Below are 57,671 nucleotides of genomic sequence, written 5' to 3'. Positions count from 1 at the left end.
TTTATTTCACACCCACTTATAAAAATTGGATGACACATTGGAATTATTTCACTAGTTTTTTTCATTCCCATTATTCCTGCTACTCTTGCTACTCCTAAAACCTCTCCTTTTTTCATCTGATTATTAACAAGTTTTGAAATAATTTCTTTTGAAACTTTTACTTTTCCAAAAGCTGTAGCCTCTCTTTTAGTTTTATTTTTTTCACTTACATCTACCATATAAGCTTTCCCATCTTTATTAAAATGTGTAAAATCCATTTTTTCCTCCTAAATTATTTCAATAATATTTCCCTCTTTTATAATTCCACCTGAAATAACTTTTGCAAATATTCCCTCTCTTGGCATTATGCAATCACCAACTTTTTTAAATATTTCACAATGAGAATGACATTCTTTTCCTATTTGAGTAACTTCTAAAACTATATCGTTTATTTTTAATCTTGTCCCAATAGGAATATTGACTAAATCTAAACCAGAAACAATAAGATTTTCTCCAAAAGAACCATCTATTACTTTACCACCTCTTTTTTTAAAATCTTCTATTTTCTCATAAGAAAGTAAGCTTATTTGTCTATGCCAATTTCCTCCATGTGCATCATTCTTTAATCCAAATCCCTCTATAATTTCGCATTCATGAATATTTTTTTTATCAGTTCCCTTTTTTTCACTGATACAAACAGCTTTAATTTCTCCTTTTAAACCTTTCATTGACATTTTATCCACCTATCTCATTCATATTTTTTCTTTCTTCATCAATATTTTCTTTTCCAAAAAGATGTTTTTCAGGTTTTTTATTTATTTCAATCTTTAAAATATTTTCTATTTCTTCATCAGATTTTAAATAATCTTTTATATTAATATTACTTTTCATATTTAAACATCTTTTTATTTCACCAGTAGAAGTCAATCTTATTTTGTTACAATTTTCACAAAAGCAATTATTAATAGGACTAATAAATCCTATTCTTCCTTTACCATCTACTAATCTATAATATTCACTTACACCTTTTCTTTGAAAAAAATCCTTTTGAAATCCATATATCTCTTCTAACTCTTTATAGATTTCTTTATTGTTTATTCCTATATATTTTTTTCCTTCTCCCATAGGCATTAGTTCAATAAACCTTACATCTATATTATATTTTTTAGTTATCTTTCCTAAATCAACTATAGAATTTTCATTTATGCCTTTCATTATTACAGAATTTATTTTTATTTCAAATCCCATATCTTTAGCTTTTAATAATCCAGATATTACTTTATCTAAACTTCCACCTCTTGTTATTTTTTTAAATAACTCTTTTTCTAAAGTATCAAGACTTATATTTATTCCCTTTAAACCAGCCTTTTTTAAGTCCTCTAATTTTTCTTCCAATAAAATTCCATTAGTAGTAATATATATTTCATCTATTCCTAAAAGTTTTATTTCTTTTACTATTTCAATTAAATCTTTTCTAAGTAAAGGCTCTCCACCTGTTAGTCTAATTTTATTTATTCCTAATTTTATAGCATTTTTTACAATTTTTAATATATCTTCCAAAGAAAGTTCATCTTCTTTTATATGTTCCATTTTTTCTGGTAAACAATAAATACATTTTAAATTACAATTTTTTGTTAAAGATATTCTTAAATAGTTTATTTCTCTTCCTGAATTATCTTTCATCTTTTATCACTTTCTTTTTTCTATATTTTTTATAAGAAAATTTAACTAATCCAATAAATATTATTACTAATAAAATTATAGAAGAATATTTTTCTAATAGTAGAAGTCCTTCTTCCCATTTATCTTCCATAACTCTTCCTATATATATTAAAACAGTATTCCAAATTAAACTTCCTACTCCTGTATAAAAAATAAATTTTTTTATCTCCATTTTTTGCATTCCTGCTGGAATAGAAATAAGACTTCTGACTACAGGAATACATCTACCTATAAAAACACTTAAAGTATTATATTTTTCAAAATATTTTAAAGTTTTATTTACATCTCCTGATTTAAATCCCAATCTTCTTATCCATTTTTTTTCTAAAAAATTTTCTAATTTTTCTATAGGAATTTTTTTCCCAATATAATACAACATTAAAGCTCCAAGTAATGAGCCTACTGTTGAAAGTATTACCATCAAGAAAAAATTTAATTCTAATCTTTTTGAAATAAATCCACCAAAAACTAAAATTAATTCTGATGGAATTGGAGGAAATACATTTTCTAAAAAAATTAAGAAACATATTCCTATATAACTAAAATTTATTAAAATTTTTATAATATAATCTTCCATTTTTCTCCTCTAAATTTTTGTTTCAGAATATTATAGCATATTTATCTATTAATTAATATCTATTTTCTTGCACAGTCACTTGTTGTTCCTAATAATATTTCTAATCCATGTTTTAATTCATCTACTATATATTCTAAAGATTCTTTAACAGCTTTTGGACTTCCAGGTAAATTTATAATTAAAGTATCTTTTCTTATTCCTGATGTAGCTCTTGATAACATTGCCCTTTTTGTTATTCCTATAGAATAATTTCTTATTGCTTCAGAAATTCCAGGAGTTCTTCTCTCAATAACTTCTTCTGTAGCCTCTGGAGTTACATCTCTTTTGGAAAAACCTGTTCCACCTGTTGTTAAAATTAAATTTGCTATATTATTATCACAAATACTTATTAAATTTTCTTTTATAATCTCCTTTTCATCTGGAATTAAAATTTTTTTTGCAATTATATATCCTTTCTTTAACATTATCTCTTCAATAACTTTAGTAGATAAATCTTCTCTCTCTCCTTGAAAACCTTTATCACTCATACAAATTATTGCTACTTTAAACATTCATTTTTCTCCTTTTCTTTTTATTATATCATATTTTTTATTGCTCTTGATATATTTCAATTTATTTGTTAAAATTAATCTGAAAGAGGTGATTTTATGAAAAAAATTTTTAAATTCCTATTATTATTTAGTACTATTTGTTTTTCTGTTTATTCTAAAGATTTAAAAAAAGAGATTACTATAAGTGCTGCTGCTAGCCTTAAAGAAGTAATGAATGAATTAATATTAAAATTTCAAGAAGAAAATAAAGATATTCAAATTAACTTAAATCTTGGTGGGTCTGGTGCTTTAAAAAATCAAATTATTGGTGGAGCTCCTGTAGATATTATTTTCTTTGCTTCTCAAAGTGATTTAGATGACCTTAAGTCTAAAGGTTTAGTTGAAAATAATTTTCATAAAAACATTTTAAAAAATAGAATGGTTATTGCTGGTCAAAAAGAAATAACTTCACTAGAAGAAATTTTAAATCATAAAATAGCTATTGGTACTCCTGAAACTGTTCCAGCTGGAAAATATGCAAAAGAAATTTTAATAAATGAAAACTTATGGGATAAAATTCAAAATAATCTTATTTTTTCAAAAGATGTTAGAAGTGCTATGCAATATGTAGAATTATCTGAAGTTGATTTTGCTTTTATATATAAAACTGATGCTAAACTTCTAAAAAATTCTAAAATTTCTTATGTTATTCCAGAAAATTTACATAAACCAATAATTTATAGTTATGGAATTATTAAAGATAAAGCTTCTGATGAAACTATAAAATTCTATGAATTTTTATCATCTCAAGAAGCTCAAAAATATTATGAAAAATATAATTTTGAAATGGCAGAAAAATAGTGATTTTATATGTTGAATAATCAAATAAATATAATATTATTAACTCTAAAAATTTCTATTATTTCAACTTTTATTGTAGCTATATTTTCTATATTTTTAGTTTGGTTTCTCGAAAAAGTTAGTTTAAAAATAAAAAATATTATCGAAATGTTTATTAATATTTCTCTTTTTATATCTCCAAGTGTTTTAGGATATATCCTTATTTTAATTTTAGGAAAGAAAGGATTTATAGGTTCTTTTTTATATAATAACTTTAATATAACTGTAATGTCCTCTTGGTGGGCTGGAATAATTACTGCTTCTATAGTTTCTCTACCTCTTATGTATAATAATGTAAAAACTGGTATAAGTTCTTTAGACCCTATTTATGGAGAAGTTGCTAAACAACTTGGAGCTACTGATTTTCAAATTTTAAAAAAAATTACAATTCCGTTAATAAAAAGAAATATTTTAGCTGGTATGGTTCTATCTTTTGGAAGAGCTATGGGGGAATTTGGAGCTACTCTTATGCTTGCTGGAAATATTCCAAATAAAACCCAAACTATTTCTATGGCTATTTATTCAGCTGTTGAAAGTGGTGATTCTCAAACAGCTAATTTTTTTCTTGGAATCATTTTAATAATTAGTTTTTTAGTAATGATAATTTATAATTATTTATTTCAAAAAGAAAGGAAAATATATGAAAAAAATTAAAACTGTAGATGCTGTTGGTTATGTTTTACAACACGATATTACTGAAATTGTTCCTGGAGAATTTAAGGGAAGAGCTTTTAAAAAAGGACATATTATCACAGAAGAAGATATTCCAAAATTACTAAAACTTGGTAAAGATAATATATTTGTTTTTGAATTAGGTGATACAGGAGTTCATGAAAATGAAGCTGCTATTATATTAGGAAAACTTGGTAAAGGAAATAATATAACTTTAGGAAAAGAAGTTAAAGAGGGAAAAATAAATTTTTATGCTGAAACAGATGGAATCTTAAAAGTTGATGTTGATAAACTTTTAGAACTTAATATGCTTGGAGAAATATCTTTTGCCACTTTACCCAATAATATTTCTGTAAAAAAAGGTGAATTAGTAGCTGGAGCTAGAGTTATTCCCCTTGTTATTAATAAGTCAAAAATGGATACAGCCCAAGAAATTATTAATGAACCTTTACTAAAAATAAATCCATACCAAAAATATAAAGTTGGTATTATCACTACAGGAAATGAAGTTTTTTATGGTAGAATTGAAGATAAATTTGGAAAAGTTATCATAGATAAATTAAGTGAATTTGATTGTGAAATTATAGGACAAACTCTTTGTCCTGATGACAAGGAAATTATAAAAAGTAAAGCAACAGAATTTTTAAATAAAGGTGCTAATATGTTAATCTTTACTGGTGGAATGTCTGTTGACCCTGATGATTTAACTCCATCTTCTATTATTGAAATGGGTGGGGAATTAATTTCTTATGGTGCTCCTGTTCTTCCAGGTTCTATGTTTTTACTTTCTTATTTAGATGACATCCCTATGATGGGACTTCCTGGATGTGTAATGTTTGCTAAAAGAACTGTTTTTGATTTAGTTCTTTCAAGAGTAATGACTGGAGAAAAATTGACTAAAAAAGATATTATGTTATATGGTGCTGGTGGACTTTGTCAAAGTTGTGATGTTTGTCACTACCCTAATTGTTCTTTTGGAAAATAATCTTTAATAAAAAAGCTGTTACAAACTTTTAAAATGTAACAGCTTTTTTGTATAAATTTTTTATAAATAATTTTATTATTTATCTTTCAATTATTATAATTTCTTTTTTAATGATTAAATTAAATATAGTTTTACAACTTCTAAAAATTCTTCTTTATTTTCAGTTAACAATTCTCTAAATGTAATCTTCTTCTCATTTAATTTACAAGCTATATCTCCAATACATTTTGGAATTTCTCTCATTATTATTGTTCCTATTTTTTCTCCTAATTCAGTTTTTTCTCTACTAAATACTCCACCTACATATAAATCAAAAACATCTTCAAGAGCATCTCCAACTTTTCTCTTTCCACCAGCAAATCCAATTTCATTTATTTGATGTCTTGCACAAGAGTTTTGACATCCTGAAATATGAATAGAAGGTAAATATTTTTCTTCAATATTATTTTCTTTTAGATAATCTAAAATACTAACTAATAATTTTTGACTTTGTTCAATTCCCATTTGACAAGTTGGAACCCCTATACAACTTACACTTTGTTGTACTTTATTTAACATTCTAACATCTTTTGTCAACTCTAATAATTCTAAAGCTTGTTCTTCTGTAAGATTTCTTACATACATACTTTCTTTCATACTAAGTCTAGCTTCTGTATTAGGATTTTTATCTAAAAATTTAACAATCTCTTTAAAAGATTTTGTTGGTAATTGTCCATTTAAAGGGTGAACTACTACTGTATATAAATTATCTTGTCTTTGATGTAATAAGCAATCATTTTCTTCTAATTTATGAGAATAACTTTCTAAAGTTTTAGATATTTCAACAGGAATATTTACATCTAGTGATAATTTTTCTTTAACTTCATTTAAATGTTTTTCATAACATTCAAAAAATTCATTTATTCCCATACGTCTTGGAATATATCTTGTTCTAGCTTTCGCCTTATTTTGATAATCTCCCTCAGCTATAAATAATTGTGTCATTGCTTCTACATGATAAAGTATATCTTTAGTTTCTATTAATTTATTGTAGTGAAGTGATGGAGCTGGGTTTCCTCCTAATCCACCTGCTAAAAATACTCTAAAATAAGGTTTTCCATCTTTTAATGTTGCCATAAATCCTAAATCATTTAAAGTACTATTACTTTCATCTACATCACTTGATGAAAAAGCTATTTTTAATTTTCTTGGTAATTTATAAGTTGTTATTTGACTCATTAAATATTTACCAACTTCTAAAGCAAAAGGTGTTACATCAAAATATTCATTTTTTTCTACTCCAGACATAACAGAAAGAGATACATTTCTAGGAAAATTTCCTCCTCCTCCACGAGTATAAAGATTATTATCAATTGCTTCTGACATTATATCACAAACATCATCTATTCCCAAATCATGAAGTTGAATTGCTTGTCTAGTTGTTAAATGTAAACGTTCTATAGAATATTTATCTAAGAAAGAATCTATTAATTTTAAGTGTTCTAATGGTAAAATTCCAGAATTTGTACGTAATCTAATCATGAATTTTTCTCCACCACGTTGAGCATAAACTCCCATTCCACCTGATTTTCCTTTAAAATCACCAATTGATACTTCTTTTTTTAAAAATCTGTGACCCAATTCTCTGAAATCTTTTATTTCTTCTTTTAACATTTGGTTATAATTATTCATATCTCCTCCCTAAGTTTACATGTCATTTTTATCTTTAAAATATTGAATAATAGATTCTTTTACTTTTGATAAATGTATTCTATTTATCTTTTTTGCTATCTCTAATTCATTATTTTTAATGCAATTTACTATTTCTACATGCTCAAGATGGGCTTCTTTTAATCTAATTTCACTTTCAAATGGACTTAATCTGAATTTTTCTAAAATAAAAATATAAGTTTTTAAAGTTTTTATAGTAAAATCTAATTTACAATATTTATATAAGATTCTGTTAAAATTTGAAAATAATTTTTTTATTTCATCAACATTCGATATCTCAAAATAAAATTTTGTTAAATTAAGATTATTTTCTAATTCTAAAATTAAATTTTTAGTTGAATCTAAAGAAAAAAGTCTATCAAATATGATATCCTCAAGAGCCATTCTTATATCAAAAATTTCTTCTATTCTCTCTTCATTCATATCCATAATTTTAATTCTACCATTAGGTGTTCTTTCTATAATTCCTTCTATTTCTAGTTTTTTTATTGCTTCTCTTAAAGGAGTTCTACTAACATTCAATTTTTCACATAATTCTAATTCAACTATTTTTTCTCCAAATTCAAATTCTCCAGTCATAAATTGTTCTTTTAATTGAAGGTATATATTATCACTTATATTTGTTCTTTTTTGCATAATTTAACCCCGTCTTACATGTTATATTTATATTATACTTTAAAAAGAAAAATATTGCAAAAGATATTAAAAAAAGGAGATAATTAATTTATCTCCTTTTTATTTATGTATTATTTTACTTGTCTTATTACATCTATAACAGTTCCATCTCTATATTCAATTATACCAACTATATTATCTCCAAATTGAGTTTTTTCTGGAACACCTGTTAAATATTCTACTTCTTTTCTAAGTTCTTCCATTGTTTTTGTTTTAATTCCTGCATTATTTAAGGCTTCTAATAAATCTTTTCTGTTAGGATTTACACAAACTCCTCTTTCTGTAACTAATATATCTACAGTTTCTCCTGGAGTAACTACATTAGTAACTTTATCTACAATTATAGGAATTCTTTTTCTCATTGTAGGTGCTACAACTAAAGTTAATTTTGCTCCTGCTGCTGTATCTGGTGCTCCTCCTACTGCTCCCATTATCATTCCTGTTGATCCTGTTAAAGAGTTTATATTAAAATTCTCATCTATTTCTGTAGCCGACAAAATCATAACAGCTAATTGATGAGCTACACAAGATTTATTATGAGGATTTGCATACATTGAAGAAGACATTTCTAAATGATTAGAATTTTTTGCTACTGAAGCTGCTGCTACACTATCAAAACTTTGTGTATCTAATATAACATCAAAATATCCCTCTTCTAATAATTCTACTAAATATCCTGTTGCCCCACCAGATACAAAAGAACCTTTTATCTCATTTTCTTTCATGTAGTCTTTTAAAAATCTACATACTGCTAAAGATGAACCTCCTGAACCTGCTTGGAAAGAAAATCCATTTTTTATACTTCCTGTTGCTATTAAAACTTTTGCTGCATTTTCTGCTATTAATAATTCTTGAGGATTTTTAGTTATTCTTGTAGCTCCTGTGGCTATTTGTTCAGGGTCTCCTATTGAATCTACAACTACTACATAATCTGTATATATCATTGGAATAGATATTTTCTTTAAAGGAAAATCCATTAAATTATCAGTTATTGCTACAACTTTTTCAGCATATTCAGCATCTACCATAGGATATCCCATAGCTCCAAATGCTGATTTTCCTTCACATCCATTCATATTTCCCATAGGGTCACATGCTGGAGCTGCTATAAAAGCTATATCTATTTTTAATTCCCCTGCTTCAATTGCTCTTCCTCTTCCACCATGTGTTCTAAATACTACAGGTTTTCCTAATATATTGTTTTTAGAAATTTCTTTTGCTATTTCTCCTCTAAGTCCTGAAGTATTAATTCCTGTAACTACACCATTTCTTATATGTTCTATTAAAGGTTCATGAGCTTTTGTTAAAGATGATGCTACTAGATTAATATTTTTTATTCCCATATTTGCTATTTCATCCATAACCATATTTAAAACGTAATCCCCATTTCTTAAATGGTGATGAAATGAAATTGTCATTCCATCTTTAATTTCACATTTTTCTAGTGCTTCTCTTATTGATGCTACTATTTTATTTTGTCCAGGTTTAGAAAAAGATTTATTTGGAGAATATTTTTTTCCTGTTGGTACTGTTTCAAATGGTCCATTGTAAGGTTTTACTTCCCCATATCCTTCTATATAGTTTGGTATTTCTCTATTAACTTTATTTATTATTGTTTTTATTTCCACTATTATTCATCTCCTTATTACTTTATAACTCCTGCTGCTTTTGCAAGTCTAACAACCCTTTCTGCTTTAGAAATTACAGGAATATCTACCATTTTTCCATCAACAGTAATAACTCCACCTTTACTAATATCTGCTGCCTGTGCTGCTTCAACTATTCTTATAGATTTTTCTATTTCTTCTTTACTTGGAGTGAATACATCATGAACAACTTTTATTTGAGAAGGATGTATACAAGATTTACCAGCAAATCCTAAATTCATAGAAGATTTTACTTCATTTCTAAATCCTTCCATATCAGAAATATCGGCCCAAACTGTATCTATAGCATCAATTCCAGCTATTGAAGCAGCCATAACTACCATATTTCTAGCCATAAAAATCTCTGTACCTTCTTTTGTTCTAGAAGCTCCTAAACATCTAGTATAATCTTCTGCTCCAAAAGATACACTAACTATTCTTGGAGAAGCAGTTACTATATTTAAAACATTCATAACTGCCTTTGGAGTTTCTATAGAGGCTTGTATTTTACAAGAACCTATTTCTATTCCATTTTCTCTTTCTATTTCTGTTAAAAGTTCATCTAATTCTTTTATTTGCTCTGGAGTTTCTGTCATTGCTAATCTCATATTTCTAAGACCTGCAGGAACTAATACTTTAACATCATCTCTTCCAAATTCAGTATATAAAGGATTTATTCTTGCAAATATTTCAGTATCACCATAATCAACTACTTTTAAAGCTTCTGCTAATAAATCTCTTGCTGAATCTTTTTCTGAATATTTAACTGCATCTTCTAAATCAAAGATAACACAATCTGCTCCATATAAATGAGCAGTCACTAACATTTTTGGGTTAGTTGCTGGAGAAAACATCATTGTTCTTCTTGATCTTTTTATTCCCACTATTTTTCCCCTCCATTCATTGCTCTTCTTATAGCTGTTCTTGTTCTTGCTTTTATTACAAAATCTAAAGCCCCAAAATCTTGAACTAATATTTTAGCATTTTTTATACTCATTTCTTCTATAACTTCCTTAACAGCTTTTTCCATTAATTTTCCAAACATTTTTTTTAATTTAGATTCAATAATAATTTCTATTCCTTCATGATTTAAATCAACAGTTATCAAAACATCTGAATCTTTTTCATTTCCACAAATACCAATCATTTTTTGTTCCTCCTAAAAATTACATTAGAAAATATTTTATTTTAACATCAATTTTATTAAAAATAAGAGAAAGAGTCCTTTCTCTTATTTTAATTTTTATTTATTCATTTTTTTATCTTGATGAGATTTATATAATGAAAATAAAACACTTCCTATTGTCAATATAAATAATACAATCGAAACTCCTGATTTAAAGAAAATTCCTATATTGTTATTAGATATAACCATTGCTTGTCTAAATGATTGTTCCATCATATTTCCAACTATAATTGCTAAAATTAAAGGAGATGTTGGAATATCTTCTTTATTCATTACATATCCTACTAAAGCAAATATTAATAATAAGAAGAAATCTATAATTGAATTTCCTATAGCATATGTTCCAACAAAGGCTAATCCTAATACTAATGGATATAATACTTTTCCTGGTATTGCAAGAACTCTTACCAAAATTCCTGCTAATGGAATATTGACTATAGCTAAAATTATATTTCCAATAAACATACTTGCTATTAATCCCCAAGCTATATCAGGATGTTGGACAAATAACATTGGTCCTGGTTGAATTCCTAGCATTAATAAAGCTCCCATCATTACAGCTGTTGTTCCTGAACCAGGTACTCCTAAGGATAACATAGGAATAAATGCTCCAACTGATGCAGCATTATTAGCTGATTCTGGAGCTGCTAATCCTATTATTTCTCCTTTTCCAAAATTTTCAGGATTTTTAGACATTTGTTTTTCATTATTATATGCCATTAAAGAAGCCATTGTTCCTCCTGCTCCTGGTAAAGCTCCTATAAAGAATCCTAATGGAGCACTTCTAAGAATTGGCCACTTTGTTCTTTTCCACTCTTCTTTAGTAATCCAAATTTTTCCAAATTTAGTTTGCATATCCACAGAGTCATCTTTTCCTATTATTTTAAAACTTTTAAAAACTTCTCCTAAAGCATAAATAGCTATTATAACAACTAAAAAGTCTATTCCACCTTGAAGTTCCATAATTCCAAAAGTAAATCTTTGAACTCCTGATTGTGCATCAAGACCTATTGTAGAAATCATTAATCCTATTATCATGGAAATAAAACCTTTTATCATATTTCCTCTTGACATTGAAGCTGTAGCTGCAAGAGCAAAAATCATCAACATAAAATATTCTGCTGGTCCAAATTTTAATGCAAATTGAGCTACTGCTTTAGCTGAAACAATCATAAATATTATTGATAATCCACCACCTATAAAAGAAGCTATAGCTGATATTGCTAGTGCTGATTCAGCCTTTCCATTTTTAGCCATTGGATATCCATCAAATGTTGCTGCAACTGCTGCTCCATCTCCTGGAGTATTAATTAATATAGAACTTCTTGATCCACCAAACATAGCCCCATAATAAACTCCAGCCATTGTGATCATTGCCGCTTCAGCTCCCATAGTAAATGTTAAAGGTAATAAAACGGCTACTCCCGTTGCTGGTCCTAATCCTGGTAACATCCCAACTATTGTTCCTAAAACTCCACCAATAGTAACCCACATTAGATTAATTGGCTCTAAAGCTACTCCAAAGCCATGTAATAAAAATTGTAAAGTCTCCATAATATCCTCCTCTAAATATACAAGAATGGCATTACTGGAAGATAAATTCCTAATAATTTTGAAAATGCCACATAAATTAAAATACTAAAAAGAACAGATACTATTACAGAACGGACTAATTTTTCTCTTCCATTAAATAAGTATAACATCATAAACATAAAAATCATAGTTGAAATAACATATCCTATTAAATCAAATAAAAGAGCATATATTATTATTATAATTCCTGTTTTTATTATTAAAGGAAATGTTTTATCACTTGTATATTGATTCACTTTTATTTTTTTATCTTTTATTAACTGTAATATACCCAATATCACCATTCCTGAACCTAACATTGCTGGAAAATATATTGGAGCATAAGGACTTCCTATTGCAGCTGTTGGTATATGATATAAAGCTATTAAATACACTATTCCTAAAACTAAGGCTATAACTCCTGTCATATCTTTCTCCTTTTAAATAATGAGGAGATTATTATATCTCCTCATATTTTATAATAGTTTAAATTATTTTTTTAACATTCCAATTTCTTCTAAAATAATTTTTGAAGCTTCTTCTTGTTCTTCTAAGAATTTAATAAAGTCTTCTCCAACCATAAATTGTGGTTCCCATCCATTTCTTTCTAAAGCTTCCTTCCATCCATCAGTTTCTACCATTTTTGTAAATACATCTGTCCAATATGAAACTACATAATCTGGTACATCTGGGTTAGCAAAAACTCCTCTCCAGTTAATATAACTAGCATCTATTCCCATTTCTTTACAAGTAGGAACTTCAGCTAATACTCCTTTTCCTACTCTTTTTTCAGCTGTTGATGCAAGAGCTCTTAAATTTCCTGTTTGTAATAATCCTTCAACTTCTGATAACCCTGTTGAATAAATATCTACATGTCCTCCCAATATTTGAGTGATTCCAGAATCTTGGAAACTTACAAAGTCTATATCTTCTATCTTTTCAACTCCAGCAGCTCTAGCCATTAATAAAAATTGTATGTGATCCATACTTCCTGCTGCAGAAGTTCCTCCAACTTTTACACTCTTTGGATCTTTTTTCAAAGCCTCCATAACATCATTAATTGTTTTATATTTTGAATCAGATTTTACAACAAATGCTCCATAATCTGATATTAATCCTACAATTGGTGTTGTATTTTGATACCCTAGTTCAGATGTTCCTGTTAAGTGTAATAAAATTAGTGGTGGTGAATAAATTGATAACATTTGACCATCACCTTTTTTAGTTTGCATATAAGCAAGGTTTACACCTCCACCTCCACCAGGTCTATTTACGACTGGAGTTGGAACTTTTATAAGTTTTTCATCTTTTAAAACTTTAGCTATTGTTCTAGCTGTTAAATCCCATCCTCCACCGGCTCCAGCTGGCGCGCATAATTCTACTGGTCTTTTAGGATAATTTTTCCCTGGATCTTTTGCTGAAAAAGAAGTTAAAGATAACCCAAGCATTAAAGAAAATACTAATAATTTTTTAGATAATTTAAATTTCATATTCCTTCCTCCTTTATTATTAAATCCCGAATTTTGTATACAGGATTATTACCTAATAAAATTTTAGCTTATATTTTTTATTTTGTCAATAACTTTTTAATTTTTTTTAGTTTTATTTACGTTATTTTTTTCTTAATTTAAAACAAAATATCTATATTATTTATTTTGAAGAACTCCTGTATAAAAAATTTCTTTTTTATTATTTTCTTTAAGAAGAATTACTCCACCTTTTTCATTAATTCCAATAACTTTTCCAACTATTATTCTTGTATTAGTTTTTAATGTAACAACTTTATCAAGAAATAAAAAATCTTTTAAATACTCTTCTATTAGAATTTTTCTATTTGAAATATAACGCTTATCACATATTAAGTTTTCTAGTTCATTCAATATATTACAAATTAAAGTTTTTCTATTTATTTCTACTCCTTTTTCTAGTCTAAGTGATGTAACTTTATCTTTAATAGTTTTTGGAAAAGATAAATTATTAACATTAATTCCTATTCCAATAACAATATATTCTATATTATTAGTATCACATTCTATATTACATTCTGTTAAAATTCCAGCTACTTTTTTATTATTAATCATTATACTGTTCCAATCACTCATTGGAGAAATACCAGTTGATTGAAATATTCCTCTAATTACAGCTACAGTTGATGTCAAAGATAATAATTTTAAAGAATCTAAAAAAATATTCTTTTTTAATAAGATACTCATATATATTCCTTTCTCTTTTGGAGAATAAAAATACTTTTCATTTTTTGCTCTTCCATTAATTTGTTCTTCAGCTATTACTACTGTTCCATGTTGTAAAGAATCAACTTCTTTTTTTATATAAGTATTTGTAGAATCTATTTGCTCAAAATATAAAATCTTACTTCCAATTTCTTTACATTGAATATTTGTTTTTATATCAAATTCATTTATATTATTATCATCATATAAACAGTAACCTTTATTATTAACCCCTATTATATTATAACCGCTTTTTTTCAAAGAATTAATTCCTTTCCAAATAGCTGTCCTAGAAACTAAAAGAACAGAACTAAGATGTTCTCCCGAAACAAAAGTTCCTTTATTTTTTAATAAAATTTCTAAAATTTTATATTTTGTCATAAGCTTTCTCCTAAAAATAAAATTATTATTTTCATTATATAATGTTATTTAATTGAAATTCAATATAAATTTATTTAATTGTTTTTATTTGAATAAAATGTTATAATATATAATAGTATACAAAAAAGGAGGTCTTAAAAATAGAATCTTATATCTTTATTTTTGGTTTATTATTATTTTTTAGTCTTTGTTCAATAAAAATATCACATAAAATAAAAGTTCCTTTGTTAATTATGTTTATTTTTATAGGAATGTTAGCTGGTTCAGAGGGAATAGGAGGAATTGAATTTGAAGATTATAATTTAGCTCAAAATATAGGAAATTTTGCCCTTCTATTTATTTTATTTAGTGGAGCTTTGGAAACTAATAAAAATGATGTTATATCTTCTTTATATCCTAGTGGGACTTTAGCTACTTTAGGAGTTTTTTTAACAGCTATATTGTCAGCTATTTTTACTTATTTTTTAACAGATTTTTCTTGGATGGAATCTTTAATATTTGGAGCTTTTGTATCCTCTACTGATGCTGCTGCTGTAATATCTATATTAGGTGAGTCAAAATTAAATAAAAAAGTTAAAACTGTAATAGAAATTGAATCAGGAAGTAATGACCCAATGGCCTATGTTCTTATATTATTCTTTATTTCTATTTATAAAATTGGAAATTTAGATATTATTAATGGAATAATATTTTTATTAAAACAAATTCTTATAGGAGGAACTTTAGGATTCATATTTGGAAAAATAACTATCCCAATATCTAAATTTTTATCTATAAAAAGAGAAGAATTTTTGATTATTCATGTAATTTCTTTTCTATTTATCTGTTATTCTTTAACAAATTTATTAAATGGAAATGGTTTCTTAGCAATCTATTTAATGGGAATTTTAGTAGGAAATGAAAAATTTGAATATAGAATAAATCTTTTGAGAAATATGAGAGCTTTTTCTTGGATTATGCAAATTACAATGTTCTTAATTTTAGGTTTATTAGTATTTCCTTCACAATTTTTAGCTGTTATCTGGACTGGAACTTTTTTGGCTATTTTAGTTATTATTTTAGGAAGATTTATTGTAGTTTTTTCTCTTCTTTCTATTTTTAAATTTGATATAAAAGAAAAGATTTTTGTTTCATGGGCTGGTTTAAAAGGAGCAGTTCCCATAATATTTTCAATAATGGCTGTAACACATAATTTAGAGAATTCTCAAATGATGTTCAATATGATATTTTATATGGTAGTATTTTCTGTGTTAATTCAAGGAACAAGTTTAAAATTTATAGCTAAATATCTTGGTCTGTTAGAAGAAGAGAAAGAAAATAATGAAATATCTTTGGATGAAATAGAAGAACTAGCAATAAAAAAATTATATATTACTCAATATTCTGATTATTTAAATAAACAAATAAAAGATTTAAATTTAGGTGAAAAAGGAATACATATAATATCTGTAAAAAGAGGTAAAAATTATTTGACTCCTAATGGTTCTTTAAAATTTGAATCAGAAGATGAAGTTTTATTCTCTCAAAATTAAAAAAGGGATTTATAATCCCTTTTTTAAATTTTCATTTTAAAAGTAAAAATATCATTCTCAATATCTAAATCAAAAGATATCTCCAATAATTCCAATACATTTTTTATTATAGATAATCCTAATCCTGACCCATCTATACTTTCATTTAATGAGTTACTTCCTCTTTTAAAAGGAAAAAAAAGTTCTTCAGACTTTTCTTTTATAACATTTTTTATTTTATTTTTAATTATAAGCATATTATTTTTATAAAAAACATTTATTTCTGAATTTTCAGGAGAATATTTAAAAGAATTTTCAATTAGATTATCAATTACAACTTTAAAAAATCTATAATCTGTATTAATTTTTATATCTTTCTCTATATCAATATTTAGTGTTAAATCTTTTTCTAACTCAATTAATTCATATTTACTCAAACTTTCTTGTATAACTTCTCTTAAAATAAATTCCTTTTTAATCAAATTATTTTTTGAATACGAAATTTTAGATAAAAAAAGAAGATTATTTATAAGTTCTGACATCTCTCTTGTTTCTCTTATAAGAGCAGCATATAATTTTTTCTTCTCTTTTTCTGACAAATCAGTATTTGATTCTAGATTTTGAGAAATCATATTAACTATTGACACTGGAGTTTTTAATTGATGAGATGCATTTCCAACAAAATTTCTTAAATCATTAATTGAAATTTTTAAATTATTTGACATTTTTTCTATAGAAATAGCTAACTCTTCTATTTCATCATTTGTATGTATGCCAATTTTATCTATAAAATCTTGATTTGATATTTTTTGAGAAGCATCTCTTAATTTTTGAATATTTTTAGTAAGTTTTTTTGAAAAGAAATTAGCAAAAATAAAACTAATAATCAATGCTATAAAAATAGAAATTCCTTGTATTATAAAAACTTCAACCCTATAATTATCAAAAGACACTAATGGAAGAAATATTGTTAATGGAGTTTTTCCATCAATAGTATCATAATAAGTTAGATATCTTCCACCAGTTTTTGTATTTCTTATGATTACTTTTCTTTCAGGCAAGTTTCTTTTTAAAATATGATAATGTTCATTTTTAATTCTTCTATAATTTGGAACTATCTTTTTTCCTAAAATTATTTGAACTCCATTTTCTGAATTTTCTTCTATTATATATTCTAATAATTTTTCTTCATTATTCTTTAATTTTTTTACATTATTTGCTATGTAAGGTATTTCTATTTTTTTTCTATAAATATAAAATTTATCTAAAAAAGTCAAATTTAAAAATTGAGTAATCAAAATTCCTACTATACTTATAGTTATCGAAAAAATTAATAATTTTTTAGAAAAATTAAATTTTCTTTTCTTCATAAGAATATCCCATTCCTCTCAATGTTTTAATTCTATCAGAATACTTACCTAATTTTTTTCTAAGTCTTTTTACCAATGTATCTACTGCTCTATCTCCGCCATCATAATCAAAGCCCCAAATTTCATTTATTAATTTTTCTCTAGTTAGAATAAAATTTTTATTTTTTATAAAATATTCTAAAAGTTGTGCTTCTTTAGGAGATAATTCTATTTTTTCATCATTAATTGATAATTCCAAAGTTCTTATATCAAATGACATTCCTTCAAAATAATAATTACTTTTACCATCTATTTTTAATATTCTTTTTATTCTAGCAAGTAAAATTTTTAAATTTATTGGTTTTGTCACATAATCATCAGCTCCTAATTCTAATCCATATAATTCATCAAATTCACTATCTCTAGCCGTCATCATTATAATTGGAAGTGTTGAATTCTCTCTTATTTCTTTACAAATTTCCCATCCATTTTTATTTGGTAAATTAATATCTAATAATACTAAGTCTGGAGTAAGATTATAAAATTTTTCTAAAGCTTTATCACCATCAAAAATTACAAAGGTTTCAAAATTTTCTTTTCTTAAAAAAAGTTCTATAGAATAAGCTAACTCTTTTTCATCTTCTATTATTAAAATTTTTTTCATAATAACCTCTCATTTTAAATTTCTATAATAAAAATTTAACATATAATAAAAAAACTGTCAATTAGTAAACCTAATTAACAGTTTTATTTTTTGAATGGCGTACTCGAGAGGAATCGAACCCCCAACACCCTGATCCGTAGTCAAGTGCTCTATCCAATTGAGCTACGAGTACTTATAATAAAAAAAGGTAGTTAGACTACCCTTATATCCTAAATGGCGGTGAAGGAGAGATTTGAACTCTCGGTACCATTTTTAATTGGTACACTCCCTTAGCAGGGGAGCGCATTCGGCCAGCTCTGCCACTTCACCACTGGCGGAGAACTAGAGACTCGAACTCTAAAGCCTTACGGCGTCGGTTTTCAAGACCGATTCCTTACCAATTAGGATAGCTCTCCACTTCAAAAATTTTATCATATTCTTTCTATTTTGTCAATATTTTTTAAGTTAAAGTTAGATTTTTTTACAAAACTATTGAAAATAAAAGAAATTTTTATTTTTTTATAAATCCGCTCAAAATAACTCTGTATTCTTCATCATAAAGAGTCAATAATTGTCCTGGAGTAATTGCTCTTACTTTCTCATTTAAAAATTCTATTTTTACCTCATTTTCTGATAAAATTATTATTTTACAAAGATGAAACTTATCTCTTGATCTAGTCTTAGCTAAAAAAGTTTTATCACTAATTTCATCTAATTTTCTATATTTAAAAAGATTTATATCAGTTGCTATTAGACTTTCTTTAAATAAATCTTCATTATTTCCTAATATAATTTCATTTTTTTCTTTATTAAAACCTATTATATAATAAGGAGAACTTCCAGATATTCCTAAACCTTTTCTTTGACCAATAGTATAAAAACCTAATCCCATATGTTTTCCTAAAATTTTTCCATTTTTATCTACAAAATTTCCTTTTTTAGCAATCTTTCCATTTGTACTTGTAAATAAAAATTCTTCCAATTTTCCATCTTCTACAAAACAAATTTCTTGAGAATCTTTTTTTGCAAATACCCTTACTCCTAAATATTTTCCTAATTCTCTTACCTCTGCTTTTGTTAATTTCCCTAAAGGAAACATTAATCTTTTAACCTTTTCCTCTTTTGCTTGAGATAAAAAATATACTTGGTCTTTTGTTAGGTCATCTCCTATTTTTAATAATCCATTTTCTATATTACTATAATGTCCTGTAGCCATATAATCAGCACCTTTTTCTATAGAAAAATCTATTAATTCTCCCATTTTTATATGTTTATTACATACAACACATGGGTTAGGAGTTCTTCCATTTTCATATTCACTTACAAAATAATCTATAACCTCTTTTTTAAATTTTTCACAAACATCCAAAATATAATGTTTTATTCCTAAATCATCACATACCTTTTTAGCATCACCATCTATACTTTGATCTGTTGTTTTCATTGTAACACCAAAAATATTATATCCCTGTTTCTTTAAAAGATAGGCTGTTACTGAACTATCTACTCCACCACTCATAGCTACTGCTACTGTTATTTTTGTATTCTCTTCATTATATTTCACTAAACTATCAAATTTATTTTTTAACTCTAAATTTTCCATTTATTCCTCCATAAATAATATATTTATATATAAACATACTTTCAAAGAGTAGTCATATATCTTTATAAATAAAAATAACACAGAAAAGCTGTGTTATTTTTATAGAAATCCTTTATATTCTTTCATTACTAAATGAGCATCTATTTGTTGAACTGTATCTAAAGCTACTCCAACAACAATTATTATTCCAGTTCCACCAAAGAATACTGGTAATCCTAATGCTGTAAATATAGCCATTGGTAAAATAGCTATAATGGCTAAAAAGATAGCCCCTCCCCAAGTAATTCTAGTTACAACTCCTTCTAAATACTCAACTGTTTCTTCACCAGGTCTTATTCCAGGAATAGTCCCTCCACCTTGTTTTAAATTATCTGCAACTCTTTCAGGGTCAAACATAATTGCTGTATAAAAGAAAGAAAAGAATATTATTATTAATGCATATAATATCATATGTACCGGATGTTTTTGATCAAAGAATAATACTAAATAATCTCTATATGGAAAAGTTGTTGGTAATGACCTTATCAATAAAGATGGTATCATCATCATTACAGAAGCAAAAATAACTGGCATAACTCCAGATGTATTTAATTTTAAAGGAATATATGAGTTTTGTGCAACTCCTCCTCTTACTCCAAATCCTTTTCCTACATAATGAACTGGTATTTTTCTTTGTCCTAATTGAAATAAAACAATCACAGATACCGATAAAATAGCTGCAATAGCTACTGCTATCAGCACAGGTATTATAAATTTACTTCCTTTCATTAATTGTATAGTTTGAACTATACTGGAAGGGCCTCTTGATATTATATTTAAAAAGATCAATAAAGAAACTCCATTTCCTATTCCATTAACAGAAATTTGTTCCCCTACCCACATCAAGAACACAGTTCCTGCTGTAAGTATAGTAATAGTTACAAGCATGAATCTAAATCCAGGTTCAATTACTAATCCAGCAGATGTTAACCAAACACAAACTCCTATTCCCTGCATTATAGCAATAAAGATTGTGACATATCTTGTCCATTGATTTATTTTATTTCTTCCTGATTCTCCTTCTTTTTGAATTTCATCAATTTTAGGGATAATAACAGCAAGTAAACTAAATACAATAGAAGCATTGATATATGGCACAATTCCTAAAGCAAAAATAGAAATTCTTTGAAAAGCTCCACCTGAAAACATGTTAATAAAACCTAATAAATCATTTTGAGCTGTCATTGCTGATAATCTATCAATATCAATTCCTGGAGCAGGGATAAATGTCCCTACTCTAGCAACTAAAAACATCAACAAGGTAAAAATAATTCTCGATCTTAGCTCCGGAATTTTTACAACTCCTCTTAACTTATTGTTAAAGCTTTCCATTAAAGTCAAAGTTTTTCACCTCGCTTTTTATTAAACAATTATTTATTGTTTTTTGCTACATCAGCAAAAGTTTTAACTTCGATGATTTCTACTGTTCCACCTTTTTCTTCAATAGCTTTTTGAGCAGATTTAGAAACTTTATGAGCCTCTACAGAAACTTTTCTTTCTAAAACTCCATTTCCTAAAACTTTAACTCCATCATTTAATTTTTTAATTAATCCAGCTTCTAATAAGATTTCAGGAGTTACTACTGTTCCTTCCTCAAATCTATTTAATGTATCTAAATTAATTATTGTATATTCTTTTTTGAATGGATAGTTACTAAATCCTCTTTTTGGAGTTCTTCTAATTACAGGCATTTGTCCACCTTCAAAACCAGGTTTTAATCCTGCTCCAGATCTAGATTTTTGTCCATTACTTCCTTTTCCAGCTGTTTTTCCCCAACCAGAAGATTCTCCTCTTCCTACTCTTTTTCTGTTTTTTCTAGGTACAGAAGGTTGTAATTCGTTTAAATTCATTGATTATTGCACCTCCTCTACATCTAATAAGTAAGAAACTAATTCTATTTTACCCTTAATTTCAGGAGTAAGTTCGTGTTCTACTACACTATTCATTTTCTTAAGCCCTAGCGACTTTACAGTTGCTATATGGTTAGGCTTTCTTCCTATTATACTTTTTGCAAGTCTTATTCTAACCTTTGCCATTTTCCTCTAAACCTCCTAGCTTAAGATTTCCTTAACAGTTTTTCCTCTTAAAGCAGCTACTTCTTCAGCAGTTCTTAATAATCTTAAACCTTCTATTGTTGCTCTAGCAACATTGTGTTTATTTTTAGAACCTTTAATTTTTGTTAATATGTTATGAACTCCTACTAATTCAAGGATTTCTCTGCATGAAGATCCAGAAATAACTCCAGTTCCTTCGTATGCAGGTGACATCCATACAGTAGTTGCTCCCCATTTTCCTTCTATTTCATGAGGTATAGTTCTACCTTTAAGAGAAACATCAATCATGTTTTTCTTAGCAGCAGCTACAGCCTTTCTTATAGCATCTGGTACACCATTTGCTTTTCCTAATCCAATTCCTATTTTTCCTTCTTTATTTCCTACAGCAGCTAAAACTGAGAAAGATATAGTTCTTCCTCCTTTAGTTGTCTTAGAAACTCTAGAAATTTTTAATAGTTTTTCTTCAAATTCTTTTTCTTCTCTATTTTCAATTAACTTAGACAAGTGAAGTCCTCCTCTCTTATAAAATTAGAAGTTTAATCCATTTTCTCTTGCTGCTTCTGCAAGAGCAGATACTCTTCCTGTATAAATGTATCCTGATCTATCGAATACTACATCTTTTATATTTTTTGCTACAGCTCTTTCAGCTAATAATTTTCCAACTGCTTTAGCTGCTTCTACGTTTCCACCGTTTGCTAAAGTTCCTTTTAGTTCTTTATCTATAGTTGATGCAGAAACTAAAGTTACTCCATTAACATCATCTACTAATTGTGCAAACATATTAGTGTTTGATCTATATATAGAAAGTCTTGGTCTTTCTGCTGTACCAGAAATTTTATTTCTAATTGATAAGTGTTTTCTTTCTCTAACAGCTTGTCTATCTACTTTCTTAAACAACTCACTTACCTCCTTTTTGAGCTATATCCTATGATTTTTTACCTTCTTTTCTTCTGATTACCTCATCAGCATATTTAACTCCTTTTCCTTTATAAGGCTCTGGAGCTCTCTTAGATCTGATGTTAGCTGCTATTTGTCCAACTAAATCTTTCTCTATTCCTTCAACTATTATAGTTGTATTTTTTTCAACTGTAAAAGTGATATTATCTACTGGATCAATTTTTACAGGATGTGAATATCCTAAAGATAATTCTAATCCTTTTCCTTGAACTGCTGCTCTATATCCAACCCCTACTAGATTTAAAACTTTTTTAAATCCTTCACTTACTCCAACAACCATGTTGTGAAGTAATGCTCTAGTTGTTCCATGTAAAGCTCTCATTTCTATTTCATCATTTGGTCTTTCAACAATGATGTGATTTCCTTCTACTTTTATAGTTATATTTTTATTAAATTCTTTTGTTAAAGTACCTTTAGGTCCTTTTACAGTAGCAACATTTCCATCTACTGTAACTGTAACCCCAGCAGGTACCACTATAGGTTTTTTACCTATTCTTGACATTAATGGACACCTCCTAGTTTAATTACCATACGAATGCAAGGATTTCTCCACCTACATTCTCTTTTCTTGCTACTCTATCTGTAACAATTCCTTTTGAAGTAGATACAATTGCTATTCCTAAACCTGAAAGAACTCTTGGTAACTCATCAACTTGAGCATAAACTCTTCTACCTGGTTTAGAAATTCTTTTTAATCCCTTAATTACTCTTTCTTTTCCTTCGTATTTTAAATATATTCTTATATTTTTTATATTTTCATCAGTTATTACTTTATAGTTAGCTATATATCCTTCATCTTTTAAAATCTTAGCTAATGTAAGTTTTAAGTTAGAATATGGAACATCAACTTTCTCATGCATAACTGCGTTAGCGTTTCTGATTCTTGTTAACATATCTGCGATTGGATCTGTTAAAAACATTTAGTTAATCCTCCTTCCTTAATCAATGGTATATTTTACCAAGATGATTTTTTTACTCCAGGAATTAATCCTGCACCTGCTAATTGTCTAAATTTAACTCTTGAAATTCCAAATTCTCTCATGAATCCTCTTGGTCTTCCATCAATTTGACATCTATTTTTTTGTCTAACAGCTGAAGAGTTTACTGGTAATTTGTTTAATTCAAACATTGCCTCAGTATCTCCCTCTAACACTCTTTTCTTTAATTCAGCTCTTTTAGCTGCATATTTATCACAAAGTGCCGCTCTTTTAACATCTCTAGCGATCATTGACTTTTTAGCCATTCCTTATCCTCCTTACCAATTACTTTTTAAAAGGCATTCCGAAAGCCTTAAGTAAAGCTCTTCCTTCTTCATCAGTTTTAGCAGAAGATACTATTGTGATAGACATACCTTGTAATTTCTCAACTTTATCAAATTCTATTTCAGGGAAAACTAATTGATCTCTTAATCCTAAAGAATAGTTTCCTCTTCCATCAAATGAATTTGTTGGAACTCCTTCAAAGTCTCTAACTCTTGGAAGTACAACATTTATTAATCTATCAAGGAAATCATACATTCTTTCCTTTCTTAAAGTAACTTTTGCACCGATTGCTTGATTTTCTCTTAATTTAAATCCAGCTTCTGATTTTTTAGCTCTTCTTTCTACTGGTTTTTGTCCAGTTATTATTGCTAAATCATTCATTGCTGCTTCCATTAATTTAGCATTTTGAGTTGCTTCTCCAACTCCCATATTTACTATTATTTTTTCTAGAGTTGGACATTCCATTACATTCTTTAAGTCTAACTCTTTCATTAAATTTTCTTTGATTACTTCATCAAATAATTTATGATATCTAGAAATATATTTAGACACTTACGTTATCCTCCCTTCTTATAGAACTTCACCAGACACTTTTGAGTATCTAACTTTTTTTCCATCTACAACTTTATATCCAACTCTTGTTGGTTTTCCTGCTTTTGCATCAAATAACATTACTTTTGATGAAAACATTGGAGCTGGTTTAGTAACAACTCCACCTTGTGGGTTCACTTGAGATGGTTTTAAGTTCTTAGTTACTACGTTTACTCCCTCAACTACTACTTTTCCTTTTTTAGGGAATACTTTTAATACTTTTCCTGTTTTTCCTTTATCTTTACCAGATATTACATAAACTGTATCTCCAGTTTTTACATGTAATGATGCTGGAACAAATTTTACTTTAGGTTTAGCCACAGTATTAGCCTCCTCTCTATATTACTTCTGGAGCAAGAGATACTATTTTCATAAAGTTTTTAGCTCTTAATTCTCTTGCAACAGGTCCAAAAATTCTTGTTGCTTTAGGTTCATTATTATTGTTGATTATAACACCTGCGTTATCATCAAATTTTATATATGATCCATCTTCTCTTCTTAATTCTTTTCTTGTTCTAACAATGACAGCTTTAACTACGTCACCTTTTTTAACGTTACCACCAGGTATTGCTTCCTTTACTGATGCTACAACTATGTCTCCGATTTTTCCAAATCTTTTTTTAGTTCCACCAAGTACTCTGATAACCATTATCTTTTTAGCACCTGAGTTGTCTGCAACATTAAGGATAGTTTGTTGTTGTACCATTAAAATATCCTCCTTCCAAAATTATTGGATTATTTTGCTCTTTCTAAAACTTCAACTAATCTCCATCTTTTATCTCTTGATAATGGTCTAGTTTCCATTATTCTTACTCTATCACCAACTTGAGCTACATTATTCTCATCGTGGGCTTTAAACTTAGTTGTTTTCTTAACTCTTTTTTTATAAATTGGATGTAAAACCATTGTAGCTATTGCAACAACTATTGTTTTATCCATTTTATCAGAAACAACTACACCTTCTCTTACTTTTCTATCGTTTCTCAAGGTTTTGACCTCCTATTTCCAAGAATTATCTATAAAAAATCTTATCTTTCATTTAATATTGTATTCATTCTAGCAATTTCTCTTCTAACTTCTCTGATTCTAGCAGTGTTAGTTAATTGTCCTAATGAAAGTTGAAATTTTAGATTGAATAATTCTTCTTTAAGTTCTTTACACTTAACCACTAAGTCTTCAGTAGACATTTCTCTTATATCCTTAGCTTTCATTAATTCTCACCGCCATTCTCTTTTTTTACTATTTTACATTTAATAGGTAATTTCATAGAAGCTTTTCTTAAAGCTGCTAATGCTAATTCTTCACTTACACCAGAAACTTCAAACATCATTCTTCCAGGTTTTACTACGCAAACCCAACCTTCAACTGCTCCTTTACCTTTTCCCATTCTCACTCCAGCTGGTCTAGCTGTAATTGGTTTGTCAGGGAATATTCTTATAAATGTTTTTCCTTCTCTTTTAAATGTTCTGTTTATTCCAACTCTACATGCTTCTATTTGTCTATTTGTTATCCAAGCTGGTTCTAAAGCTTGTAATCCATAATCTCCAAATGCTACAGTGTTTCCTCTTTGAGCAGAACCTTTCATTCTTCCTCTAAACATTTTTCTATGTTTTGTTCTTTTAGGCATTAACATGATTACGCTTCCCCTCCTTCTTTCTTAGTTGGAAGTACTTCTCCGTTAAATATCCATACTTTTATTCCTAATGCTCCATATGTTGTATGAGCTGTTGCAGTAGCATAATCTATATCAGCTCTTAATGTATGTAAAGGAACTTTTCCTTCTACCATCCATTCAGCTCTTGCTATTTCTGCTCCATTTAATCTTCCTGAAATCATAACTTTAATTCCTTTTGCTCCTGATTTCATAGCTCTCATTATAGCCTGATTAGCAGCTCTTTTATATGCTACCCTTTTTTCAATTGATCCAGCTATATTTTCTGCTACTAATACAGCATCTCTATTAAAGTTTTTAACTTCTAATACTTTAACTAATACTTTTTTTCCAGTTAAAGCTTCTAATTTTACTCTTAATTCTTCTATTTCAGCACCTTTTCTACCAATAACAATTCCAGCTTTAGCTGCATGAATTATTACAACTACTTGTGAAGGTGATGTTCTTTCTATATTAACTTTTGATATCCCAGCATGGAAATAATTTTTCTTTACGAACTCTCTGATTTTTACATCTTCATGGAAATATTTTACATATTCCTTTTTATCTGCATACCAGTTAGAGTCCCAAGTTCTTGTTATTCCAAGTCTTAATCCTCTAGGGTCTACTTTTTGTCCCACAGTTGTTAACCTCCTTAATAAACTACTTCTCAGATACTCCAACGATAACATGAGCTGTTGGTTTTCTTATTATATCTGCTCTTCCCATTGCTCTAGGACTCATTCTCTTAAGAGCTGGTCCATCATTGATCATTATTGTAGATATAACTAATTTTTCATCATCTAGTTTTGCATTATGTGTAGCATTAGCTATTGCTGATGCTAAAGTTTTCTTTATAATTCTAGCTGCTTTTTTATTTGTAAATTCTAATATATCTAGTGCTTCTAGAGCTGATTTTCCTCTCACTAAGTCAGCTACTAATCTAGCTTTTCTTGGAGACATTCTCACGAATCTAGTACTTGCTTTTACTTCCACTAGTTTCTCCTCCTTTTTTATTTTTTAACTCAAATATATATTCTTTCCTACTTTTTATTTACCTTTTGTATGTCCATGATAAGTTCTTGTAGGTGCAAATTCTCCTAATTTATGTCCAACCATTTGTTCAGTTACATATACTGGTATATGTTTTTTTCCATTATAAACTCCAAAAGTTAATCCTATGAAGTTAGGGAATATTGTTGATCTTCTTGACCAAGTTTTTATAACTGCTTTTAAGTTATTGTTTGCCTTAGCATCTTCAACCTTTTTCATTAGATGATGATCACAAAAAGGTCCTTTTCTAAGTGATCTTGCCATAACCTATATTACCTCCTCTCGAAATTACTTATCGTTTCTTCTTCTTACGATAAACTTATCAGATACTTTTCTTCCTCTTGTTTTAACACCAAGAGCTGGTTTACCCCAAGGAGTTAATGGTGATTTTCTACCTACAGTAGCTTTTCCTTCTCCTCCTCCATGAGGGTGGTCACAAGGGTTCATTGCAGATCCTCTAACATGAGGTCTTCTTCCCATAAGTCTATTTCTTCCTGCTTTTCCGATTGAAACTAGGTTATGTTCAGCATTTCCTACTTCTCCAATAGTAGCTGTACATTCTCCATGTATTAATCTAAGTTCTCCTGATGGTAACTCAACGTGACAATAAGTTCCTTCTTTAGCAACAAGTCTTGCAGCTGTTCCAGCAGATCTTACTAATTGTCCACCTTTTCCTACTTGTAATTCAATATTATGAATTTGTGCTCCAACTGGCATATCTTTTAATTTTAATGCATTTCCAGGTTTTATTTCAGCATTTGATCCGTTCATTACAATGTCTCCTACTTTTAAACCTTTAGGTGCTAATATATATGCTTTAGCTCCATCTGCATAATATAATAATGCTATATTTGCTGTTCTGTTTGGATCATATTCTATTGATTTAACAGTTGCAGGAACATCTAATTTATTTCTTTTAAAATCAATTATTCTATATAATCTTTTATGACCTTTTTGTCTATTAACATTTGTTCTGTGTCCAAAGTTATCTATTCCATATGCAGATTTTAAAGGCACAGTTAAAGACTTTTCAGGTCTTGCTTTACTTAATTCAGGCACAACAAGTCTAGACATGTGTCTAACTCCATCACTTGTTGGTTTCATCTTTTTAATAGCCATTTCTTAATCCTCCAAAATTTTATTATGAGACCTATAACTATCTTTAGCCGTTATTATGCTTCTTTAAAGTAAGAAATTGTTCCAGAAGCTAATTTTACTATTGCTTTCTTTTTAGCTTGAGTTTTGTATAATTTCATACCATGTCTTTTTGTTACAGGTTTTATATTTACTGTAGCAACTTCAGCAACTTTAACGTTGAATATTTCTTCTACAGCTTTTTTTATTTCAATTTTATTTGCTTTTCTATTCACTTCAAAAGTATATTTATTATGCTCTCTTCTTAGAAGCTCAGTTTTTTCAGTGATTAGAGGTTTTCTTATGATATCATAAGCTGTCATCTATCCAAGCACCTCCTCAATTGTAGCTAATGCTTCTTTTGTAATAATTACTTTATTTTGTTTTAATAACCAATAAATTCCTAATTCACTTGGTTGAAAAACAACTGCATTTTCTAAGTTTCTAGCAGCTAAGAATAAATTATAATCATTAGCTGTAGTTAAATCATTTACTACAAACATTTGTTTTGTTGTTGCATTTAATTCTTTTGTTAAAGCAACTATTGTTTTAGTTTTTGGAGTTTCTACAACACCATCTAATACAACGATGTCTCCATTTGCACATTTTACAGAAAGTGCTGATTTAAGAGCTAAAACTCTAACTTTTTTGTTAACTTTTTTCTCATAACTTCTAGGTGTTGGTCCAAAAACAACTCCTCCACCTACCATATGTGGAGCTCTTATTGTACCTTGTCTAGCTCTACCAGTACCTTTTTGTTTAAATGGCTTTCTTCCTCCTCCTCTAACCATAGCTCTTGTCTTAGTACAAGCACTTCCTTGTCTAGCAGCTGCTAGTTCTGCAGTAAGAACTTCGTGAAGAACTACTTTATTTGGCTCTATTCCAAATATAGAATCCTTAACTTCAACAGTTCCAGTTTGTGCTCCTGCTAAGTTATATATGTTTAAAACTGCCATTTTTTTCCTCCTTTCACTTCTACTAACCTTATTTCTTTATAGCTGGTCTTACTACAAGGTAACCGTTTTTAGCACCTGGTACAGCACCTTTTATTAAGATTACATTATTTTCTACATCTAATTTAACAACTTTTAAATTTTGAACTGTAACTGTAGCATTTCCATGTTGTCCAGCCATTCTTAATCCTCTAAGAACTTTTCCAGGCCAAGATGATTGTCCTATTGACCCTCCTAGTCTATGGTTTCTTGAAACCCCGTGAGATGCTCTGTTTCCACCAAAACCATGTCTCTTCATAACACCTGAAGTTCCTTTTCCTTTTGATGTTCCAGTGATATCTACATATTCAACACCATTTAAAACATCTACTTTAATTTCTTGTCCTAATTCGTAACCTTCAACAGTATCAACTTTAACCTCTTTTACGAATCTTAATGGTTTTACTCCAACTTTATTGAAGATTCCCATCATAGGTTTAGTAGAATTCTTTTCTTTCTTCTCATCGAAACCAAGTTGTAATGCTGTATATCCGTCATTTTCAACTGTTTTCTTTTGTAGAACAAAGTTTGGTCCAGCTTCTACAACTGTTACTGGAACGAACTTACCATCTTCAAAGATTTGAGTCATTCCGATTTTTTTTCCTAAAATTCCTGACATTTGTTTCATACCTCCATCAAATAATATATTGGTTGACAACTTGACCTCGTGGTTCCACGACCTTGCTTTAAAAAAAGCGTCAACTTGTATTATTCTGTAAGGATAATTTGATACATTTATATTTTCAAATTACCCGAGAATCAGCCATTTGTGTTTTATTACGCTTGTTTAATTTCAATTCCAACACCAGCTGGTAAGTTAACCGCTGTTAATGATGATATTGTTTTTTGAGTAGAGTTTTTGATTTCAACCATTCTTCTGTGAATTCTCATCTCAAACTGCTCTCTTGAATCTTTGTTTACATGTACTGATCTTAATACAGTGTATTTTTTTATTTTTGTTGGTAGTGGCATAGGTCCTACTATTTCAGCACCAGACTTTTCTGCAACTTCTGCTATTTTCTTAGCTGATTGATCTAATAACATATGATCATAAGCTTTTAAATAGATTCTTAATTTGTTAGCCATTATACACCTCCTTTAAGTTTTAAAATTTAAAAGATGATCTCTTTTGTACACCTGAAAAATTATATCATATTTTCCTGATTTTGCAAAGCTTTTTTTTATTTTTTTCAAACTTTTTTTAAAAATTTTTTTTGTTTTTTTTATGCTAATTATGTGATATTTCTTTACATATTTCTTTACCTTTATTAATATTTTCAAAAATAAAGAGGTTATATATAACCTCTTTATTTTTTATTATTAATTTTTCTTATTTAACTTCTTCTTTTATTTCTGGTTTAGGTGTTACTGGAGCTGGATTTGGTTTTCTAACCCCATGTCCATTAGGATGTCTTAAGTTAAGTATTGCCAAAGTAGGACATTTTAGCTCACATAAACCACAATTTACACATTTTGAAGGGTCAATTTTTGCTAAATTATTTTCTACTATAATAGCTTCTTTTGGACAAGCTTTAGCACACATTCCACATCCTATACAAGCAACTTTACAATTTTTCTTAGCATCTATTCCTTTATCTTTTGAAGAACATGTTACTGTTACTATATTTTTTTCTGGTAGCATTGCTATAACATTTTTAGGACATACATTTTTACAAGCTCCACATGAAACACATATTTTAGGATCTATTGTAGCCACTCCATTTACTACTTTAATAGCATTAACTGGACATACTTTAACACAATCTCCTAATCCTAAACATGCATATTGACATGATTTTTCTCCACCAGCATATATATTAGCTGCAGCACATGTTTTTATGTCTCCTCTAAAGTTATATTTTATAGAAACATTATCATAATTTCCTTGACAAAGCACTTTTGCTACTATTTTATCTCCTGTTGAAGCTTCTACCTTAACACCCATTATTTCACCTATTTTTTCTGCTACTGCAGGTCCTCCAGGTGCACACATATTAAGTTTAGCTCCCTTATTTACAATAGCATCTGCATATCCTCCACATCCTGGGAATCCACATCCTCCACAATTTGCTCCTGGTAAACATGCAGATATTTTTTCAACTCTTTCATCTACTTTAACCTCAAATTTTTTAGAGGCAAAAGCTAAAAATAATCCCATAGCTAATCCTGTTATTCCTAAGATTACTACGGCCATTAAAATTTCATTATTCATAATAACCTCCAAAAAACTTATATTTGCATTCCACTAAATCCCATAAATGCCATAGCTAAACAACTTGCTGTTAAAAATGCAATTGGCACTCCTTTAAATGGTTCTGGAATATCAGAATATTCTATTCTCTCCCTTATTCCTGCTAATAACAATAAAGCTAAAGAGAATCCTACAGCTGCACCAAATCCATTAAAAATTGTTTCTATAAAGTTATATCCTTCTTGGATATTTAAAATAGCAACTCCTAAAACAACACAGTTAGTAGTTATTAGTGGTAAATATACTCCTAAAGCATTATATAAGTTAGGTGATAACTTTTGAATAGCCATTTCAACAAATTGAACTAATGATGCTATTATTAATATAAACATTATTGTTTGTAGATATTCTAATCCAAATGGAACTAACATATATTGATATATAGTCCATGTTATACCTGAAGATATTGTTATGACAAATATTATTGCCATTCCCATTCCAATAGAAGATTCTACTTTTTTAGAAACTCCCATATATGGACAAATTCCTAATACTTTACCGAAAACATAGTTTTGGATAAAGATAGAAGTTATAATTATACTAAATAATTTTCCAAAATCCATTTACTATGCCCCCTTCTTTTGTTTTAGATAATTTTGATAAGCGATAACACAAGCTATTGTCATAAATCCTCCAGGAGGTAATATGAAAATTAAAGCTGGTTGCCAAGAAGCAGGAACTATAGTCATATTAAAGATAGTTCCATTACCTAAAATTTCTCTAATTATTCCTAATATAGTTAACGCTAAAGTAAATCCTAATCCAGACCCTATTCCATCAAACATAGAATCTATAACACTATTTTTAGAAGCAAAACTTTCAGCTCTTCCTAATACAATACAGTTAACAACAATTAATGGAATATAAAGTCCTAAAACTTTATATACATCTGGAGTATAAGCTTCCATCAACATTTGAACAACTGTTACTAATGAAGCAATAACCATAATAAAAGCTGGTATTCTTACTTTATCTGGTATAGCTTTCTTTATTAAAGAAATAATTATATTTGAAAATATTAAAACTGCTGTTGTAGCAAGTCCCATTGACATTCCGTTTATTGCCGAAGTTGAAGTTCCTAATGTTGGGCACAATCCTAATAGTAATACTAATACAGGATTTTCTTTAATCATACTATTTATTACTATTCCTAATTTACTTTTACTCATTATTTATTCACCTCCGCATAAACTGATAAAGCTCTTTGAATTCCTGTATAAACTGCATTTGGTGAAACAGTTGCTCCTGCAAAAGCATCTACAGATTTATTGAATTGATAATCTTTATCTCTTCCTATCCATAATGCTTGCCATTCACTTCCAGTTATTTTAGCTCCTAAACCTGGAGTTTCTTGGTGATTCATTACTTTTAATCCTGTAATTTTTCCATCTAAATCAACACCTAGAGAGAATACAATATTTCCTCCATATCCTCCTTGTGTTACTATTACAACATATCCAACTTTTTGATTTGTTCCATCAAAACCTGGAATAAATGCTAGTCCCTCTTTTTCTACTGCTTGGGCTTCATCAAATTTCTCAGCAACAGGAAGTACTTCTTTTCTAGCATTATTAGCAGCATTAATATTATTTTGAGCAATTACTCCTTTAGTCATTCCATTTACAAAAGCTAAGGTTCCAGCTGAAATAGCTGCAATTATTAATAAAACAGCTCCAAAATGTATAAATCTATTTCTTTCCATCAGCTTTCACCTCCCCAAATTTTTTAGGCATAGTATATTTATTAATTAATGGAGTAACACCATTCATTATTAAAATAGAGAAAGCTGTTCCTTCTGGATATCCACCTTTCATTCTTATCATTGAAATTAAGAATCCAATACCAAAAGCATAAATTAATTTTCCTTTTGGTGTTACAGGACTTGTAACCATATCAGTAGCCATGAATATAGCTCCTAATAATAGCCCTCCTGATATTATATGCATTATAGGGTCTTTTGCTCCTAATAATGTTGTGAATACAGCTACAGTTAAAACTATTATTACTGGCATTTTCCAATCTATTTGCTTTTTATAAACTAGATAAATTCCTCCAATTATTAATGCAATAGCTGAAGTTTCTCCTATACATCCTCCCATTTTTCCAATTAGAGCCTGAACATACATATTTCCTTCTCCAATTAAAACTTGAGACATAGGTAGTCCTCTTTTCATTGCATCTAGCATTGTTGGTCCAGCTACTCCATCCAATGTAAATGTAGTTATAGCTACTGGCCATGAAGCTTGAACAAACGCTCTTCCTACTAATGCAGGATTAAATATATTACAACCTAATCCACCAAATATCATTTTTCCTAATGCTATACAAACAAAAGCTCCTATAGCAACAAAAGGTAATGACATTCCTACAGGTATTACAAATGCAAATAAAAGTCCTGTTACAATAGCACTTTTATCATGTAAAGTACATTCTTTTTTTCTTATTTTATTAAATAAAAATTCAGTTAACATACAACATACTACTGAAACAGCTGTTACTATTAGTGCTCTTAATTTAAATACATATATAGCCACTAATAAAGCTGGCATTAATGCAATTATAACATCTAACATTACTTTATCAACTGTTTCTGATGTTCTTATGTGAGGCGAAGGCCCCATATTATACATTCTTGTTGACACTTTATTTCCCTCCTTGCTTCCTATTTCTTAATTGCTCTTAATTTTGCTTTTCCTATTTTTATAGCCTCTGTTAATGGTCTATTTGCAGGACAAATATAAGCACATGAACCACATTCAATACAATCCATTAAATTATATTGTCCTAATTTATCCCATTCTTCTTTTTTAGCTAATCTAGCATACATAAAAGGTACTAGATGCATAGGACAAACATCTACACATTTTCCGCAACTAATACAAGCTTGAGGTTTTGTATAATTTGTTTCTTCTTTTGTTAGAGCTAAAAGCCCTCCTGTTCCTTTAATCACAGGAACTTCTTCTGTAAATTGAGCCATTCCCATCATAGGTCCTCCCATGACAAGCTTATCAACTTTCTCTCTATCAATTCCACAACACTCTAATAATTCAGAAAAAGGTGTTCCTATTACTACTTTTAAATTTTTAGGTTCTTTTATAGCTTTTCCTGAAACTGTAACTATTTTTTCAATTAATGGTTCTCCTAAAACAACTCCTCTATAAATAGCTGCAGCTGTTCCTGTATTTTGTACAACTACTCCTACTGAAGCTGGTAATTTTCCAGATGGAACTTCTCTATCTAAAACAGCTTTTATAAGTTGTTTTTCTCCTCCTTGAGGATACTTTGTGTGAAGAGGCATAACTTCTATTCCTGTTCCTTCACAAGCTTTTTTCATACTAGCTATAGCTAAAGGTTTATTTTCCTCTATTCCTATTACAGCAGTATTTACCCCTAATATTTTCTTAATAATTTTAATTCCTTCTACTATAGAATTAGGATCTTCTAACATAAGTCTGTTATCAGAGTTTAAATAAGGTTCACATTCTGCTCCGTTTAATACTAAAGTATCTATTGGAGTGTCTTTTGGAGGATTTAATTTAATATGTGTAGGGAAACTAGCTCCTCCTATTCCTACGATTCCTTTTTCTCTAATAAGTTTTAGTAAATCTTCTTTTGATGCTTCTTGCCAATTTTCAATTTTTTCAAGTTCACACCATTCATCTTTTCCATCATTTTCTATAATGATAGTATTAGCTTTTCCCATTAATGGAAATACACGTTGTTCTATTTTCTTAACAACTCCACTAACTGGAGAGTGAATAGTTGTAGACATAAAAGCAGTTGAATCTGCTATTTTTTGTCCTTTAAGAACTGTATCTCCTACTTTCACAAGAGGATCTAAAGGAGCTCCTATGTGTTGTTGTAATGGTACATACACCATTTTAGGTGATGGCATTTTTTCTGTTACTTTTGTTGCTGTTTGGGCTTTGTTATCAGGTGGATGCACCCCACCTCTAAATCCAAAAAACTTCATACAAATTCTCCTTCCTTAAACTTATATAAAATTTATTTTAAAAATTTTGTCAAATAAAGTTTACCACAATTTAACTTTTTTAACAATATTTTTTTTATTTTTTTCGTTCTAAAAATCTACTTTTTATTATAACTTTGCATAATTTTTTCGATTGGTGTCTCTTCTATTATAGATATTAAAGCCTCACTTGCGTGAACTAATACTTCACTAATTTCATTTTCTTCATCTTTAGAAAATTTTCCTATAACAAAATCAACTACTTTATCTTTCTCTTTACTTTGCCCTATCCCAAACTTTATTCTTAAAAATCTGTCTCCTATATGTGATATTATAGATTTTATTCCGTTATGTCCCCCAGAACTTCCTTTTTCTCTCACTCTTAATTTTCCTAAAGGTAGTGACATATCATCGTATACTACAACAATATCTTTTTCAGGTTCTAATTTATAAAAATTAACAACTTGAATTAAAGAATTACCACTTAAATTCATATATGTTTGTGGTTTTAATAAAAGAATTTTTTCCCCTTTATATATTGTTTCTCCTATTAATCCACTAAATTTTTCTTTAAAATCATATATTTTTAATTTTTCTGCTAATTTATCTAGTACCATAAAACCTACGTTATGTCTTGTTTTTTCATATTCTTTTCCAGGATTACCTAATCCTACTATTAATTTCATTTTTTTCCTTTCTTCCTCAATTATACTACTTAATAACAAAAATTCAAGAATTTTATAAAAAAAGCTGATAAATATCAGCTTTTTTATAAAATATTAACAACATCCTTTACAATAATTTTTAGCAAGTCCTCCTAGAGATGTCTCTCTATACTCTTCTTTTAAATCTTTTCCTGTCTCTTTCATTGTAATTACTACCTCATCAAAAGATACAGAATGAGAACCATCAGTATATATAGAATAATTTGATGTATCTAGAGCTCTTGCTGCTGCTGAGGCATTTCTCTCTATACATGGAATTTGGACATAACCTCCTACTGGATCACAAGTAAGTCCTAAACTATGCTCTAAAGCCATTTCTGCTGCATATTCTATTTGCTCTATACTTCCACCCATTAAAAAAGCTCCCATTCCAGCTGCCATTGCACAGGCTGTACCTACTTCAGCTTGACAACCAGCTTCAGCTCCAGAAATACTAGCATTTTCTTTTACTATATTTCCTATTAATCCAGCTATAGCCAAAGCTTTTATAACTTCATCATCTTTTAATTCATAAGCTTCTCTTAAAGTATATAAAGCTCCCGGTATTACTCCTGAAGCCCCACATGTTGGAGCTGTAACTACTCTTCCACCACTTGCATTTTCTTCTGAAACAGCTAAAGTATAAGCAAATAGTTTTCCTCTAAATGCTCTTACTTTTCCCTCTCCTCTGGATTTTTTATAGAAAGTAGAAGCTCTTCTTTTAAGTTGAATACTTCCTGGTAAAATCCCTTCTGTATTTACTCCTCTTTCTACAGCCTCTTTCATAGCTCTCCAAATTTCTAAAAGATAATCTTTTATCTCTTCACCTTCACATTCAAATACATATTCCCATAACTCTTTTTTATTTTTTTTACACCATTCCATAATATCTGTCATTTTAGTTAAAGGATATATATTAGCTCCACTATTTCTTGATTGCCCTTTTTCTACAATAGTTCCTCCACCAACAGAAAATACTATCCATTCTTTTAAAATTTTATCATCTTTATCACATGATATAAATTTCATTCCATTTGTATGGAACTCATGAACTACTTCAGGCTTCCAAATTATTTCAACTTGTTTAGGTTCTAACGTCTTTTCTATTATCCAATCTGTCAAATGTCCTTTTCCTGTAAGTGCTAAGGAACCATATAATTCTACTTTATAATGGTCTGCATTTGGATTTTCTTGTTTAAATCTTCTTGCTGCTCTTTCTGGTCCCATTGTATGAGAACTAGAAGGTCCATTTCCTATTTTGAATAACTCTCTTAAAGAATCCATTTTTTCCTCCACAAATCTATTTTATTGTCTTATTTCTCCTAAGTATTTAGTTTTTACAATACCTAAAATTTTAGCTTGTACTTTATTTATTTCTTCTTCATTTAAAGTACCTTTTTTATCTCTCATTACAACGCTTATTGCAACAGATTTTTTACCAGATTCTATATGTTCTCCTCTATAGATATCAAATAATCCAACTGATTCTATAAATTCAGAGCTTTTCTTAATAGCTTCTATCATATCTCCTACAAGAACACTTTCATCTAATACAATAGCAAAATCTCTTGTAACTTCTGGATATTTTACAACTCTTTCATATTTTATCTTTTTATTCATATATTGTTTTAATAAAGAAACATTCATTTCAGCTATATAAGCTCTTTCTTTTAATATATCCATTTTTTCAGAAATTTCTGGATGGATTTCTCCAAATGTTCCAACAACTAATTTTCCTATCATTACATCTGCTGCTCTTCCAGGATGGAAATTTTTATCAGTTGTTCTTACTATTTTATATCCTTTAATTCCTATTTCTTGAAGATACTCTTCTACATATCCTTTTAATACATAAAAATCATATGCTTCTGGTTTTGGATTCCATAAAGTTTTTTCGTCTCTTCCACAAATTCCAATAGCCATATGGATATCTTCTTTTGCTAATAAATCATCTGTTTTTTCAAAAACTTTTGCTACTTCAAATATCTTTATAGAATCTTGATTTCTATTTAAGTTTTCTTTTATATTATTTAATATACTATAAATTAATGTAGGTCTCATCATAGCCATAGTTTCAACTATTGGATTTAATATCATTATTTCTTCTTTTTCTATATGTAACATATCTTTTACTTCTCTAGGAATAAAGCTATAATTTATAACTTCTTGTAATCCTATTTTAGCAAGAGCATCTTTAGATTCATCCATAAGTCTTATAACTTCATTTTTAACTCCAGCAGTTATATCTTCTATTGGCATTTTATCTTCTATATTTTCAAATCCATACATTCTTATAACTTCTTCATATAAGTCAGCTGGTCTAAACAAGTCTCCTCTATAACTAGGGGGAACAACTTTTAAAATTTCTCCATTATCTTCTACTTTTAAATTAAGATTTGTTAAAATTTCTATGATTCTCTCTTTTGGAATTTCTTTTCCTGCAAATCTTCTTAATTTTTCTATATTTAATTCTATCTCTGTTGATTGATATTTTTCAGGATAAACATCTACCATTTTTCCAACAGATTCTGGATTTGCTAATTGTAATACAAGGTCTGTGACTCTATCTAATACAGTAGGAACATTTTCCATATCAGTTCCTCTTTCGTTTCTGTATCCTGCATCACTTACTATTCCAAATTTTCTTCCAGCTTTTCTTATATCTTCAGGAGTAAAGTAAGCAACTTCTATAAAGATATCTTGTGTATCTTCTTTTATTCCACTTCCTAATCCTCCCATTATTCCTGCTAGTCCAGAAGGTTTTTCTCCATCAGCAATTACTAACTCTCCATTAACATCTATTTCTTGTCCCATAAGAGTAACTAATTTTTCTCCCTCTTTTCCCCTTCTAGCAATAACTTTTCCACCAGCTATCTCTTTTAAATCATAGATGTGAATAGGTTGATTATATTCAAACATTACAAAATTTGAAATATCTACTATATTATTAATAGGATTTAATCCCATAGCAATTATTCTTTTCTTTAACCATTCTGGAGATTCAGCTACTTTTACTCCACGAATAACTCTACCAGCAAATCTTTTACATCTTTCTCTATCTTCAATTGAAATTTCTATTGAATCATCTGTGAAAGTTACATTATTTAATTTTTCAATTTTTGGATATTTAACTTCTCTTCCATAGTAAGCAGCTATTTCTCTAGCTATACCTATATGTGAAAGACAATCTGGTCTATTTGGAGTTATCTCTAATTCAAATACAACATCATTTAAACCAACATATTCTCTATATTCCATTCCTATAGGAGCATCTTCTGGTAATATTATAATTCCAGAGTGGTCTTTTCCAAGTCCAAGCTCAGCCTTAGAACAACACATTCCACAAGATTCAATTCCTCTTATTTTACTTTTCTTAATTTTGAAATCTCCTGGTAATACAGCTCCTATTTTAGCTACTACTACTTTATCTCCTAATTTATGGTTTGGAGCTCCACAAACTATTTGTAATGGTTCTTCTTCTCCAACATTTACTTTTAATAAAGATAGTTTATCAGCTTCTGGATGTCTTCCATATTCTATTATATGTCCAATAACAACATTGTCTAAATCTTTTCCTTGAACATCTATAGCTTCTACTTCTTGTCCTATCATTGTTAAAGCTCTTTCAAGCTCTTCTATATTTTCATTTATATCAACATATTGCTTAAGCCATTCTAATGAAATTAACATTCTTTCTCACTCCCTTATTTAAATTGTTTTAAAAATCTTGTATCGTTTTCAAAGAATGCTCTTAAGTCATCTATACCATGTCTTAACATAGTTATTCTTTCTATTCCCATACCAAACGCAAACCCTGAAACTTCATCTGGATTATAACCAACAGCTTTTAAAACCTCTGGGTCAACCATTCCACAACCCATAATTTCTAACCAACCACTATTTTTACAAACTCTACATCCTTTTCCTTTACATATTACACATTCAACATCCATTTCAGCACTTGGTTCTGTAAATGGGAAAAAGTGAGGTCTAAATCTAACTTTAGTATTTTCTCCAAATACTTTTTCCATAAATGTAGTAAGTATAGCTTTTAAGTTTGCAAAAGATATATCTTTTCCAACCATTAATCCTTCCATCTGATGGAACATTGGTGTATGAGATACATCATAATCTGGTCTATAAACTTTTCCTACACATACCATTCTAAATGGTGGTTTTTTCTCTAACATATATCTTATTTGTACTGGAGAAGTTTGAGTTCTTAAACAAACTTCATCAGATATATAGAAAGTATCAGTTATATCTCTTGATGGATGAGATTCTGGAATATTTAAAGCATCAAAATTATATTTTACAAGCTCTATTTCAGGTCCATCTGCTACATCAAATCCCATGTCCATAGCTATTTTCTTTAATAAATTAGCTGTTTCTGTCAATGGATGAAGTCTTCCTAATTCTACTTTTTTTCCTGAAAGAGTTATGTCTATTACTTCCTCTTTTAGTTGTTTCTCTTTTAATGCTTTTGTTATTTCTTCTCTTTTAGATTCTATAAAATTAGTAATCTCTTCTCTAATTTCATTTAATAATTGTCCTATTACAGGTCTCTCCTCAGAAGAAAGATTTTTCATCCCTTTAGAAATTTCTGTTATAAGCCCTTTTTTTCCTAAATACTTTACTCTAAAATCTTCTACTTCTTGTAAAGTATTTAATTGTAAAATTTCTTCTTTTGCTTGTGCTTTAAGCAAAGATAATTTTTCTTTCATTTTGCCTCCCCTAAAGATTATTTAACTTCTTTATGAATTAATTTTATATTTTTGTCTTCATTTATAGTAATAACCCCATAGCTGCCACATAAGACAGCTCCAGGGTTAAAATATACAACTTCTTCTTTTTCTCTTAAATAAGGAGAATGAGTGTGACCAAAAATTACTAAATCTGCTCCAATCTCTTTTGCTCTCACTTCTATTTGAAAATAGTTTCTTTTTACTCCATAAATATGTCCATGAGTTATAAAAAACTTTCTATTGTCAATTTCTACAAATTCTTCATCTTTAAAAGAGCTATTATAGTCACAATTTCCTCTTGCACAAATAAATTTTATCTCAGGGAAGGCATATTCCATATCTACTACATCTTCATAACCATCTCCAGAAAATAAAACCATTTCAGGATTTTCCATTTTTATTATTCTGTATAATCTTTCAAAACAACCATGAACATCTGATATCACTAATATTTTCATTTTTCTTCCTTACTAAATTAAGCTATAAACAATGTTGTTTCAGCTTGTTCCATAATTTTTATTCCAACTCTTTTTGTTAATTTTTCATATAAATATGAATTACTTAAGTTACCCATTATTAAAATATCTTCCTCTTTACAAATTTGTAAAAAGGCATCTGAATCTGATTTCAATAGTTTTACAGATTCAACTTTTATTCCTTTTCCTTCCATAAATGTATTAAGATAATTTTCTTTTTTCTCTTCTTCTGGATCTTCCTCTAATGAATCAACTAATTCAAAAGATTTTATCTCTTCTATATGTGGAAAGATATTACTAAATCTTTGGAAACTTTTATTAACTTTTGTTCCATCATCATTAGCTACAGCTATTTTATCAAGTTTAAGAGCTTTATCTCTCACAACTATTATAGGTTTATAGAATCTTTTCATTAAAACCACTAAATCTTCTGTGAATCTTTCTTCTTTTTCAATCAGTAACATATCTGATTTTTTTAACTCTTGTATAACAACTTCTGGAGTTATTCCAAATTGAACTTCTAATTCTGCATCTATTCCATTTTCTTTTAATTCAGCTTTTATTTTTTCTATTTCTCTCTCTTCAAAAGCATTCCATTCTTTACTGATACCAGCTAACATTGGTTCTAACATAATTCCGTCTACTGCATTTGGTAAAAATTCTTTTTTTCTTACATCTCTTACATGGAAAGGTCTTATTTTAAAACCAAAATTATCCCTTAAATAAATAGCACTGTCTATAAGATTTTTTCTGTTATAACCATTTCCTAAAACTAAAAGTACATTTTTTATCATAAAAAACCTCCTTAATTGCTATAAACTGATTAATATTACATCTCTTCATCTTCGTTGTCAAAAGTTTTAAATAGATTGTCTTCAGACTTAACTTCTTCTATTTTTTCATTTACATTTTCTAAATTTTCTTGTTCTTCTTCTGAAATTATTCTCTCTTCATCCTTTTCACTTTTTACTTTAACAACTGCAACAACTTTTGTATCTTCATCAGTTTTCATTATTTTAACTCCTGAAGTAGCTCTTCCATGAACAGCTATAGATTCTACTGATGTTCTGATAACTACCCCTGAAGAATTTATTGCCATGATTTCTTCATCTTCTTTTACAGGTTTAACCCCTATGATTTCGCCTGTTTTTGAAGTAAGTTTAAAGTTTATAATTCCTTTTCCACCTCTGTTTTGAGTTGTATATTCTACTACTCTTGACCTTTTTCCAAATCCATTTGAAGTTACTGTAAGAATAGTTTCATTTTCTGGGTCTGTTATTAAAAGAGCTGATACTACACTATCTCCCTCTCTTAAATTTATTCCTTTTACTCCTATAGCTGACCTAGAAATACTTCTTACTTCATTTAATTCCATTCTAATTGAATATCCTAATTTAGTCGCTATAAATAATTGGTCTGATTCTTTTCTTATTAATCCAGCAAATACTAAGCCATCTCCCTCTCTAAAATTGATAGCTATTTTACCATTACTATTGATATTAGCATATTCCATTAAGTTTGTTTTCTTGATAGTTCCATCTCTAGTTACAAAAATAACTTCTTTCTTTTCAGAAAATTCTCTTACTTTTATAATAAAAGCTGGTTTTTCATCCTCTTGGAAATTGATTATATTACTTATTAATTTTCCTCTAGATTGTTTTGATGTTTCAGGTACTTCATAAGCTTTCATTCTATAAACTCTACCTTTATCAGTGAATATCATCACAGTATCTAGATTATTCATCACAAACATGTCTTCAACAAAATCATCTTCTATTGTATTTTGACTAGATACTCCTCTTCCACCTCTTTTTTGAGCTTTATAATTATCTATACCTATTCTTTTTACATAACCTTTATTTGTTATAGTTAATAAAACTTTTTCATCTTTTATTAAATCTTCAACATCAATATCTTTTCTTTCGTCTTCTATCAATGTTCTTCTATCATCATTATATTTCTCTTTTATTTCGATTAATTCTTGCTTCATTATATCATATATTTTTTGTTCATCAGCTAAAATTTCTTTATATTCTTTAATTTTTCTTTCTAATTCTTGGAATTCTTGCTCTATTTTTTCTCTTTCAAGACCTGTTAATCTTTGTAATTTCATATCCATAATAGATCTTGCTTGAATATCTGTAAAAGCATATTTACTCATTAAAGCTTCTTTAGCTGTATTTCCATCAGATGAATTTTTGATAAGTTCTATTATTCTATCTATATTTTCTAAAGCTATTCTAAATCCTTGTAAAATATGGTCTCTTTTTTCAGCTTTATCTAATTCAAATCTTGTTCTTCTAGTTATTATTTCAAATCTATGTTTTACATACTCCTCTAAAACTTCTTTAAGATTCAAAACTTTAGGTACATTATTTACTAAAGCTAACATTATTACTCCAAAAGAAGTTTGAAGTTCTGTATATTTATATAATTTATTTAAGATGATTTCAGGTTCTTCACCTTTTTTCAATTCAATAACTATTCTTATTCCATCTCTATCTGATTCATCTCTTAAATCAGAAATTCCAGTAATTTTTTTCTCTTTAACTAATAAAGCAATTCTTTCTATTAGAGCAGATTTATTTATTTGATAAGGAATTTCGTTTACAATTATAGCTTGTTTTCCATTTGAAGCATCTTCTATTTTAATTTTCGCTCTTAATTGTATTTTTCCTCTTCCTTTTGTATAAGCATCTATTATTCCTTTTTTACCATTGATTATTCCTCCAGTAGGAAAATCTGGTCCAGGAATATAATCTACAAGTTCTAATGGAGTTATATCTCTATTGTCTATTAAAGCTAAAGTTCCATCTACTAATTCTCCTAAATTATGAGGAGGGATATTTGTAGCCATTCCAACAGCTATTCCAACAGTTCCATTTAATAATAGATTTGGAATTTTTGCTGGTAAAACCACAGGCTCATCTAATGAATCATCAAAGTTTTTTCTAAAATCTATGGTATCTTTATCTATATCAGCTAGAATTTCATCACTTATCTTAGCCATTCTAGCCTCAGTATATCTCATGGCAGCTGCTCCGTCACCATCTATAGAACCAAAGTTTCCATGTCCATCTACAAGTTCATATCTATAGTTAAAATCTTGAGCCATTCTTACCATAGCTCCATATACAGCACTGTCTCCATGAGGATGATATTTACCTAAAACCTCTCCAACAATTCTTGCACATTTCTTGAAAGGTTTATCATGTGTCATACCTAATTCATTCATAGCATAAAGTATTCTTCTATGTACAGGTTTTAATCCATCTCTTACATCTGGTATTGCTCTACTTACGATTACACTCATTGAGTAATCTAAGTAACATTGTTTCATTTCTTCTTCTACATATCTATCTATAATATTAGACATTTCTACCTATTTCCTCCTAATTAAATATCTAAATTCTTAACAAACTCTGCATGAGCTTCTATAAATTCTCTTCTTGGTTCTACTTTATCTCCCATTAGTTTGTCAAAGATTAAGTCAGCTTCTCTAGCATCATCTACTTTAACTTGATAGAAAGTTCTAACATCTGGGTCCATTGTTGTTTCCCATAATTGTTCTGGATTCATCTCTCCAAGACCTTTATATCTTTGTAATGTATATTTTTTATTTTCTCCATCCATTTTTATTTGGATTTCTTTTAATTGTTTATCTGTATAAGCATATTGAATAGATTTTCCTGATGAAATTTTATATAATGGTGGTTGTGCTATATAAATATGTCCATCATGTAATAAATCTACTAAATATCTATAGAAGAATGTTAAAAGTAATGTTCTAATATGAGCTCCATCAACATCAGCGTCTGTCATTATAACTATCTTTCCATATCTTAATTTATTTATATCAAAATTATCTCCAATTCCTGTTCCAAAAGCTGTAATCATAGACCTGATTTCACTATTTTCTAATGCCTTATGAAGTCCTGCTTTCTCAACATTTAATATTTTTCCTCTAAGAGGTAATATAGCTTGGAATCTTCTGTCTCTTCCTTGTTTTGCTGACCCTCCAGCAGAATCTCCCTCTACTATATATATTTCACATTCCTCTGGATTTTTTGAAGAACAATCTGCTAATTTTCCTGGTAATGAACCAACTTCTAAAGCTGATTTTCTTAATACAAGCTCTCTAGCCTTTTGAGCTGCCTCTCTAGCTTTTTTTGAACTTAAAACTTTATCAATTATAACTTTCATATCTGAAGGATTATCTTCTAAATACATTTTTAATTGGTTTCCTACTATTGAAGATACTACTCCTGTAACTTCTGAGTTCCCTAATTTAGTTTTTGTTTGTCCTTCAAATTGTGGTTGAGGAATTTTTACAGAAACTATAGCAGTTAAGCCCTCTCTAATATCACTACCTTGTAATTTTCCATCTTTATCTTTTAAGTAACCCATTGCTTTACCTAAATCGTTAATGACTCTTGTAAGAGCTACTTTATATCCACTTACATGAGTTCCTCCCTCATGAGTATGAATATTATTTACAAATGAATATATAGTTTCTCTTTGATTTGTATTATAAAGCATTACAGCTTCAAATATAACTCCATCAGCTTCTCCAGACATATATATAGGTTCTTTTATAAGTTTTATAGAATCACTTTCTACATCTTTTATATAATCAATAATTCCACCTTGAAATTCTAGTTCAGCACTCTTTATAGGGTCTTTTCTCTTATCATTTAATTCTATTCTAAGACCTTTATTTAAATATGCTAATTCTTTTAATCTTGTTTCTAATGTCTCATAACTATAAATTAAAGTTTCAAATATCTCTCCATCTGCTTTAAAAGTAACTTTAGTTCCTGTTTCACTAGCTTCTCCTATTATTTTTACATCTTCTTCTGGTTTTCCTCTATCATACCTTTGAAACCAGATTTTTCCATCTCTTTTTACTTCTACCTCAAGCCATTCTGATAAAGCATTAACTACTGAAACTCCAACTCCATGAAGTCCTCCTGATACTTTATAGTTATCATTTTCAAACTTTCCTCCAGCATGAAGTACTGTAAGAACTATTTCTAAAGCTGACTTTCCATATTTAGGATGCATACCTGTTGGAATCCCTCTTCCATTATCTATAACTTCGATTATATTATTTGGAAGAACATTTACTATAATCTTATTACAATATCCTGCCAAAGCTTCATCTATTGAGTTATCTACAATTTCCCAAACAAGATGGTGTAATCCCCTCTCTGATGTTGTTCCTATATACATCCCTGGTCTTTTTCTAACTGCTTCTAACCCTTCTAGGACCGTAATATTTTCTGCTTGATAATTACTCATTTTTCCCTCCAAATTTATATTAAAACTTTTAATTTTTATTAATTACTGTCTGTATTGGAATTCCTCTACAACTGTCACATATATTTCCACTACCTAAAAAAATACTTCCACATATATTACATTTTTTATATCCTTTTTCTAAAAGTATTTTTTCTCTATTTTTTGATAATCTTTTTAAATATTTTATACTATCTTCTATTGATTTATTTTCAACCTCAAATTTTTCTGGTATTATTATTTTTTCATCTTTTGTTTCTTGAAACTCTTTTTTTATTTTTTCTAATTGAAATTTATATTCTATATTTATCTTACCTATTTTAAAAACAATATTTTTTATATATTCATTTCCTAAAAATTGATTAATCTTTTCTATATATTCTACTTTTTTACCATTCATATAATGTAAATATGATGAACTTTCTACCTTTATATATAAAACATCATCTTTAAAACCTATTATTTCTGATACTTTATAAAACTTTCCAACAATTTCTTCCCAACTTCCAATAAGTATAGCTATCCTAAGAGTTTTACTCTTTTTCATAGCTTCTTCTATCATCCCTTCCATATCAACAATTCTCATAAATTTCTCCTGCTTTTACATAAAAAATCTGAGCTTCTATGTCCATTTTATCTGTTGAGGTTATAATTACTTGTATATCTCTTTTTTTCAAATAATCTAAAATATTTTCTTTTCTAATAGAATCAAAATAAGAAGACACATCATCTATTAGAAATATTGGATTTTCTTTTTTTTCTTTTAATATCATATCAATTTCTGAAAGTTTTAAAGAAAATATTATAGATTTCTTTTCCCCTTGAGATGAAAATGATTTTGCTTCTCTACCATCTAATAAAAATATAAAATCATCTTTTTGAGGGCCAACATTAGAATATCCATATCTTATCTCTTTAAAAAATTCCTCTTTTATTTTCTCTCTAAATAAATCTTCTATATATTTTAAATCTATTTTTTTTATTTCTCCTAAAAAAGAACTATATTTCAAAGATAACTCTTTTTTATTATCAAAAAGTTTTCTATAATTTAAATTTAAAATTATAGAAATATTTTTTATATACTCTAATCTTTTTTTTATTAATCTCGCTCCATATTTTATAAACTCTTCTTGATATATGGAGAACATTTCATTTTTATAATTTCCCTCTTTTAAATATTTATTTCTAATTTTTAAAAGCTTATTATATTCCTTAAGATTTTTAAAATATTCTTCACTTCCTTGTGAAATTTCACCATCAAAAAATTTTCTTCTGACTGATGGAGTTCCGACTATAAGCTCTATATCCTCTGGAATAAATGAAATAACATTTACTTTTCCATAAAATTCATCATAAGGTATCTTTTTTTTATTTGAAGAATACTCTTTCTTTAAACTATCTATTTTTATGCTCAGATTTTTTTTATTAATTCTATCTTCATATTCTATATAACAACCAACTTTATTTTTTCCATGTTTTATCATTTCTAAATTTTTGGCTGTCCTAAAACTTTTCCCTGTAGCACTAAAATATATAGCCTCAATTATAGAAGTTTTTCCTTGTCCATTTTTTCCTAGAAATAAATTTATTTTAGGAGAAAATTTTACATTTCTATCTATTAAATTTCTAAAATTTACATAATTTATTTCTAGAATTTTCAAAGTTTCACCTCTTAAATTTCTATTATTCTATAACAAATATTTTTCCAAGAGCTTCTACTTTATCTCCTGGATATAATTTTTTTCCTCTTCTAGTTTCTACTTCTCCATTTACTTTTACTTGTTCTTCAGCTATCATATCTTTTGCATGAGAACCTGTTTCAGCAATTCCAACCCATTTTAAAAATTGGTCTAATTTTATAAATTCTGTATTTATAGCAATTTTTTCCATATTTTTCTCCTTAAAAAATTTTAATTTACTCTATATTTTATCATAAATCGCTAATTTTTTCAAATTTTGAATATAGTATAAATAAAAAAAAGACAGATAACTCTGTCTTTTTTACGCTTCTTTTACTTCAAATACATCTACTAATCTTTCTATTTGTTTTTTTAAATGAGTGGATTTACTTAATTCCTCTTCAAAAGAAATAGATATTGTTGAATCCTTTTCTTCAACATCAAGAGATATATTTCTTATTAAAATTCCTAACCTACTTGTAAGTCCCATTAATCTACTTAATGTCCATGGTGTATATCTCGCTTTTATATAAAGTGTTGTCATAATTATATACCTCCTTCTATCTATTTCAAAATCATTTCATCTAAGTTTCCTTTTGCTGGAACCATTGGAAAAACATTTTCCTCTTCAGCAACCTTTACATCAAATAATACAGGTTCATCTGTAAATAAATTTTCTTCTAAAATTCTTCTTAAATCTTTTGGCTTTTCAACCCTTATAGATTTTATCCCATAAGCTTGACCTAATAAAACAAAATCAGGATTACAATGCATATCTACTGAAGAATATCTTTTATCATAGAATAATTCTTGCCATTGTCTAACCATTCCTAAATATGAATTATTAATAATTATTATTTTAATTGGTACTTTATATTGAAATACTGTCATTAATTCCTGAGATGTCATTTGAATTCCCCCATCTCCGACAATAGCCACTACATTTTTATCAGGTCTTCCAATTTTTGCCCCTATAGCAGCTGGAAGTCCAAATCCCATTGTTCCTCCACCACCAGAAGTACAAAGTGGATTGTGTAAATCATAAAATTGAGCTGTCCACATTTGATGTTGACCTACATCAGTAACCACAATAGCATCTTTCATTAAATTACTTACCTCTTCAATTACTTCTTGAGGTTTTATAACTTCTGAATCTTTCTCATAAGTAAAAGGATTTTGTTCTTTCCAATTTTCAACCTTTTCATTCCAGTAAGAAAATTCTTTTTTATTTACGAGAAAAGTAATTTTTTCTAAAACTTCTTTTACATCTCCCACTAGATGAGTACATTGTTTATTTTTATTTATTTCAGCATAATCAATATCTACATGTATTACTTTAGCATTAGGAGCAAAAGTTTCTAAATTACAGGTCACTCTATCATCAAATCTCATTCCTAAGGCTATTAGTACATCAGCCTCTGTAACAGCTAAGTTGGCTGAAACACTTCCATGCATTCCTAACATTCCTAAAGATAATCTATGATTTAAAATTCCCAATCCCATTAGAGTAAAAGCTATTGGAGAATTTATTTTTTCTGCAAATTTTCTTAATTCATCTTTACTTTTTTTACATCCTCCACCAGCTAAAATTAAAGGTCTCTTACTAGAATTTATTATTTCCACTATTTCATCTACTGAATCTAACTCTTCTTTAGGAAATTTTTTTATATCTTTTTTGTATAATTCTTCAAATTTTTCTACTTCCATAGTCAATGTTTGAATATCTGAAGGAAAATCTATAAGTACAGGACCTTGTCTTCCTTCTAATGTTAAATAGATTGCTTCTTTCACTACAGGAACTATTTCTTCAATACTTCTTATTAAAAAGTTATGTTTTGTTATAGGCATTGTTATTTCCATTATGTCAGACTCTTGAAATCCATCTGTTCCAATTTCTTTAGTTCCAACCTGCCCTGTTATTGCTAAAAGAGGAATAGAATCCATAAAAGCTGTCATTATTCCTGTTACTAAATTTGTAGCTCCAGGACCTGAAGTAGATAAACATACTCCAACTTTTCCAGTAGCTCTAGCATAACCATCAGCACTATGACTGGCCCCTTGTTCATGTCTTGTAAATATATGTCTTATTCCTTCAAAGTCAAATAGCTCATTATATATTGGAATTACCTTCCCTCCAGGATATCCAAATATTGTATCTACTCCCTCTCTTTTTAAAACTTCTAATAAAATTCTAGCTCCTGTAATTTTCATAAAAGCACCTCTAATCCTCTTTACATTTCTCTAAATCTTTTCAAACATGTACTATTATTTTCTTTTAATATAGGGTTAAATTTTTTCTTTCTTTCCTCTATCTCTTCATCACTAAGCCTTACATTTAATTTACCATTAGGAATATCAATATCAATTATATCTCCCTCTTCCACTATTCCTATCTCTCCACCTAAAGCAGCTTCTGGACTAACATGTCCTATTGAAGCTCCTCTTGTAGCCCCAGAAAATCTTCCATCTGTTATTAATGCCACCTCTTTATCTAACTTCATTCCAGCTATTGCTGAAGTTGGAGTAAGCATTTCCCTCATTCCAGGTCCACCTTTTATCCCTTCATATTTTATTACAACTACATCTCCACTTTTTATTTTATTTCCATATATAGCTTCTACTGCTTCCTCTTCTGAATTAAATACTCTAGCTGGTCCTGAATGAATTAACATCTCCTTTAATACTCCAGCTGATTTTACTATAGAACCCTCTTTAGCTATATTTCCTCTAAGAACTGTTAATCCTCCAGTAGTATTATATGGATTTGTTACCTCTCTTATTACATTATTATCTTTTACCACTACTTTTTCTATCAATTCTTTTTGAGTCTTTAAAGAAACTGTAGGAGTTGGATTTACTAAATTTAATTCATTTAATCTTTTCATAACTCCTAAAATTCCTCCAGCCTCATCTAAATCTTCTATAAAATCTTTTCCTGATGGAGAAAGTTTACAAAGTTGTGGAGTTTCTTGAGAAGCTTTTTGGAAATCATCTAAATTTATATCAACTCTCATATTTTTTGCAATTTCACAAAGATGTAAGGCTGTATTTGTAGAACCACCTAAAGCCATATCAACTCTTAAAGCATTATAAAATCCATCTTTTGTCATTATATCTGATGGTCTTAAATCTTTTTCTAAAACTTTCATAATTTGCATTCCTGTAAGTTTTGCTAAAAGAAGTCTTTTTGAATATACAGCTGGAATTGTTCCATTTCCTGGTAAAGCCATTCCTAAAGCCTCTGTTAAACAATTCATTGTATTAGCTGTATACATTCCTGAACATGACCCACATGTTGGACAAGCACTATTTTCAGATTCTATTAGTTCTTCTTCTGATAAAATACCTTTTTCATATTCTCCAATATATTCAAATAAATCACTTAAACCAATTTTTTTATTTCTAAATTTTCCAGCTAACATTGGTCCACCACTTACAAATATTGATGGAATATTTAATCTAGCTGCTGCCATTAACATTCCTGGTACTACTTTATCACAACTTGGAATAAATACCATAGCATCAAAAGGCATTGCCATTCCTGTGGCCTCAATAGAGTCAGCCACAATTTCTCTTGTAACTAAAGAATATTTCATCCCCTCATGATTCATAGCTAATCCATCACATACAGCTATTGTATTAAATTCCATTGGTAAACCACCAGCTGTTCTAACTCCAGCTTTTACAGCTTCCACTATTGTTTTTAAATGCATATGTCCTGGAACTATCTCATTAAAAGAACTAGCTATTCCTATTATTGGTTTTCTTGACTCCTCTTCTGTAATTCCTAAGGCTCTTAATAAAGACCTATGAGGGGCCCTTTTAGCCCCATATTTAACCTCATCACTTCTCATATAATTCTCTCCTTATTTTTCAATCCAAGACATTAATTTTCTAAGTTCTTTTCCTACTTTTTCTATATCATGTTCTCTAGCTTCTTCTCTTTTCTTATTTAAAAATACTTGTCCAGCTTTAGAATCAGCTAGAAATTCATCAGCAAATTTTCCAGATTGAATATCTTTTAATACATCTTCCATAGCTTTTCTTGTATCCTCTGTAATAATTTTTGGTCCTGTTAGGAAATCTCCATACTCAGCTGTGTTAGAGATTGAATGTCTCATCTTTGTGAAACCTCCTTCATAAATCAAATCTACTATTAATTTCATCTCATGTAAACATTCAAAATAAGCATTTACTGGGTCATACCCAGCTTTTGTTAAAACTTCAAATCCTGTTTGAATAAGTGCTGTTACTCCTCCACATAATACTGCTTGTTCTCCAAACAAATCTGTTTCTGTTTCTTGTTTAAATGTAGTTTCTAGAATTCCTGACCTTCCTCCACCAATTCCACTAGCCCAAGCTAAAGCCACTTCTTTTGTATCTCCACTAGGGTCTTGTTTTACAGCTACTAAACAAGGAACCCCTCTTCCCTCTTGGAAAGTTCTTCTTACTAAATGTCCTGGCCCCTTAGGTGCTACCATAAATACATTTACATCTTCTGTTGGTTGAATTTTATTAAAATGAATGTTGAAACCATGTCCAAATCCTAAATATACTCCCTTTTTTAGATTTGGCTCAATCTCATTTTTATATGTGTCAGCTTGTGTTTCATCTGGAGTAAGAATCATTACTACATCAGCATCTTTTACAGATTCTCCAGTTTCTTTTACTGTAAATCCAGCTTCCTCAGCTACTGCCCAAGATTTCGAACCTTTTCTTAAACCGATTGTAACATCCATTCCATTCTCTTTTAAATTTAATGAGTGGGCATGTCCTTGTGACCCATATCCAACTACTGTTATTTTTTTTCCTACCAATTTATCTAAATTACAATCCACATCATAATATACTGTTGTTCCTAAAATATTTCCTGCCATCTTTATTCCTCCTAAATTTTTTATTTTTATTATTTTAATTTTTTACTATTAACCAAGGTCTATTTTCTTCCCATAAAATCTTTACTTTGATTCCATATAATCTAAATAAATTTTCTTCCGTTAATACTTCTTCTTTTTTTCCTGTAACTAACATTTTTCCATCATTTCCTAAAATAGCCACATGAGTTATTTCTGGTATAATCTCATCTATTTGATGAGTTACATATATAAGGGGAACTCTTTTTTCTTTTATTGTTTTTCCAAGAGTTTTTAAATAATATTCTCTTGATTTTAAATCTAACCCTGAGCAAGGTTCATCTAAAATTAACAATTCTGGATTTGCCATAAAAGCTCTTGATAATAAAACTTTTCTTTGTTCTCCTTGTGATAAAACTTCATATTTTTTATTTTTTAAATGTTCTAAATTAAAATCTCTTAATAATTCTTTTCCTTTTTCTATATCATTTTCATTTATTTCATCATATATTCCAATGGTATTATATTTTCCTGATAATATTACTTTTTCAACTGTTTGATTATTTAATGTTCCTGAAAATATCTTTAAATTTGAACTTACAAAACCTAATTTTTTTCTTATTTTAGGCCAAGCATAATTTCCAAACTTATTTCCAAATACCCAGAAATCTCCTTTTGTTGGAAAAGTATAAGCTGGTATCATACTAAGAAGTGTTGATTTTCCTGTTCCATTAAGTCCTAATAATACCCACATCTCATTCTCTTTTATAACCCAATCTATTCCTGTAAGTATTTTTCTTCCCTCTCTTATAAAAGTTATATCTTTAAAACTTAATATCTCTTTTCTGTCCATAAGCATTCCTCATTAAAATTTGTATAAAAAAAGAGATTCAATGTATTTCCATTGAATCTCTTAATCACTTCTAAACTATTTTTATTCTATCAATACAAACTATGCAAACCTACTTAAGCATAATTTCTTTGGTAGCACAAAAATATTATTAGTAGTTTTAAGTAAATCCAATGGATTATTCTTAATTATTATACTAATAATTATTATTGATATTATGCTTATTATTATAGTATTTTGCATTAATGTCATTTTTAAATTTTTCCTTTCATTTTTATTTGTGATAAGTTTACCAAAATTTTAATATAAAGTAAAATATAAAAAATATATTTATTGTATTGTTTTTATATATTCTTTATTTAGATATATGTATTTCTCCTATAGAAAATTTCTCTCTTTTTCCATTAATCTCTATTATCATTTCACCACTATTATCTATCTCTTTAGCAATTCCATTCTTTTGATTTCCATTTCTTAAATCTATTTTTATATGCTTATCCAAGAGATAATTTTTAGTATTTAGATAATTTAAAATTTCATTCCAATTACCACTTAAATAATAGTTAATATTTTCCTTAAAATCTTCTATTACTTTAAAAATAACCTCTTCAATATCATATTGTTTTTTAGTTATATCACTTAAAGAACATCCTCTAGAAGCTACTTCTCCTGTTATTTTATTATTTAAGTTTATTCCTATACCAATAATAAAATCTTCTCTATTTTTTTCAACTAAAATACCACTTATTTTTTTATTATTTATATAAATATCATTTGTCCATTTAAATTTAAAATCCAAATCTTTTTCTAATATTTCAAAAGTTCTTAAAAGAGAATATCCTACAACCAATGGAAGTTTCATGTATTGAGAAATATCTATATCAGATTTTTCTTTTAAAACAAAACTAAAATAGGCTCCTCCTTCTTCTGAAGCCCAATAATTTCCTCTTCTCCCTCTTCCTGAATTTTGAGTACTAGCTATTGCTACTTCATATTCATCTTTTTCTGGTAACTCTTTTAAAAAAGTATTTGTTGAGTTTATCTCTTTAAATCTGTGTATTCTCATCTTTTTCCTCCACCAAAAATCTCCATATTCCATTTCTTCTTCTCCACTCACCTTTACACCCACAAAGTTGAGCTCCTTGTTGAAAATGAAGCATTGCTATACCCATATCTATTTTTTCATATCCAAAATTTTCTTCAGCTGAAATTGTAATAATTCCATTCTCTATAATATCAAAAGTCCAAGGTTGTTTATTTCTGGCAGAAGGGGCTTTTCTAACAAATTCAATTCCTTTCATTACCCATTTTTCTGATTCTTTATCTAATTTTTTTATATTTGGAAAAATTTCATAAATACCTTTTCTCTTTTTTCCTATCAAAGAAACCAATTTTTCAAATCCATTTTTTTTATCTGAAATAGTTTTTCCAAAGGCTATTAAACAATAAATTCTTTCACTATAATCTAAATTAATATCCTCTTTTATTTCATTATGGTCATAAGTGGCTCCAACCCAACAAGTTCCAAATCCCATTTGTACAAGTTTTAAAACTAAATATTCTCCATAAAAACCTATTTTCTCAGCTATCTTTTTTTCTTTAGAATCTCCTATAAGAGCTATATAAGAATTACATCCTCTAATTAATCCATATGAAGCAAAACCATCAAATATCTCATCACCATCATTTACAATTACTTTAAAATTAAGTCCTCTTTCCTCATTAATTTCATCCAGTACTTCTACTATTTTTACCTCTTCTTCAACAGTAATCTCTTCATCTGTAAATTTCCTTCTTGAAGTTCTTCTTAATATTTCACTCGTCAGATTCTCCTCTATTTTCATTAATTTCCTCCTAATTATACCTTACCAACAAATATATTGTTGCTACTATTAAAGTTTGAATAGAGATTGATGCTCCAAATTTTAAAAATTTTACAAAATCTATTTTACAACCAGCTTTCTTAGAAGCTGTTACAGCTACAACATTAGTAGCTGAAGCTAACATTGTCATATTCCCTCCTAAACAAGAACCAAAAGATAGTGCCCACCATAATCCTTTTATATTTGTTTCATCTTGAAAAGCTGGTAACATTACATTTACTATTTTTGAAATAGTAGCAGCATTAGCTACATTTCCTATTATAGATGTAAAAAATCCTGAAATCCAAGTTATTGATATAAGGGCTAAACTAAAACTTCCTTCTGTTAATTTGATAAGTTTATTTCCAATAAAATCAATTATATGTAAATTTTCAACTCCTGTTATCATCATAAAAAGCCCAATAAAGAAAAACAAGGTTTCCCACTCTACATTTTCTAATATCTCTTTTGGTTCTTTTTTAGTTAAAACAACCAAAAATATTGCTCCTGATAATGAAATTATTGCTAATCCTTTATTAATAAAATTATTTAATACAAATCCAACTAAAACTAATAAAAATATTATCATTGAAATTTTTAAAACTTTCTTATCTTTCAAAGAACGACTAGAATCCATTTCCATTATTCTTACTTTTAAATCTCTTGATATATGCACTTTTCTGAAATAAAAGAAATAAACATTTCCTAGTAAAATAATCATTGAAATAATAGCCATAGGAGCTGTATTTAATAAAAATTCATTAAATCCTAGTCCTCCTTCTGAGCCTATAATTAATTGTGTAGGATCCCCTATAAGAGTTGATAATCCTCCTATATTAGCTGACATTATCTCTGTCATAACAAAAGGAAAAGGGTCTATTCTCAATTCGTTAGCTAGTAATATTGATATAGGACACATCAATAAAATTGTTGTTACATTATCTAAAAATGCTGAACATAGAGCTGTTATTATTGATAACATAACTATCAACCTAAAAGGCTCCCCTTTTGTAAATTGAGCCACTTTTATTGCAAACCATTGAAAAACTCCTGTTTCTGAAATAATATATACCATCATCATCATTCCTATTAATAACAATAATATTTCTAATCTTTCATAAACAGCTTTTAAAGCTTCCTCTTCATTTAAAATTCCTATTAATGACATTACTAGTCCACCTAACATAGTAGCCCAAGCACTAGGAACTTTTTCTGTGATTATCAAATAAAATGTTAATATAAAAATTAACATTCCACTAATTAAGTAAAACATTCTACCTCCAATATAAATTAAGTATAAATTAAATATGTAGTACTTTTTTTATTATATCGTATCTTCTTATTACTCCATATAATTTTCCATTTTCTACTACATATA

The 57,671-nt window shown here is 28.4% G+C and carries 68 protein-coding genes and 3 tRNA genes (1 of these 71 running past the window's edge); 4 read left to right on the top strand and 67 right to left on the bottom strand.

The window, feature by feature from the left end; translation table 11 throughout:
* The 5 genes in view from moaC to HF862_RS07325 are tightly spaced (at most 59 nt apart) and all read right to left on the bottom strand, a layout consistent with a single transcriptional unit that may run on beyond the window.
* Positions 1–257, bottom strand: partial view of a cyclic pyranopterin monophosphate synthase MoaC gene (gene moaC, locus HF862_RS07345; RefSeq protein ID WP_170187231.1) — the 5' portion only. Its footprint begins 214 nt before the window's first position; 257 of the gene's 471 nt are visible here — the first part of the coding sequence; it begins with the start codon at positions 255–257; the stop codon falls past the left edge of the window.
* A gap of 9 nt (positions 258–266) precedes the next feature.
* The gene (locus HF862_RS07340; RefSeq protein WP_240934803.1) at positions 267–713 is read right to left on the bottom strand and encodes an MOSC domain-containing protein; all 447 of its coding nucleotides are present in this window, start codon (positions 711–713) and stop codon (positions 267–269) included.
* A gap of 1 nt (position 714) precedes the next feature.
* Positions 715–1,662 (bottom strand): GTP 3',8-cyclase MoaA, encoded by a 948-nt coding sequence (gene moaA / locus HF862_RS07335; RefSeq protein ID WP_170187230.1) that lies wholly within the window; start codon positions 1,660–1,662, stop codon positions 715–717.
* Positions 1,652–2,278: a DedA family protein gene (locus tag HF862_RS07330; RefSeq protein WP_170187229.1), complete on the bottom strand. Its 627-nt coding sequence runs from the start codon at positions 2,276–2,278 to the stop codon at positions 1,652–1,654. Before HF862_RS07330 ends, moaA begins: the two co-directional genes overlap by 11 nt.
* A gap of 59 nt (positions 2,279–2,337) precedes the next feature.
* The gene (locus tag HF862_RS07325) at positions 2,338–2,829 is read right to left on the bottom strand and encodes a molybdenum cofactor biosynthesis protein B (protein ID WP_170187228.1); all 492 of its coding nucleotides are present in this window, start codon (positions 2,827–2,829) and stop codon (positions 2,338–2,340) included.
* Positions 2,830–2,925: 96 nt separating this feature from the next.
* On the opposite strand from HF862_RS07325, the gene modA reads away from it, so the two are divergent.
* From modA to HF862_RS07310, 3 genes are read left to right on the top strand one after another with little or no spacing between them, the layout of a single operon-like run.
* Positions 2,926–3,669: a molybdate ABC transporter substrate-binding protein gene (gene modA, locus HF862_RS07320; protein WP_170187227.1), complete on the top strand. Its 744-nt coding sequence runs from the start codon at positions 2,926–2,928 to the stop codon at positions 3,667–3,669.
* Between the two features lie 9 nt (positions 3,670–3,678).
* Positions 3,679–4,362 carry a molybdate ABC transporter permease subunit gene (modB, locus tag HF862_RS07315; protein WP_206039055.1) on the top strand — a complete coding sequence of 228 codons (684 nt, stop codon included), beginning with the start codon at positions 3,679–3,681 and terminating at the stop codon, positions 4,360–4,362.
* Entirely contained in the window at positions 4,349–5,365 is a 1,017-nt protein-coding gene (locus tag HF862_RS07310) for a molybdopterin-binding protein (protein ID WP_170187226.1), read from the top strand. The genes modB and HF862_RS07310 overlap by 14 nt, the downstream gene beginning before the upstream one ends.
* Positions 5,366–5,479: 114 nt before the next feature.
* Here the strand turns inward: HF862_RS07310 and HF862_RS07305 are convergent, their stop codons facing one another.
* From HF862_RS07305 to HF862_RS07265, 9 genes are all read right to left on the bottom strand, one after another.
* Positions 5,480–7,036 (bottom strand): nitrite/sulfite reductase, encoded by a 1,557-nt coding sequence (locus HF862_RS07305; protein ID WP_170187225.1) that lies wholly within the window; start codon positions 7,034–7,036, stop codon positions 5,480–5,482.
* A gap of 15 nt (positions 7,037–7,051) precedes the next feature.
* On the bottom strand, positions 7,052–7,711 hold the full coding sequence (locus tag HF862_RS07300) for a GntR family transcriptional regulator (RefSeq protein ID WP_206039053.1): 660 nt from the start codon (positions 7,709–7,711) through the stop codon (positions 7,052–7,054).
* A gap of 110 nt (positions 7,712–7,821) precedes the next feature.
* A complete protein-coding gene (gene citF, locus HF862_RS07295) occupies positions 7,822–9,372 on the bottom strand; it encodes a citrate lyase subunit alpha (protein ID WP_369694277.1) in 1,551 nt (516 codons plus the stop codon).
* Positions 9,373–9,395: 23 nt separating this feature from the next.
* Positions 9,396–10,280, bottom strand: a complete 885-nt coding sequence (locus tag HF862_RS07290) for a CoA ester lyase (protein ID WP_304205793.1) — start codon at positions 10,278–10,280, stop codon at positions 9,396–9,398.
* Positions 10,280–10,543 carry a citrate lyase acyl carrier protein gene (gene citD / locus HF862_RS07285; RefSeq protein WP_170187223.1) on the bottom strand — a complete coding sequence of 88 codons (264 nt, stop codon included), beginning with the start codon at positions 10,541–10,543 and terminating at the stop codon, positions 10,280–10,282. The genes HF862_RS07290 and citD overlap by 1 nt, the downstream gene beginning before the upstream one ends.
* 96 nt (positions 10,544–10,639) lie before the next feature.
* Complete coding sequence (locus HF862_RS07280) at positions 10,640–12,136, bottom strand: tripartite tricarboxylate transporter permease (protein ID WP_170187222.1); 1,497 nt, start codon at positions 12,134–12,136, stop codon at positions 10,640–10,642.
* Positions 12,137–12,147: 11 nt separating this feature from the next.
* Positions 12,148–12,582: a tripartite tricarboxylate transporter TctB family protein gene (locus tag HF862_RS07275; protein ID WP_170187221.1), complete on the bottom strand. Its 435-nt coding sequence runs from the start codon at positions 12,580–12,582 to the stop codon at positions 12,148–12,150.
* 63 nt (positions 12,583–12,645) lie between these two features.
* The gene (locus tag HF862_RS07270; RefSeq protein ID WP_170187220.1) at positions 12,646–13,644 is read right to left on the bottom strand and encodes a tripartite tricarboxylate transporter substrate binding protein; all 999 of its coding nucleotides are present in this window, start codon (positions 13,642–13,644) and stop codon (positions 12,646–12,648) included.
* 156 nt (positions 13,645–13,800) lie between these two features.
* Positions 13,801–14,766: a biotin--[acetyl-CoA-carboxylase] ligase gene (locus tag HF862_RS07265; protein ID WP_170187219.1), complete on the bottom strand. Its 966-nt coding sequence runs from the start codon at positions 14,764–14,766 to the stop codon at positions 13,801–13,803.
* A 140-nt stretch (positions 14,767–14,906) separates the two neighbouring features.
* Between HF862_RS07265 and HF862_RS07260 the strand changes: the two genes are divergently transcribed.
* A complete protein-coding gene (locus HF862_RS07260; protein WP_170187236.1) occupies positions 14,907–16,298 on the top strand; it encodes a potassium/proton antiporter in 1,392 nt (463 codons plus the stop codon).
* Between the two features lie 23 nt (positions 16,299–16,321).
* On the opposite strand, the gene HF862_RS07255 is transcribed toward HF862_RS07260, so the two are convergent.
* The 53 genes from HF862_RS07255 to HF862_RS06995 form a co-directional block, all read right to left on the bottom strand.
* Positions 16,322–17,647 carry a HAMP domain-containing sensor histidine kinase gene (locus HF862_RS07255; RefSeq protein ID WP_170187218.1) on the bottom strand — a complete coding sequence of 442 codons (1,326 nt, stop codon included), beginning with the start codon at positions 17,645–17,647 and terminating at the stop codon, positions 16,322–16,324.
* Positions 17,628–18,290 carry a response regulator transcription factor gene (locus tag HF862_RS07250; RefSeq protein WP_206039052.1) on the bottom strand — a complete coding sequence of 221 codons (663 nt, stop codon included), beginning with the start codon at positions 18,288–18,290 and terminating at the stop codon, positions 17,628–17,630. Before HF862_RS07250 ends, HF862_RS07255 begins: the two co-directional genes overlap by 20 nt.
* 95 nt (positions 18,291–18,385) lie before the next feature.
* Positions 18,386–18,462 (bottom strand) — tRNA-Arg (locus HF862_RS07245).
* Between the two features lie 42 nt (positions 18,463–18,504).
* Positions 18,505–18,599 (bottom strand) — tRNA-Ser (locus HF862_RS07240).
* Between the two features lie 2 nt (positions 18,600–18,601).
* Positions 18,602–18,685 (bottom strand) — tRNA-Ser (locus tag HF862_RS07235).
* Positions 18,686–18,780: 95 nt separating this feature from the next.
* Complete coding sequence (gene mnmA, locus HF862_RS07230; protein ID WP_170187217.1) at positions 18,781–19,872, bottom strand: tRNA 2-thiouridine(34) synthase MnmA; 1,092 nt, start codon at positions 19,870–19,872, stop codon at positions 18,781–18,783.
* A gap of 99 nt (positions 19,873–19,971) precedes the next feature.
* Positions 19,972–21,252, bottom strand: coding sequence for a preprotein translocase subunit SecY (gene secY / locus HF862_RS07225; protein WP_170187216.1), 1,281 nt, complete (start codon positions 21,250–21,252; stop codon positions 19,972–19,974).
* Positions 21,253–21,281: 29 nt separating this feature from the next.
* Positions 21,282–21,761, bottom strand: a complete 480-nt coding sequence (rplO, locus tag HF862_RS07220; RefSeq protein WP_027128115.1) for a 50S ribosomal protein L15 — start codon at positions 21,759–21,761, stop codon at positions 21,282–21,284.
* A 3-nt stretch (positions 21,762–21,764) separates the two neighbouring features.
* Positions 21,765–21,947: a 50S ribosomal protein L30 gene (rpmD, locus tag HF862_RS07215; RefSeq protein ID WP_027128116.1), complete on the bottom strand. Its 183-nt coding sequence runs from the start codon at positions 21,945–21,947 to the stop codon at positions 21,765–21,767.
* Positions 21,948–21,962: 15 nt separating this feature from the next.
* Positions 21,963–22,469 carry a 30S ribosomal protein S5 gene (rpsE, locus tag HF862_RS07210; RefSeq protein WP_027128117.1) on the bottom strand — a complete coding sequence of 169 codons (507 nt, stop codon included), beginning with the start codon at positions 22,467–22,469 and terminating at the stop codon, positions 21,963–21,965.
* A gap of 24 nt (positions 22,470–22,493) precedes the next feature.
* Entirely contained in the window at positions 22,494–22,862 is a 369-nt protein-coding gene (gene rplR / locus HF862_RS07205) for a 50S ribosomal protein L18 (RefSeq protein WP_027128118.1), read from the bottom strand.
* Between the two features lie 28 nt (positions 22,863–22,890).
* The gene (gene rplF / locus HF862_RS07200) at positions 22,891–23,424 is read right to left on the bottom strand and encodes a 50S ribosomal protein L6 (RefSeq protein WP_027128119.1); all 534 of its coding nucleotides are present in this window, start codon (positions 23,422–23,424) and stop codon (positions 22,891–22,893) included.
* A 22-nt stretch (positions 23,425–23,446) separates the two neighbouring features.
* On the bottom strand, positions 23,447–23,842 hold the full coding sequence (gene rpsH / locus HF862_RS07195; protein WP_027128120.1) for a 30S ribosomal protein S8: 396 nt from the start codon (positions 23,840–23,842) through the stop codon (positions 23,447–23,449).
* 35 nt (positions 23,843–23,877) lie between these two features.
* Positions 23,878–24,165, bottom strand: coding sequence for a 30S ribosomal protein S14 (rpsN, locus tag HF862_RS07190; RefSeq protein WP_027128121.1), 288 nt, complete (start codon positions 24,163–24,165; stop codon positions 23,878–23,880).
* 19 nt (positions 24,166–24,184) lie between these two features.
* On the bottom strand, positions 24,185–24,736 hold the full coding sequence (gene rplE / locus HF862_RS07185) for a 50S ribosomal protein L5 (RefSeq protein ID WP_027128122.1): 552 nt from the start codon (positions 24,734–24,736) through the stop codon (positions 24,185–24,187).
* 18 nt (positions 24,737–24,754) lie between these two features.
* Positions 24,755–25,096, bottom strand: coding sequence for a 50S ribosomal protein L24 (gene rplX, locus HF862_RS07180; RefSeq protein ID WP_027128123.1), 342 nt, complete (start codon positions 25,094–25,096; stop codon positions 24,755–24,757).
* Positions 25,097–25,112: 16 nt separating this feature from the next.
* A complete protein-coding gene (gene rplN, locus HF862_RS07175) occupies positions 25,113–25,481 on the bottom strand; it encodes a 50S ribosomal protein L14 (RefSeq protein WP_027128124.1) in 369 nt (122 codons plus the stop codon).
* Positions 25,482–25,510: 29 nt separating this feature from the next.
* On the bottom strand, positions 25,511–25,762 hold the full coding sequence (rpsQ, locus tag HF862_RS07170) for a 30S ribosomal protein S17 (protein WP_027128125.1): 252 nt from the start codon (positions 25,760–25,762) through the stop codon (positions 25,511–25,513).
* Between the two features lie 41 nt (positions 25,763–25,803).
* Entirely contained in the window at positions 25,804–25,986 is a 183-nt protein-coding gene (gene rpmC, locus HF862_RS07165; RefSeq protein ID WP_027128126.1) for a 50S ribosomal protein L29, read from the bottom strand.
* A complete protein-coding gene (gene rplP, locus HF862_RS07160; protein WP_027128127.1) occupies positions 25,986–26,408 on the bottom strand; it encodes a 50S ribosomal protein L16 in 423 nt (140 codons plus the stop codon). The genes rpmC and rplP overlap by 1 nt, the downstream gene beginning before the upstream one ends.
* A gap of 2 nt (positions 26,409–26,410) precedes the next feature.
* Positions 26,411–27,067, bottom strand: coding sequence for a 30S ribosomal protein S3 (rpsC, locus tag HF862_RS07155; protein WP_027128128.1), 657 nt, complete (start codon positions 27,065–27,067; stop codon positions 26,411–26,413).
* A 22-nt stretch (positions 27,068–27,089) separates the two neighbouring features.
* Complete coding sequence (rplV, locus tag HF862_RS07150) at positions 27,090–27,422, bottom strand: 50S ribosomal protein L22 (RefSeq protein ID WP_027128129.1); 333 nt, start codon at positions 27,420–27,422, stop codon at positions 27,090–27,092.
* 54 nt (positions 27,423–27,476) lie between these two features.
* Entirely contained in the window at positions 27,477–27,743 is a 267-nt protein-coding gene (rpsS, locus tag HF862_RS07145) for a 30S ribosomal protein S19 (protein ID WP_027128130.1), read from the bottom strand.
* 24 nt (positions 27,744–27,767) lie between these two features.
* Positions 27,768–28,598 (bottom strand): 50S ribosomal protein L2, encoded by an 831-nt coding sequence (gene rplB / locus HF862_RS07140; RefSeq protein WP_170187215.1) that lies wholly within the window; start codon positions 28,596–28,598, stop codon positions 27,768–27,770.
* A gap of 53 nt (positions 28,599–28,651) precedes the next feature.
* Positions 28,652–28,936: a 50S ribosomal protein L23 gene (gene rplW, locus HF862_RS07135; protein ID WP_027128132.1), complete on the bottom strand. Its 285-nt coding sequence runs from the start codon at positions 28,934–28,936 to the stop codon at positions 28,652–28,654.
* Positions 28,937–29,569: a 50S ribosomal protein L4 gene (rplD, locus tag HF862_RS07130; protein WP_027128133.1), complete on the bottom strand. Its 633-nt coding sequence runs from the start codon at positions 29,567–29,569 to the stop codon at positions 28,937–28,939.
* Between the two features lie 28 nt (positions 29,570–29,597).
* The gene (rplC, locus tag HF862_RS07125; RefSeq protein ID WP_170187234.1) at positions 29,598–30,224 is read right to left on the bottom strand and encodes a 50S ribosomal protein L3; all 627 of its coding nucleotides are present in this window, start codon (positions 30,222–30,224) and stop codon (positions 29,598–29,600) included.
* Between the two features lie 158 nt (positions 30,225–30,382).
* Positions 30,383–30,694 (bottom strand): 30S ribosomal protein S10, encoded by a 312-nt coding sequence (rpsJ, locus tag HF862_RS07120; protein ID WP_027128135.1) that lies wholly within the window; start codon positions 30,692–30,694, stop codon positions 30,383–30,385.
* 241 nt (positions 30,695–30,935) lie between these two features.
* Positions 30,936–31,817 carry an RnfABCDGE type electron transport complex subunit B gene (locus tag HF862_RS07115; protein ID WP_170187214.1) on the bottom strand — a complete coding sequence of 294 codons (882 nt, stop codon included), beginning with the start codon at positions 31,815–31,817 and terminating at the stop codon, positions 30,936–30,938.
* A 17-nt stretch (positions 31,818–31,834) separates the two neighbouring features.
* Positions 31,835–32,419 carry an electron transport complex subunit RsxA gene (gene rsxA / locus HF862_RS07110; RefSeq protein ID WP_027128137.1) on the bottom strand — a complete coding sequence of 195 codons (585 nt, stop codon included), beginning with the start codon at positions 32,417–32,419 and terminating at the stop codon, positions 31,835–31,837.
* A gap of 3 nt (positions 32,420–32,422) precedes the next feature.
* The gene (locus HF862_RS07105; protein ID WP_027128138.1) at positions 32,423–33,025 is read right to left on the bottom strand and encodes an RnfABCDGE type electron transport complex subunit E; all 603 of its coding nucleotides are present in this window, start codon (positions 33,023–33,025) and stop codon (positions 32,423–32,425) included.
* A complete protein-coding gene (locus HF862_RS07100) occupies positions 33,025–33,558 on the bottom strand; it encodes an RnfABCDGE type electron transport complex subunit G (protein ID WP_170187213.1) in 534 nt (177 codons plus the stop codon). Before HF862_RS07100 ends, HF862_RS07105 begins: the two co-directional genes overlap by 1 nt.
* Positions 33,545–34,477 carry an RnfABCDGE type electron transport complex subunit D gene (locus HF862_RS07095; RefSeq protein ID WP_170187233.1) on the bottom strand — a complete coding sequence of 311 codons (933 nt, stop codon included), beginning with the start codon at positions 34,475–34,477 and terminating at the stop codon, positions 33,545–33,547. The genes HF862_RS07100 and HF862_RS07095 overlap by 14 nt, the downstream gene beginning before the upstream one ends.
* Before the next feature lie 41 nt (positions 34,478–34,518).
* Positions 34,519–35,829 carry an electron transport complex subunit RsxC gene (rsxC, locus tag HF862_RS07090; RefSeq protein ID WP_170187212.1) on the bottom strand — a complete coding sequence of 437 codons (1,311 nt, stop codon included), beginning with the start codon at positions 35,827–35,829 and terminating at the stop codon, positions 34,519–34,521.
* Positions 35,830–35,945: 116 nt separating this feature from the next.
* On the bottom strand, positions 35,946–36,512 hold the full coding sequence (gene pth / locus HF862_RS07085) for an aminoacyl-tRNA hydrolase (protein WP_170187211.1): 567 nt from the start codon (positions 36,510–36,512) through the stop codon (positions 35,946–35,948).
* A gap of 93 nt (positions 36,513–36,605) precedes the next feature.
* The gene (locus tag HF862_RS07080; RefSeq protein WP_170187210.1) at positions 36,606–37,814 is read right to left on the bottom strand and encodes an L-serine ammonia-lyase; all 1,209 of its coding nucleotides are present in this window, start codon (positions 37,812–37,814) and stop codon (positions 36,606–36,608) included.
* Positions 37,815–37,835: 21 nt separating this feature from the next.
* A complete protein-coding gene (pheT, locus tag HF862_RS07075; RefSeq protein WP_170187209.1) occupies positions 37,836–40,220 on the bottom strand; it encodes a phenylalanine--tRNA ligase subunit beta in 2,385 nt (794 codons plus the stop codon).
* A gap of 14 nt (positions 40,221–40,234) precedes the next feature.
* Positions 40,235–41,254 (bottom strand): phenylalanine--tRNA ligase subunit alpha, encoded by a 1,020-nt coding sequence (pheS, locus tag HF862_RS07070; protein ID WP_170187208.1) that lies wholly within the window; start codon positions 41,252–41,254, stop codon positions 40,235–40,237.
* A gap of 17 nt (positions 41,255–41,271) precedes the next feature.
* Positions 41,272–41,733 (bottom strand): YfcE family phosphodiesterase, encoded by a 462-nt coding sequence (locus HF862_RS07065; protein ID WP_170187207.1) that lies wholly within the window; start codon positions 41,731–41,733, stop codon positions 41,272–41,274.
* A 17-nt stretch (positions 41,734–41,750) separates the two neighbouring features.
* On the bottom strand, positions 41,751–42,545 hold the full coding sequence (locus HF862_RS07060) for a hypothetical protein (protein ID WP_170187206.1): 795 nt from the start codon (positions 42,543–42,545) through the stop codon (positions 41,751–41,753).
* A gap of 35 nt (positions 42,546–42,580) precedes the next feature.
* On the bottom strand, positions 42,581–45,127 hold the full coding sequence (gene gyrA / locus HF862_RS07055) for a DNA gyrase subunit A (RefSeq protein WP_170187205.1): 2,547 nt from the start codon (positions 45,125–45,127) through the stop codon (positions 42,581–42,583).
* Between the two features lie 20 nt (positions 45,128–45,147).
* Positions 45,148–47,052: a DNA topoisomerase (ATP-hydrolyzing) subunit B gene (gene gyrB, locus HF862_RS07050; RefSeq protein ID WP_170187204.1), complete on the bottom strand. Its 1,905-nt coding sequence runs from the start codon at positions 47,050–47,052 to the stop codon at positions 45,148–45,150.
* A 28-nt stretch (positions 47,053–47,080) separates the two neighbouring features.
* Positions 47,081–47,635 (bottom strand): DUF721 domain-containing protein, encoded by a 555-nt coding sequence (locus HF862_RS07045; RefSeq protein ID WP_170187203.1) that lies wholly within the window; start codon positions 47,633–47,635, stop codon positions 47,081–47,083.
* Positions 47,622–48,710, bottom strand: a complete 1,089-nt coding sequence (locus tag HF862_RS07040; protein WP_170187202.1) for a DNA replication/repair protein RecF — start codon at positions 48,708–48,710, stop codon at positions 47,622–47,624. The genes HF862_RS07045 and HF862_RS07040 overlap by 14 nt, the downstream gene beginning before the upstream one ends.
* A gap of 22 nt (positions 48,711–48,732) precedes the next feature.
* Positions 48,733–48,939, bottom strand: coding sequence for a S4 domain-containing protein YaaA (yaaA, locus tag HF862_RS07035; protein ID WP_170187201.1), 207 nt, complete (start codon positions 48,937–48,939; stop codon positions 48,733–48,735).
* A 111-nt stretch (positions 48,940–49,050) separates the two neighbouring features.
* Positions 49,051–49,272, bottom strand: a complete 222-nt coding sequence (locus tag HF862_RS07030) for an ACT domain-containing protein (protein ID WP_170187200.1) — start codon at positions 49,270–49,272, stop codon at positions 49,051–49,053.
* Between the two features lie 20 nt (positions 49,273–49,292).
* A complete protein-coding gene (ilvB, locus tag HF862_RS07025) occupies positions 49,293–50,939 on the bottom strand; it encodes a biosynthetic-type acetolactate synthase large subunit (RefSeq protein ID WP_170187199.1) in 1,647 nt (548 codons plus the stop codon).
* 20 nt (positions 50,940–50,959) lie between these two features.
* Entirely contained in the window at positions 50,960–52,582 is a 1,623-nt protein-coding gene (gene ilvD / locus HF862_RS07020) for a dihydroxy-acid dehydratase (protein ID WP_170187198.1), read from the bottom strand.
* Between the two features lie 12 nt (positions 52,583–52,594).
* Positions 52,595–53,605, bottom strand: a complete 1,011-nt coding sequence (gene ilvC, locus HF862_RS07015) for a ketol-acid reductoisomerase (protein ID WP_170187197.1) — start codon at positions 53,603–53,605, stop codon at positions 52,595–52,597.
* A 34-nt stretch (positions 53,606–53,639) separates the two neighbouring features.
* Positions 53,640–54,434, bottom strand: coding sequence for an ABC transporter ATP-binding protein (locus HF862_RS07010; protein WP_170187196.1), 795 nt, complete (start codon positions 54,432–54,434; stop codon positions 53,640–53,642).
* Positions 54,435–54,786: 352 nt separating this feature from the next.
* Positions 54,787–55,497 carry a biotin--[acetyl-CoA-carboxylase] ligase gene (locus tag HF862_RS07005; protein WP_170187195.1) on the bottom strand — a complete coding sequence of 237 codons (711 nt, stop codon included), beginning with the start codon at positions 55,495–55,497 and terminating at the stop codon, positions 54,787–54,789.
* Positions 55,478–56,275: a nitroreductase family protein gene (locus tag HF862_RS07000; RefSeq protein WP_170187194.1), complete on the bottom strand. Its 798-nt coding sequence runs from the start codon at positions 56,273–56,275 to the stop codon at positions 55,478–55,480. The genes HF862_RS07005 and HF862_RS07000 overlap by 20 nt, the downstream gene beginning before the upstream one ends.
* Before the next feature lie 10 nt (positions 56,276–56,285).
* Complete coding sequence (locus tag HF862_RS06995) at positions 56,286–57,566, bottom strand: ArsB/NhaD family transporter (protein ID WP_170187193.1); 1,281 nt, start codon at positions 57,564–57,566, stop codon at positions 56,286–56,288.
* Between the last annotated feature and the right edge of the window lie 105 nt (positions 57,567–57,671).

Source organism: Fusobacterium sp. FSA-380-WT-3A (assembly GCF_012843705.1).
Classification (GTDB): domain Bacteria; phylum Fusobacteriota; class Fusobacteriia; order Fusobacteriales; family Fusobacteriaceae; genus Fusobacterium_B.
This window is presented reverse-complemented; position numbering and strand designations above follow the sequence as displayed.

Bases quoted from the DNA above. Each gene is read 5' to 3' on its own strand.
- HF862_RS07340 (WP_240934803.1), bottom strand. From the start codon at position 713: ATGTCAATGAAAGGTTTAAAAGGAGAAATTAAAGCTGTTTGTATCAGT.
- moaA (WP_170187230.1), bottom strand. From the start codon at position 1,662: ATGAAAGATAATTCAGGAAGAGAAATAAACTATTTAAGAATATCTTTA.
- HF862_RS07330 (WP_170187229.1), bottom strand. From the start codon at position 2,278: ATGGAAGATTATATTATAAAAATTTTAATAAATTTTAGTTATATAGGA.
- HF862_RS07325 (WP_170187228.1), bottom strand. From the start codon at position 2,829: ATGTTTAAAGTAGCAATAATTTGTATGAGTGATAAAGGTTTTCAAGGA.
- modA (WP_170187227.1), top strand. From the start codon at position 2,926: ATGAAAAAAATTTTTAAATTCCTATTATTATTTAGTACTATTTGTTTT.
- modB (WP_206039055.1), top strand. From the start codon at position 3,679: ATGTTGAATAATCAAATAAATATAATATTATTAACTCTAAAAATTTCT.
- HF862_RS07310 (WP_170187226.1), top strand. From the start codon at position 4,349: ATGAAAAAAATTAAAACTGTAGATGCTGTTGGTTATGTTTTACAACAC.
- HF862_RS07305 (WP_170187225.1), bottom strand. From the start codon at position 7,036: ATGAATAATTATAACCAAATGTTAAAAGAAGAAATAAAAGATTTCAGA.
- HF862_RS07300 (WP_206039053.1), bottom strand. From the start codon at position 7,711: ATGCAAAAAAGAACAAATATAAGTGATAATATATACCTTCAATTAAAA.
- citD (WP_170187223.1), bottom strand. From the start codon at position 10,543: ATGATTGGTATTTGTGGAAATGAAAAAGATTCAGATGTTTTGATAACT.
- HF862_RS07280 (WP_170187222.1), bottom strand. From the start codon at position 12,136: ATGGAGACTTTACAATTTTTATTACATGGCTTTGGAGTAGCTTTAGAG.
- HF862_RS07275 (WP_170187221.1), bottom strand. From the start codon at position 12,582: ATGACAGGAGTTATAGCCTTAGTTTTAGGAATAGTGTATTTAATAGCT.
- HF862_RS07270 (WP_170187220.1), bottom strand. From the start codon at position 13,644: ATGAAATTTAAATTATCTAAAAAATTATTAGTATTTTCTTTAATGCTT.
- HF862_RS07265 (WP_170187219.1), bottom strand. From the start codon at position 14,766: ATGACAAAATATAAAATTTTAGAAATTTTATTAAAAAATAAAGGAACT.
- HF862_RS07255 (WP_170187218.1), bottom strand. From the start codon at position 17,647: ATGAAGAAAAGAAAATTTAATTTTTCTAAAAAATTATTAATTTTTTCG.
- HF862_RS07250 (WP_206039052.1), bottom strand. From the start codon at position 18,290: ATGAAAAAAATTTTAATAATAGAAGATGAAAAAGAGTTAGCTTATTCT.
- mnmA (WP_170187217.1), bottom strand. From the start codon at position 19,872: ATGGAAAATTTAGAGTTAAAAAATAAATTTGATAGTTTAGTGAAATAT.
- rplO (WP_027128115.1), bottom strand. From the start codon at position 21,761: ATGAATTTAAACGAATTACAACCTTCTGTACCTAGAAAAAACAGAAAA.
- rpmD (WP_027128116.1), bottom strand. From the start codon at position 21,947: ATGGCAAAGGTTAGAATAAGACTTGCAAAAAGTATAATAGGAAGAAAG.
- rplF (WP_027128119.1), bottom strand. From the start codon at position 23,424: ATGTCAAGAATAGGTAAAAAACCTATAGTGGTACCTGCTGGGGTTACA.
- rpsH (WP_027128120.1), bottom strand. From the start codon at position 23,842: ATGTTTTTAACAGATCCAATCGCAGATATGTTAACAAGAATCAGAAAC.
- rpsN (WP_027128121.1), bottom strand. From the start codon at position 24,165: ATGGCTAAAAAGTCAATGATCGCTAGAGATGTTAAAAGAGCGGCACTT.
- rplN (WP_027128124.1), bottom strand. From the start codon at position 25,481: ATGGTACAACAACAAACTATCCTTAATGTTGCAGACAACTCAGGTGCT.
- rpmC (WP_027128126.1), bottom strand. From the start codon at position 25,986: ATGAAAGCTAAGGATATAAGAGAAATGTCTACTGAAGACTTAGTGGTT.
- rplP (WP_027128127.1), bottom strand. From the start codon at position 26,408: ATGTTAATGCCTAAAAGAACAAAACATAGAAAAATGTTTAGAGGAAGA.
- rpsS (WP_027128130.1), bottom strand. From the start codon at position 27,743: ATGGCAAGATCACTTAGAAAAGGACCTTTTTGTGATCATCATCTAATG.
- rplB (WP_170187215.1), bottom strand. From the start codon at position 28,598: ATGGCTATTAAAAAGATGAAACCAACAAGTGATGGAGTTAGACACATG.
- rplW (WP_027128132.1), bottom strand. From the start codon at position 28,936: ATGACAGCTTATGATATCATAAGAAAACCTCTAATCACTGAAAAAACT.
- rplD (WP_027128133.1), bottom strand. From the start codon at position 29,569: ATGGCAGTTTTAAACATATATAACTTAGCAGGAGCACAAACTGGAACT.
- rplC (WP_170187234.1), bottom strand. From the start codon at position 30,224: ATGTCAGGAATTTTAGGAAAAAAAATCGGAATGACTCAAATCTTTGAA.
- HF862_RS07115 (WP_170187214.1), bottom strand. From the start codon at position 31,817: ATGAATAATGAAATTTTAATGGCCGTAGTAATCTTAGGAATAACAGGA.
- rsxA (WP_027128137.1), bottom strand. From the start codon at position 32,419: ATGGATTTTGGAAAATTATTTAGTATAATTATAACTTCTATCTTTATC.
- HF862_RS07105 (WP_027128138.1), bottom strand. From the start codon at position 33,025: ATGAGTAAAAGTAAATTAGGAATAGTAATAAATAGTATGATTAAAGAA.
- HF862_RS07100 (WP_170187213.1), bottom strand. From the start codon at position 33,558: ATGGAAAGAAATAGATTTATACATTTTGGAGCTGTTTTATTAATAATT.
- HF862_RS07095 (WP_170187233.1), bottom strand. From the start codon at position 34,477: ATGGGGCCTTCGCCTCACATAAGAACATCAGAAACAGTTGATAAAGTA.
- rsxC (WP_170187212.1), bottom strand. From the start codon at position 35,829: ATGAAGTTTTTTGGATTTAGAGGTGGGGTGCATCCACCTGATAACAAA.
- pth (WP_170187211.1), bottom strand. From the start codon at position 36,512: ATGAAATTAATAGTAGGATTAGGTAATCCTGGAAAAGAATATGAAAAA.
- HF862_RS07080 (WP_170187210.1), bottom strand. From the start codon at position 37,814: ATGGATTCTTTAAGAGAGTTATTCAAAATAGGAAATGGACCTTCTAGT.
- pheT (WP_170187209.1), bottom strand. From the start codon at position 40,220: ATGTTAATTTCATTAGAATGGCTTAAGCAATATGTTGATATAAATGAA.
- pheS (WP_170187208.1), bottom strand. From the start codon at position 41,254: ATGAAAGAAAAATTATCTTTGCTTAAAGCACAAGCAAAAGAAGAAATT.
- HF862_RS07065 (WP_170187207.1), bottom strand. From the start codon at position 41,733: ATGAAAATATTAGTGATATCAGATGTTCATGGTTGTTTTGAAAGATTA.
- HF862_RS07060 (WP_170187206.1), bottom strand. From the start codon at position 42,545: ATGATAAAAAATGTACTTTTAGTTTTAGGAAATGGTTATAACAGAAAA.
- gyrA (WP_170187205.1), bottom strand. From the start codon at position 45,127: ATGTCTAATATTATAGATAGATATGTAGAAGAAGAAATGAAACAATGT.
- gyrB (WP_170187204.1), bottom strand. From the start codon at position 47,052: ATGAGTAATTATCAAGCAGAAAATATTACGGTCCTAGAAGGGTTAGAA.
- HF862_RS07045 (WP_170187203.1), bottom strand. From the start codon at position 47,635: ATGAGAATTGTTGATATGGAAGGGATGATAGAAGAAGCTATGAAAAAG.
- yaaA (WP_170187201.1), bottom strand. From the start codon at position 48,939: ATGGAAAAAATTGCTATAAATACAGAATTTATAAAATTAGACCAATTT.
- HF862_RS07030 (WP_170187200.1), bottom strand. From the start codon at position 49,272: ATGACAACACTTTATATAAAAGCGAGATATACACCATGGACATTAAGT.
- ilvB (WP_170187199.1), bottom strand. From the start codon at position 50,939: ATGAAAATTACAGGAGCTAGAATTTTATTAGAAGTTTTAAAAAGAGAG.
- ilvD (WP_170187198.1), bottom strand. From the start codon at position 52,582: ATGAGAAGTGATGAGGTTAAATATGGGGCTAAAAGGGCCCCTCATAGG.
- ilvC (WP_170187197.1), bottom strand. From the start codon at position 53,605: ATGGCAGGAAATATTTTAGGAACAACAGTATATTATGATGTGGATTGT.
- HF862_RS07010 (WP_170187196.1), bottom strand. From the start codon at position 54,434: ATGGACAGAAAAGAGATATTAAGTTTTAAAGATATAACTTTTATAAGA.
- HF862_RS07005 (WP_170187195.1), bottom strand. From the start codon at position 55,497: ATGAGAATACACAGATTTAAAGAGATAAACTCAACAAATACTTTTTTA.
- HF862_RS07000 (WP_170187194.1), bottom strand. From the start codon at position 56,275: ATGAAAATAGAGGAGAATCTGACGAGTGAAATATTAAGAAGAACTTCA.
- HF862_RS06995 (WP_170187193.1), bottom strand. From the start codon at position 57,566: ATGTTTTACTTAATTAGTGGAATGTTAATTTTTATATTAACATTTTAT.